General features: G+C 38.1%; 55 protein-coding genes, 6 tRNA genes, 4 pseudogenes, 1 riboswitch and 2 other annotated features (2 of these 68 cut by a window edge). Of the genes and pseudogenes, 15 read left to right on the plus strand and 50 right to left on the minus strand.

The features are described 5' to 3' along the window. Positions 1–209 (plus strand): annotated as a pseudogene (locus FJR77_RS06335) (low temperature requirement protein A) (it extends 936 nt beyond the left edge of the window). Positions 210–734: 525 nt separating this feature from the next. On the opposite strand, the gene mgaSpn reads toward FJR77_RS06335, so the two are convergent. Continuing rightward, positions 735–2,213, minus strand: coding sequence for a virulence factor transcriptional regulator MgaSpn (gene mgaSpn, locus FJR77_RS06340; protein WP_140833808.1), 1,479 nt, complete (start codon positions 2,211–2,213; stop codon positions 735–737). 386 nt (positions 2,214–2,599) lie between these two features. Between mgaSpn and FJR77_RS06345 the strand changes: the two genes are divergently transcribed. The 5 genes from FJR77_RS06345 (at position 2,600) to FJR77_RS06365 (ending at position 4,528) form a co-directional block, all read left to right on the plus strand. After that, positions 2,600–2,824, plus strand: a complete 225-nt coding sequence (locus FJR77_RS06345; RefSeq protein ID WP_229294599.1) for a GlsB/YeaQ/YmgE family stress response membrane protein — start codon at positions 2,600–2,602, stop codon at positions 2,822–2,824. Positions 2,825–2,900: 76 nt separating this feature from the next. Beyond that, positions 2,901–3,473, plus strand: a complete 573-nt coding sequence (gene amaP, locus FJR77_RS06350) for an alkaline shock response membrane anchor protein AmaP (protein ID WP_000047599.1) — start codon at positions 2,901–2,903, stop codon at positions 3,471–3,473. A gap of 11 nt (positions 3,474–3,484) precedes the next feature. Continuing rightward, a complete protein-coding gene (locus tag FJR77_RS06355) occupies positions 3,485–3,655 on the plus strand; it encodes a DUF2273 domain-containing protein (protein ID WP_000455064.1) in 171 nt (56 codons plus the stop codon). Between the two features lie 30 nt (positions 3,656–3,685). Continuing rightward, a complete protein-coding gene (locus tag FJR77_RS06360) occupies positions 3,686–4,294 on the plus strand; it encodes an Asp23/Gls24 family envelope stress response protein (protein WP_000064110.1) in 609 nt (202 codons plus the stop codon). Positions 4,295–4,324: 30 nt separating this feature from the next. Then, the gene (locus FJR77_RS06365) at positions 4,325–4,528 is read left to right on the plus strand and encodes a CsbD family protein (protein WP_140833810.1); all 204 of its coding nucleotides are present in this window, start codon (positions 4,325–4,327) and stop codon (positions 4,526–4,528) included. Positions 4,529–4,643: 115 nt separating this feature from the next. Here the strand turns inward: FJR77_RS06365 and FJR77_RS10545 are convergent. Together FJR77_RS10545 and FJR77_RS06375 are read right to left on the minus strand one after the other, a co-directional pair. Then, positions 4,644–4,906, minus strand: a pseudogene (locus FJR77_RS10545) (transposase); the annotation flags it as partial. A 41-nt stretch (positions 4,907–4,947) separates the two neighbouring features. Continuing rightward, positions 4,948–5,403 carry a GNAT family N-acetyltransferase gene (locus tag FJR77_RS06375; protein ID WP_031240423.1) on the minus strand — a complete coding sequence of 152 codons (456 nt, stop codon included), beginning with the start codon at positions 5,401–5,403 and terminating at the stop codon, positions 4,948–4,950. A gap of 69 nt (positions 5,404–5,472) precedes the next feature. Between FJR77_RS06375 and FJR77_RS06380 the strand changes: the two genes are divergently transcribed. Next, positions 5,473–6,132 (plus strand): prepilin peptidase, encoded by a 660-nt coding sequence (locus FJR77_RS06380; RefSeq protein WP_140833813.1) that lies wholly within the window; start codon positions 5,473–5,475, stop codon positions 6,130–6,132. Here the strand turns inward: FJR77_RS06380 and trpA are convergent. From trpA to FJR77_RS06520, 26 genes are all read right to left on the minus strand, one after another. Beyond that, the gene (gene trpA / locus FJR77_RS06385; protein ID WP_140833815.1) at positions 6,104–6,880 is read right to left on the minus strand and encodes a tryptophan synthase subunit alpha; all 777 of its coding nucleotides are present in this window, start codon (positions 6,878–6,880) and stop codon (positions 6,104–6,106) included. The genes FJR77_RS06380 and trpA overlap by 29 nt on opposite strands. Further along, a complete protein-coding gene (gene trpB, locus FJR77_RS06390; RefSeq protein WP_140833818.1) occupies positions 6,873–8,096 on the minus strand; it encodes a tryptophan synthase subunit beta in 1,224 nt (407 codons plus the stop codon). The genes trpA and trpB (FJR77_RS06390) overlap by 8 nt, the downstream gene beginning before the upstream one ends. Continuing rightward, entirely contained in the window at positions 8,074–8,673 is a 600-nt protein-coding gene (locus FJR77_RS06395) for a phosphoribosylanthranilate isomerase (RefSeq protein WP_181146610.1), read from the minus strand. Before FJR77_RS06395 ends, trpB (FJR77_RS06390) begins: the two co-directional genes overlap by 23 nt. Further along, positions 8,660–9,427, minus strand: coding sequence for an indole-3-glycerol phosphate synthase TrpC (trpC, locus tag FJR77_RS06400; protein ID WP_140833822.1), 768 nt, complete (start codon positions 9,425–9,427; stop codon positions 8,660–8,662). The genes FJR77_RS06395 and trpC overlap by 14 nt, the downstream gene beginning before the upstream one ends. Then, positions 9,424–10,428: an anthranilate phosphoribosyltransferase gene (trpD, locus tag FJR77_RS06405; protein ID WP_140833824.1), complete on the minus strand. Its 1,005-nt coding sequence runs from the start codon at positions 10,426–10,428 to the stop codon at positions 9,424–9,426. The genes trpC and trpD overlap by 4 nt, the downstream gene beginning before the upstream one ends. A 10-nt stretch (positions 10,429–10,438) precedes the next feature. Next, the gene (locus FJR77_RS06410) at positions 10,439–11,005 is read right to left on the minus strand and encodes an aminodeoxychorismate/anthranilate synthase component II (protein WP_125386827.1); all 567 of its coding nucleotides are present in this window, start codon (positions 11,003–11,005) and stop codon (positions 10,439–10,441) included. After that, positions 11,002–12,363, minus strand: coding sequence for an anthranilate synthase component I (trpE, locus tag FJR77_RS06415; protein WP_140833826.1), 1,362 nt, complete (start codon positions 12,361–12,363; stop codon positions 11,002–11,004). Before trpE ends, FJR77_RS06410 begins: the two co-directional genes overlap by 4 nt. A gap of 71 nt (positions 12,364–12,434) precedes the next feature. Continuing rightward, positions 12,435–12,660: a binding site (T-box leader), on the minus strand. Next, a complete protein-coding gene (trpB, locus tag FJR77_RS06420; protein ID WP_140833828.1) occupies positions 12,657–13,835 on the minus strand; it encodes a tryptophan synthase subunit beta in 1,179 nt (392 codons plus the stop codon). (Overlaps the previous feature by 4 nt.) Before the next feature lie 66 nt (positions 13,836–13,901). Next, positions 13,902–14,133 (minus strand) — a binding site (T-box leader). Positions 14,134–14,347: 214 nt separating this feature from the next. Continuing rightward, a complete protein-coding gene (locus FJR77_RS06425) occupies positions 14,348–15,349 on the minus strand; it encodes a LacI family DNA-binding transcriptional regulator (protein WP_049488253.1) in 1,002 nt (333 codons plus the stop codon). A 108-nt stretch (positions 15,350–15,457) separates the two neighbouring features. Continuing rightward, positions 15,458–15,826, minus strand: a complete 369-nt coding sequence (locus tag FJR77_RS06430; RefSeq protein WP_023943875.1) for a hypothetical protein — start codon at positions 15,824–15,826, stop codon at positions 15,458–15,460. A gap of 95 nt (positions 15,827–15,921) precedes the next feature. Continuing rightward, positions 15,922–16,632, minus strand: a complete 711-nt coding sequence (locus FJR77_RS06435) for an MgtC/SapB family protein (RefSeq protein WP_001149045.1) — start codon at positions 16,630–16,632, stop codon at positions 15,922–15,924. Between the two features lie 2 nt (positions 16,633–16,634). After that, positions 16,635–18,326 carry an ABC transporter permease gene (locus tag FJR77_RS06440; RefSeq protein WP_023943877.1) on the minus strand — a complete coding sequence of 564 codons (1,692 nt, stop codon included), beginning with the start codon at positions 18,324–18,326 and terminating at the stop codon, positions 16,635–16,637. Positions 18,327–18,337: 11 nt separating this feature from the next. Continuing rightward, positions 18,338–19,348, minus strand: a complete 1,011-nt coding sequence (locus FJR77_RS06445) for an ABC transporter ATP-binding protein (protein WP_000589137.1) — start codon at positions 19,346–19,348, stop codon at positions 18,338–18,340. Positions 19,349–19,450: 102 nt separating this feature from the next. After that, a complete protein-coding gene (locus FJR77_RS06450; protein ID WP_000738377.1) occupies positions 19,451–20,518 on the minus strand; it encodes an extracellular solute-binding protein in 1,068 nt (355 codons plus the stop codon). Between the two features lie 24 nt (positions 20,519–20,542). Further along, positions 20,543–21,202, minus strand: coding sequence for a DUF1868 domain-containing protein (locus FJR77_RS06455; protein ID WP_000793811.1), 660 nt, complete (start codon positions 21,200–21,202; stop codon positions 20,543–20,545). Positions 21,203–21,385: 183 nt separating this feature from the next. Next, a complete protein-coding gene (galE, locus tag FJR77_RS06460; RefSeq protein WP_061743800.1) occupies positions 21,386–22,396 on the minus strand; it encodes a UDP-glucose 4-epimerase GalE in 1,011 nt (336 codons plus the stop codon). Positions 22,397–22,408: 12 nt separating this feature from the next. Next, complete coding sequence (gene galT / locus FJR77_RS06465) at positions 22,409–23,884, minus strand: UDP-glucose--hexose-1-phosphate uridylyltransferase (RefSeq protein ID WP_140833830.1); 1,476 nt, start codon at positions 23,882–23,884, stop codon at positions 22,409–22,411. Positions 23,885–23,896: 12 nt separating this feature from the next. Beyond that, positions 23,897–24,538, minus strand: a complete 642-nt coding sequence (locus tag FJR77_RS06470) for a phosphate signaling complex PhoU family protein (RefSeq protein ID WP_140833832.1) — start codon at positions 24,536–24,538, stop codon at positions 23,897–23,899. 57 nt (positions 24,539–24,595) lie between these two features. Beyond that, a complete protein-coding gene (locus tag FJR77_RS06475) occupies positions 24,596–25,342 on the minus strand; it encodes a protein phosphatase 2C domain-containing protein (RefSeq protein ID WP_140833833.1) in 747 nt (248 codons plus the stop codon). Further along, a complete protein-coding gene (locus FJR77_RS06480; protein ID WP_000834742.1) occupies positions 25,326–27,434 on the minus strand; it encodes a glycosyl hydrolase family 28-related protein in 2,109 nt (702 codons plus the stop codon). Before FJR77_RS06480 ends, FJR77_RS06475 begins: the two co-directional genes overlap by 17 nt. 921 nt (positions 27,435–28,355) lie before the next feature. Further along, positions 28,356–29,582: a DegT/DnrJ/EryC1/StrS family aminotransferase gene (locus FJR77_RS06490; RefSeq protein ID WP_140833836.1), complete on the minus strand. Its 1,227-nt coding sequence runs from the start codon at positions 29,580–29,582 to the stop codon at positions 28,356–28,358. A 42-nt stretch (positions 29,583–29,624) separates the two neighbouring features. Next, positions 29,625–30,317, minus strand: coding sequence for a sugar transferase (locus FJR77_RS06495; RefSeq protein WP_140833838.1), 693 nt, complete (start codon positions 30,315–30,317; stop codon positions 29,625–29,627). Between the two features lie 183 nt (positions 30,318–30,500). Next, positions 30,501–32,243 carry an ABC transporter ATP-binding protein gene (locus FJR77_RS06505; protein WP_140833843.1) on the minus strand — a complete coding sequence of 581 codons (1,743 nt, stop codon included), beginning with the start codon at positions 32,241–32,243 and terminating at the stop codon, positions 30,501–30,503. Further along, complete coding sequence (locus FJR77_RS06510; RefSeq protein ID WP_140833845.1) at positions 32,236–33,978, minus strand: ABC transporter ATP-binding protein; 1,743 nt, start codon at positions 33,976–33,978, stop codon at positions 32,236–32,238. The genes FJR77_RS06505 and FJR77_RS06510 overlap by 8 nt, the downstream gene beginning before the upstream one ends. Before the next feature lie 54 nt (positions 33,979–34,032). Then, positions 34,033–34,668, minus strand: coding sequence for a DUF421 domain-containing protein (locus tag FJR77_RS06515; RefSeq protein ID WP_061759231.1), 636 nt, complete (start codon positions 34,666–34,668; stop codon positions 34,033–34,035). Continuing rightward, complete coding sequence (locus FJR77_RS06520) at positions 34,665–35,120, minus strand: DUF3290 family protein (protein WP_020900359.1); 456 nt, start codon at positions 35,118–35,120, stop codon at positions 34,665–34,667. Before FJR77_RS06520 ends, FJR77_RS06515 begins: the two co-directional genes overlap by 4 nt. 133 nt (positions 35,121–35,253) lie before the next feature. Here FJR77_RS06520 and FJR77_RS06525 point away from each other — a divergent pair, with 133 nt between their 5' ends. From FJR77_RS06525 to FJR77_RS06540, 4 genes are all read left to right on the plus strand, one after another. Next, on the plus strand, positions 35,254–36,081 hold the full coding sequence (locus FJR77_RS06525; RefSeq protein ID WP_101800126.1) for an exodeoxyribonuclease III: 828 nt from the start codon (positions 35,254–35,256) through the stop codon (positions 36,079–36,081). Between the two features lie 11 nt (positions 36,082–36,092). Next, positions 36,093–36,479 (plus strand): bleomycin resistance protein, encoded by a 387-nt coding sequence (locus FJR77_RS06530; RefSeq protein WP_033679765.1) that lies wholly within the window; start codon positions 36,093–36,095, stop codon positions 36,477–36,479. A gap of 232 nt (positions 36,480–36,711) precedes the next feature. Then, positions 36,712–36,807, plus strand: a riboswitch (purine riboswitch). 129 nt (positions 36,808–36,936) lie between these two features. Beyond that, positions 36,937–37,518, plus strand: a complete 582-nt coding sequence (locus FJR77_RS06535) for a xanthine phosphoribosyltransferase (protein WP_140833848.1) — start codon at positions 36,937–36,939, stop codon at positions 37,516–37,518. Next, the gene (locus FJR77_RS06540) at positions 37,518–38,780 is read left to right on the plus strand and encodes a nucleobase:cation symporter-2 family protein (protein ID WP_140833851.1); all 1,263 of its coding nucleotides are present in this window, start codon (positions 37,518–37,520) and stop codon (positions 38,778–38,780) included. Before FJR77_RS06535 ends, FJR77_RS06540 begins: the two co-directional genes overlap by 1 nt. Before the next feature lie 45 nt (positions 38,781–38,825). Here FJR77_RS06540 and FJR77_RS06545 read toward each other — a convergent pair whose 3' ends face one another. The 8 genes from FJR77_RS06545 to FJR77_RS06575 all read right to left on the minus strand — a co-directional run bounded on the left by FJR77_RS06545 (position 38,826) and on the right by FJR77_RS06575 (position 45,660). Further along, the gene (locus FJR77_RS06545) at positions 38,826–39,734 is read right to left on the minus strand and encodes a type II restriction endonuclease (protein ID WP_140833853.1); all 909 of its coding nucleotides are present in this window, start codon (positions 39,732–39,734) and stop codon (positions 38,826–38,828) included. Further along, the gene (locus FJR77_RS10170) at positions 39,734–39,892 is read right to left on the minus strand and encodes a hypothetical protein (RefSeq protein ID WP_004256018.1); all 159 of its coding nucleotides are present in this window, start codon (positions 39,890–39,892) and stop codon (positions 39,734–39,736) included. The genes FJR77_RS06545 and FJR77_RS10170 overlap by 1 nt, the downstream gene beginning before the upstream one ends. Positions 39,893–39,907: 15 nt before the next feature. After that, on the minus strand, positions 39,908–40,711 hold the full coding sequence (locus FJR77_RS06550) for a hypothetical protein (RefSeq protein ID WP_140833855.1): 804 nt from the start codon (positions 40,709–40,711) through the stop codon (positions 39,908–39,910). Beyond that, a complete protein-coding gene (locus FJR77_RS06555) occupies positions 40,695–41,507 on the minus strand; it encodes a DNA-methyltransferase (RefSeq protein WP_140833858.1) in 813 nt (270 codons plus the stop codon). The genes FJR77_RS06550 and FJR77_RS06555 overlap by 17 nt, the downstream gene beginning before the upstream one ends. Then, positions 41,497–42,351, minus strand: coding sequence for a DNA adenine methylase (locus tag FJR77_RS06560; RefSeq protein WP_140833860.1), 855 nt, complete (start codon positions 42,349–42,351; stop codon positions 41,497–41,499). The genes FJR77_RS06555 and FJR77_RS06560 overlap by 11 nt, the downstream gene beginning before the upstream one ends. 156 nt (positions 42,352–42,507) lie before the next feature. Then, positions 42,508–42,912 (minus strand): PaaI family thioesterase, encoded by a 405-nt coding sequence (locus tag FJR77_RS06565; protein WP_140833862.1) that lies wholly within the window; start codon positions 42,910–42,912, stop codon positions 42,508–42,510. Positions 42,913–42,981: 69 nt separating this feature from the next. Continuing rightward, entirely contained in the window at positions 42,982–44,463 is a 1,482-nt protein-coding gene (locus FJR77_RS06570; protein WP_140833864.1) for a UDP-glucose--hexose-1-phosphate uridylyltransferase, read from the minus strand. A gap of 18 nt (positions 44,464–44,481) precedes the next feature. After that, positions 44,482–45,660, minus strand: a complete 1,179-nt coding sequence (locus tag FJR77_RS06575) for a galactokinase (protein WP_140833866.1) — start codon at positions 45,658–45,660, stop codon at positions 44,482–44,484. Between the two features lie 164 nt (positions 45,661–45,824). Between FJR77_RS06575 and galR the strand changes: the two genes are divergently transcribed. Further along, entirely contained in the window at positions 45,825–46,829 is a 1,005-nt protein-coding gene (galR, locus tag FJR77_RS06580) for a DNA-binding transcriptional regulator GalR (RefSeq protein ID WP_140833868.1), read from the plus strand. A 61-nt stretch (positions 46,830–46,890) separates the two neighbouring features. Here the strand turns inward: galR and FJR77_RS06585 are convergent, their stop codons facing one another. Beyond that, positions 46,891–47,748, minus strand: coding sequence for a cation diffusion facilitator family transporter (locus tag FJR77_RS06585; protein WP_181146652.1), 858 nt, complete (start codon positions 47,746–47,748; stop codon positions 46,891–46,893). 132 nt (positions 47,749–47,880) lie between these two features. Between FJR77_RS06585 and FJR77_RS06590 the strand changes: the two genes are divergently transcribed. Next, the gene (locus FJR77_RS06590) at positions 47,881–48,417 is read left to right on the plus strand and encodes a TetR/AcrR family transcriptional regulator (protein ID WP_140860084.1); all 537 of its coding nucleotides are present in this window, start codon (positions 47,881–47,883) and stop codon (positions 48,415–48,417) included. Positions 48,418–48,734: 317 nt separating this feature from the next. Here FJR77_RS06590 and pnuC read toward each other — a convergent pair whose 3' ends face one another. The 6 genes and pseudogenes from pnuC to FJR77_RS06620 form a co-directional block, all read right to left on the minus strand. Further along, positions 48,735–49,541, minus strand: a complete 807-nt coding sequence (pnuC, locus tag FJR77_RS06595; RefSeq protein ID WP_181146612.1) for a nicotinamide riboside transporter PnuC — start codon at positions 49,539–49,541, stop codon at positions 48,735–48,737. Between the two features lie 342 nt (positions 49,542–49,883). Continuing rightward, complete coding sequence (locus tag FJR77_RS06600; RefSeq protein ID WP_140833875.1) at positions 49,884–51,404, minus strand: ABC transporter permease/substrate-binding protein; 1,521 nt, start codon at positions 51,402–51,404, stop codon at positions 49,884–49,886. Then, positions 51,397–52,125, minus strand: a complete 729-nt coding sequence (locus FJR77_RS06605) for an ATP-binding cassette domain-containing protein (RefSeq protein WP_140833878.1) — start codon at positions 52,123–52,125, stop codon at positions 51,397–51,399. Before FJR77_RS06605 ends, FJR77_RS06600 begins: the two co-directional genes overlap by 8 nt. Before the next feature lie 14 nt (positions 52,126–52,139). Further along, a pseudogene (locus tag FJR77_RS06610) lies at positions 52,140–52,331 on the minus strand (nuclear transport factor 2 family protein); the annotation flags it as partial. Positions 52,332–52,365: 34 nt separating this feature from the next. Further along, positions 52,366–52,809: a MarR family winged helix-turn-helix transcriptional regulator gene (locus tag FJR77_RS06615; RefSeq protein ID WP_140833882.1), complete on the minus strand. Its 444-nt coding sequence runs from the start codon at positions 52,807–52,809 to the stop codon at positions 52,366–52,368. Between the two features lie 145 nt (positions 52,810–52,954). Beyond that, positions 52,955–54,148 (minus strand): O-antigen ligase family protein, encoded by a 1,194-nt coding sequence (locus tag FJR77_RS06620; RefSeq protein ID WP_140833884.1) that lies wholly within the window; start codon positions 54,146–54,148, stop codon positions 52,955–52,957. 283 nt (positions 54,149–54,431) lie between these two features. Here FJR77_RS06620 and birA point away from each other — a divergent pair, with 283 nt between their 5' ends. Both birA and FJR77_RS06630 read left to right on the plus strand, forming a co-directional pair. Continuing rightward, entirely contained in the window at positions 54,432–55,367 is a 936-nt protein-coding gene (gene birA / locus FJR77_RS06625; protein WP_140833887.1) for a bifunctional biotin--[acetyl-CoA-carboxylase] ligase/biotin operon repressor BirA, read from the plus strand. Positions 55,368–55,640: 273 nt separating this feature from the next. Then, positions 55,641–56,907, plus strand: a pseudogene (locus tag FJR77_RS06630) (ISL3 family transposase). Between the two features lie 232 nt (positions 56,908–57,139). On the opposite strand, the gene FJR77_RS06635 reads toward FJR77_RS06630, so the two are convergent. The 6 genes from FJR77_RS06635 to FJR77_RS06660 form a co-directional block, all read right to left on the minus strand. Next, positions 57,140–57,227, minus strand: a tRNA-Ser gene (locus tag FJR77_RS06635). A 6-nt stretch (positions 57,228–57,233) separates the two neighbouring features. Continuing rightward, positions 57,234–57,307: transfer RNA gene (locus FJR77_RS06640), tRNA-Ile, on the minus strand. 34 nt (positions 57,308–57,341) lie between these two features. Continuing rightward, a tRNA-Gly gene (locus FJR77_RS06645) sits at positions 57,342–57,412 on the minus strand. Positions 57,413–57,432: 20 nt separating this feature from the next. Next, positions 57,433–57,505, minus strand: a tRNA-Phe gene (locus FJR77_RS06650). A gap of 3 nt (positions 57,506–57,508) precedes the next feature. Next, positions 57,509–57,582, minus strand: a tRNA-Met gene (locus tag FJR77_RS06655). Between the two features lie 10 nt (positions 57,583–57,592). Continuing rightward, positions 57,593–57,671: transfer RNA gene (locus tag FJR77_RS06660), tRNA-Ser, on the minus strand (it continues 11 nt past the right edge of the window).

Below are 57,671 nucleotides of genomic sequence, written 5' to 3' on the forward strand. Positions count from 1 at the left end.
AACACTATCTTCGCTATTCGAAAAGTTACTACTGTGTCCAAGCTACACTCTATCTGGCTGCCTTGATTCTCTCTTTAATCTTTGCTTCTAATCCTATAATAGTAGTAAGTATTACAACCATTTTAGCTCTAGCTATAGCTATTCATTCTATTTATTTTTATATGACACAGACTAAAAAACATTCCACACCTTACTGGGAGTTGTTTTAATGAGTTTATAAGATTAAAAAGCTTTGGGAACCAAGGCTTTTTTTTCATTAATTTGTTTTTCCATTTTATCCTCCAATTTGATCTCGCACTGACATTTATTTATAACAAAACTATATATCTAGAATAGCATAATCATTAGGTATTATAGGTTTTCAAACCAAATACGAGTCATTCGTTTTTGCCCCACTTTTGCCCCATTTTTAAATCCTGACATTGAAAACACCTAAAAGTATTTCCCTAAAATCAGCTATATTTCAACATTTTTGTTTATTTTCAATATGAAAAGTTCTTACAAATCCATGTAGGGGGCATCTACATACAACAGGAAAAGCCTTGGAATCAAGGTTTTTTTCGTATCTTCTACAAAAAAAGCAAGAGTTTTAGAGGACTATGACTCTAGATGTACATTTTACTTAAATGACTGAAGGTCTTTTCTTAATAAAAACACCCCAAAAATTAGATTTTTTCTGTCTAACTTTTGAGGTACAGTTCAAAACGCGAAATAGCATTTTTTATTTTAGGTTACTAATCTAATCGAATAAACATCATGGCATTTAACAAAGATATGAGTGAGACCGTGTTTATATTATTTGAATAGATCAGTCTCTTATTTTCAATCGGAGGAATAATAAAATTAGAAATGATGATATCATAAGGCGATTCTTCTAAAGATTCCTTTGATAATTCTAATTCAGTCCAAACTTCAAGTTCAAAATTGTTGCTGCAATAATAAGAAAGTGTCTCTGCAACGGATTTTGCATGATACTGATCAAAATTACTCATAACCAGAACCTTCAGCTTTGGCTGATTTTGTAGTAGATTAAGCACCAAATGTTTGGTATGAGTGATGAAGGTATAAGATAGATGATTTACCATCATTGAACTAGAACAAACTTCAAGAGTCTCTAAATAATGAGAAAGCTCTTTTTTTACATCTGAAACAAATTTAGGAAAAATATTTTGAAAATTCCTGATTGTATTGCCTTTTTGATCAAATAAAATAAACTCAGTAGACAACTCTTGACGATACAGATGTGCGGTATTATGCAGATGCCAAATCAGATTATCCTTATTCTCAATCTCAATCTGATACTTGACTGAAATCTGATCAATAAAATCACTCAATAGATGGTAAGATTTTTCAACATAGCTATCCTTTTTTACGCATTTCATAAAGAGACTTTCATCTATGAAAAACATTTTTTGAAAGTAAGACACAAATAATTGGCAAACAACTTCTTCATCTAAAGAGAGATTGTATTCTGACTCAAAACTCTGAGCAACACCTTCTATTCCTTCTGCCTGCATCAAAGCATCCAAACTTTGGTCGTTAAAAGAATCTTTCTCTATTTCCATAAAATGACCAAACTTTATTCGATATAGATTAGTAACCAGGAGCAACTTTAGCATTCTATGAGTTGACAAATTCATTGGAAAGCTTGTTTCCTTATAAACCAATTCTAACAATTGAGATAGGGGCTCTGATGAAAAATTTTCAAATGGCCATTCTAGGAAATAATATTTTTCTGAAAAATATTGTGCAAAAAAGTAACGAATGTCTCTCTCATTTCCAATGATTTGAACAGGGGTCAGAATAATTTCAAATTGAAATTGCTTTTTAATCACTTTATTGACTTGGCTAATGATACGATAGAGCGAAGATGAACTGATATAAAATTCTTTACAAATACTCTCAGCTTGACAACCTTCATTAAAGAAGATAAATTCTAAAATCGAAAAATGAGTTGAATGCTTAAAGAAATGATGGTAAACCATTTCAATATCACTATCATCGGTATTAATAATGCGTATACCATTAGTAGAAGAATGAAAAATCAAGTCAGGAAAAGCAGATTTAACATGGGATAGATCATCTTTGACTGCACGTTCTGTACAATTTAGTAACTCTGCTAGTTCAGAACGATGAAACCATTGTTTATGTTCAAATAATAATTCTAATAATTCTAATTGCCTATGACTTTTTTTAGATAATAAATCTCTCATGAATGTCTTTCTCTCTTTATAAATTATCGGATTTCACCTCTTGCATTATACCACAAAGAATAGGTATGGCATGCTATAACGACTTTTACTAAGATCCTTTATTTCGTATAGTAATACTACGGGGGCAATATATAAACAATTTTCTTATTTTACCGTCTATTGAGGGCGTGAATACAGAATCAAATTCAAGTCGAAAGATTATATTTTTAAATTTAAAAATTATATAATAGCAACAATCAAAGAATTTGATTTTTTTATATTAAAATTATATAATAATCAAAATAATTGATTATTTTATATTAAAATTATACAATAGCAATAATCAAAGGAATTGATTTATTTTTTGATATTAAAATAAAAAAGGAGGGTAAGCAATGTTGTGATCTATCATTGCTGGAGGTCTTATTGGACTTGTAGCAGGTAGAATCACTAAAAAAGGTAGTTCTATGGGAATCGTCGCAAATGTATTCGCTGGTTTAGTCGGGTCATCTGTAGGACAATCCCTTTTAGGTAGTTGGGGCCCATCCATCGCTGGAATGGCCTTGATCCCATCTATTGCAGGAGCAGCAATTGTTGTTACTGTAGTATCATTCTTTACAGGTAAAAAATAATTACTTGTAGAATAAACTATTTTTAAATAGATTAGACGGGTAAAAATAGTTTAATGTTAAATCGAAAGGATTGTATATGTCAAAAACAAAGAAAATACTTTTAATTATTTTCTGTATTTTAATCTTGACAATTTTCCTTCCTGTTTTGATAGATTATCATCAAGTTAGTGATCTAGGCATTCAGCTATTTAGCTGGAGACAGAATCATTTCGTTGAATTTTATCTCTCTAGATATATATTCTGGGGGATAGTGGCTCTATCAACTTTAGTTTTGTTATCGATGTTAGTTGTGTTATTTTATCCTAAACGTTATTTGGAAATTCAACTTGAAACTAAAAACGATACATTGAAATTAAAGAATTCTGCAATCGAAGGTTTTGTTAGAAGTTTGGTGAGTGATCATGGATTGATCAAGAACCCAACTGTTCATGTAAATTTACGAAAAAATAAATGTTTCGTTCATGTAGAAGGTAAAATTCTTCCTTCGGACAACATCGCTGACAGATGCCAACTAATTCAAAATGAAATAACTAATGGATTGAAGCAGTTTTTTGGTATTGAGCGTCAGGTTAAACTAGAAGTTCTAGTAAAAGACTACCAGCCTAAACCAAAACCTCAAAACAAAAAGACTGTTAGTCGTGTGAAGTAAGGAAGTAAAAAATGGAATGGCTTAAACAATATCGATATCCAATAATCGCAGGTCTCATAGGCGTATTTCTCGCTTGTTTGATTATCTCCTTTGGCTTCTTCAAAACAATATTTGTATTGATTTTAGGAGCACTGGGAGTTGCAGCTGGATTATATATCGAAAAAAACTATATAGATAAATAAAAATTACTAATTTAATTAAAGGAGTTTCATATGTCAAACGAAAAAAACATTAACACTAACGTAGAAAAGAAAGATGCTACTGCTGTAGCTCACGAAATCAAAGGGGAACTTACTTACGAAGATAAAGTTATCCAAAAAATCATTGGTCTGTCACTAGAAAACGTTTCAGGTCTTTTGGGAATCGACGGTGGTTTCTTCTCAAATCTTAAAGAAAAAATCGTTAACAGCGATGACGTAACAAGTGGTGTTAACGTAGAAGTTGGTAAAACACAAGTTGCAGTTGACTTAAACATTATTGCTGAGTATCAAAAAAATGTTCCAGCTTTATATTCAGAAATCAGAGAAATCGTATCTTCAGAAGTTGCTAAAATGACTGACTTGGAAGTTGTTGAAATCAACGTAAACGTTGTCGACATCAAAACTAAAGAACAACATGAAGCAGACTCAGTAAGCCTTCAAGATCGCGTATCTGACGTTGCTGAATCAACAGGAGAATTCGCTTCAGAACAATTCGAAAAAGCTAAATCTGGTCTTGGATCTGGTTTCTCAACTGTTCAAGAAAAAGTTAGCGAAGGTGTAGAAGCTGTTAAAGGTGCAGCAACTGGTGTAGTATCTCACGAAAAAACTCGTGTAAACTAAGATAAAATAAATATAACAGGAGAAATTATCATGTCAGTAGAAGAAAAGTTAAATCAAGCTAAAGGTTCTATTAAAGAAGGTGTTGGGAAAGCCATCGGTGATGAAAAATTGGAAAAAGAAGGAGCAGCTGAAAAAGTTGTTTCTAAAGTAAAAGAAGTTGCTGAAGATGCCAAAGACGCTGTAGAAGGTGCTGTAGAAGGTATCAAAAACATGTTGAGTGGCGACAATAAATAAGGATAAAAGTTACTTTATCTTTTTAGTAACATTAGTCAAAAGAGTCTGAGTCAATATGATTCTCAGAAAACAAAAAGCTAGAGATTTCCAATTGCGGAACTCTAGCTTTTTAATTTCACCTCTTTCTCTTATTATATTTCAGCAGGTTATTGACCATGAGTACGAATCCCATGTCAATTCTCACTTTACGCTTACCTCTCAGATGACATCTCTTATAACCAAGCAAACCTTTATCTGCCCAAAGACAGATTTCATATCAATCTTACGTTTAGCGAAAATTTGTCTACCCTTGGAAGATAAAAGTGTCTGATATTCTTTAGTTTTTAAACACTGGTAACGTTCATTCATATACAGTCCCTTTTGAGGAGCTGATTCAGGTTCATCATCGCAGTCAACATTGATTTCAAGGCTGTTTGCTTCTATCTCCCCTTTTTCATGATGTATTTTCGTACAGGTGCTTCAACTATTTGAACGATTTCAAATCCTTCTTTTTGGTAAAGATTTTGAGCTCTTTGATTTGCCTCGAAGACATTTAGAGAAATACTATCTATGTCTCCATTTTCAAAGGCCAAACTAACAAATTTCTTTAAAACTTGGCTACCTAAGCCTTGCCCCTGTTTCTGGGGATTGATAAAAAATCTTCCAATATGAAGATTACTGTCTTCTAGCCTGATTTTCTGTATAAGCCCGACAAACTCTCGTCCTTCAAAGATTGAAAAGATTCCTTCCAAATCTTGCAAGACTTGAATGGTCAAGGGAAAAGGAATCATTGGTCCCATCCATTGTTCTTGAAAGGATTTGCCGAGGGAGTTGGACCATTGGCATACGAATTGAGCGTTTTCTATACTCACCTCTTCTTCAAAACGAATTGTCATCTTGACCTCACTATCTTATCTATATTTCTCCATTATACTACTTCTCCTATTTTTTACGAATAGATAAGTATGATTGATATTTATTTTTTTCTTGTCGGAAGCATTCTAGCTTCCTTTCTCGGTTTGGTCATTGACCGTTTTCCTGAGCAATCGATTATCCTACCAACTAGTCACTGCGATTCCTGTCAGACTCCCTTGCGTCCCTTAGATTTGATTCCGATTCTCTCGCAGGTGCTCAATCGCTTTCGCTGTCGCTACTGCAAGGCTCCTTATCCTGTCTGGTATGCCCTCTTTGAACTAGGCTTAGGACTCCTCTTTCTGGCTTGGTCTTGGGAATTGCTTTCCTTGGGGCAAGTCATCCTAATCACTGCTGGTTTGACCTTGAGCATCTACGACTTTCGCCATCAGGAATATCCCCTACTGGTCTGGATGACTTTCCACCTAATCCTCATGGCTTCCTCTGGCTGGAATCTGGTCATGGTCTTTTTCCTTGCTCTTGGCTTTTTGGCTCATTTTATCGATATCCGCATGGGCGCAGGGGATTTCCTCTTTTTAGCTTCTTGCGCTCTCGTCTTTAGCATAACCGAATTACTCATCTTGATTCAGTTTGCTTCTGCGATGGGAATTCTAGCCTTTCTCCTGCAAAAGAAAAAGGAAAGACTTCCTTTTGTGCCTTTCCTCTTGCTCGCTGCTTGTGTGATTATTTTTGGTAAGCTACTGCTTGTTTGATAAAGTCCTGAATCGGCTCTCCTTCATGGAGAGCTTTTACAATTTTTGAGCCGACGATAACACCATCTGACACCGCATTGAAGCGTTCTACATCAGCCTGACTAGATACGCCAAATCCTGTCAAGACTGGAATGTCGGCTACTTGATGAAGTTGTGCCAAGTGCTTGTCCAAATCTGCACGGTAATTGCCAGATTTCCCTGTCACCCCATTGATGGCAACTGCATAAACGAATCCTTCTGCCCCTTCAATCAACTCTTTCTGGCGCTCAATCCCTGTCGTCAAGCTTACTAGAGGAATCAAGGCGATGTCTGTGTCTGCCAAAAATGGCTCTACAAAGTTGGCATGTTCATGAGGCAGGTCTGGGATAATCAAGCCCTTAACCGCTGTATCTGCTAAATCTTTGACAAAGTTCTCCACACCGTACTGAAAGAGGGGGTTGAAGTAGGTCATAATGACCAGTGGAACCTCTGTTTCAATGGTTTTCAAAGTTTCAACCAAAGCTTGTGTCGAAGTACCATGAGCTAGACTTCGCAAGCCAGCTTCTTCGATAACAGGTCCATCTGCGACAGGATCTGAAAAAGGAATGCCCACTTCAATGGTCGAAACACCTAAATCTTCTAAAAAGTGGATTGTTTCTCCGAGTCCATCCAAACCTTTCTCATGGTCTCCAGCCATGATATAGGGAACGAAAATTCCTTTTCCAGCTGCTTTTATAGCGTTTAATTTTTCTGTTAGTGTCTTAGGCATGAGCTTCTCCCTTCTTTGCTGCATCTGCTTCCAAGCGGTCTTTGACTTGAACCACATCCTTGTCCCCACGACCTGATAGACAGACAATCATGGACTTGTCTGGTCCAAGTTCTTTGGCCAATTTCACTGCAAAGGCGATAGCATGGCTAGATTCTAGGGCTGGGATAATCCCTTCCACACGAGACAAGAGTTGAAATCCTTCCAAGGCTTCTTCGTCTGTCACAGGAACATAGCTGGCACGTTTAATATCGTGGTAGTGAGAATGTTCTGGACCGATACCAGGATAGTCCAAACCTGCTGAGATAGAGAAGGCTTCAAGAATTTGACCATGGGCATCTTGGAGCACATCCATGAGGGAACCGTGGAGGACACCTGGACGACCCTTAGTCAAGGTAGCTGCGTGGTGCTCTGTATCCACACCAAGTCCAGCTGCTTCAGCTCCATACATAGCTACAGACTCATCCTCTACAAATGGATGGAAGAGACCGATGGCATTAGAACCACCACCAACACAGGCTACTAGGGCATCTGGCAGATCTTGTCCTGTCAAGTCGCGGTACTGTTGTTTAGCCTCTCGACCGATAACACTCTGGAAGTCACGAACGATTTCTGGGAAAGGATGAGGCCCCAAGGCAGAACCAAGAATATAGTGGGTATCGTCGATATTAGCCACCCATGAACGAAGGGCTGCATTGACCGCATCCTTGAGCACGCGCGAACCGTCTGTCACTGCCTCAACCTTGGCTCCCAAAAGCTCCATTCGGAAGACATTGAGGGCTTGGCGTTTGACATCTTCCTCACCCATGTAGATAGTACATTCCATGTTAAAGAGGGCTGCAGCTGTTGCAGTTGCTACACCGTGCTGACCAGCACCTGTTTCAGCGATAATTTTCTTTTTACCCATTCGTTTAGCCAGAAGAACTTGACCCAAGGCATTGTTAATCTTGTGGGCCCCTGTATGGTTAAGGTCTTCACGTTTGAGATAAATCTTGGCTCCGCCAATATGCTGGGTCAAGTTTTTTGCGTAGTAAAGGGGAGTTTCACGTCCTACATACTGGCGTAAGAGATGGTTTAATTCCTCTTGGAAACTTGGGTCTGCCTGACTTTCACGGTAGGCCTTCTCCAACTCCAAAACTGCTGTCATCAATGTTTCTGGGACGAAACGTCCGCCGAATTTTCCGTAAAATCCATCTTTATTTGGTTCTTGATATACCATTCTTTACCCTCTCTATAAATCTTCTAATCTTTTCCTGATCTTTTTGTCCGTCTGTCTCCACTCCGCTCGATACATCTACTGCATAGGGAGTAAAGTGTTGAATTGCTTTTACTACATTGTCTTCCTTAAGCCCACCTGCGATAAAGAAAGGCTGAGTTAATCCTGTCGTATCCAGTTGAGCCCAGTCAAAGGGTTGGCCACTCCCAGCCACAGGGGCATCAAAGAGGAGATAGTCTGCCTGAGAATTGGGGACATGTCCCTCTCCATCCACCTGCACAGCCTGAATACTGGCACAAGGCAAATTCTCAAATAAATCATCTGCCACCTGTCCGTGAACTTGAACCAAGTCCAAACCAACTTTGTCAATGACTTCTAGCAGTTGAGCCCGACTTGGTGAAACAAATACACCAACCTTTTTGACATCTGCAGGAATGAACTTTGCTAGCTCAGAAGCCTGATCCAAGGTCACCTGTCTTTTACTAGGTGCAAAGACAAAACCGATATAGTCGGCTCCTGCTGACACGGCTGTTTCTGCCGCTTCTTTGGTCGATAGTCCGCAAATTTTAACCTTTGTCAATCTGCAACTCCTTGATTCTCTGAGCCACATCTTCTGCCTGCATAAGAGCTGTCCCTACCAAAATTCCGTTAAAGTATGGGGCTACTCGTTCCGCATCCTGTCCTGTAAAAATAGCAGATTCAGAAATGTACAAGCAATCATCTTTGAAATGTTTAGCCAAATCTACACTGGTCTGCAAGTCAACTTCAAAGGTGGTCAAGTTGCGGTTATTGACACCGATAATCTCAACACCAAGTCTGTGGGCCACTTCTAGTTCAGCAAGATTGTGAGTCTCCACCAAGACTTCCAGACCAAGCTCTGTCGCATAGTCGTAAAGTTTCTTAAGACGTTCTTCTGACAAGGCTGCCACAATGAGCAAGATGACTGTCGCACCTGCATTGCGAGCGCGGATGATTTGCTTTTCATCGATAATAAAATCCTTGTTAAGCGTCGGAATCTGTACCTGACTGGAAATCTCCCGCAGATAATCCAAATGTCCTTTAAAGAAAACTTCATCTGTCAGAACAGAAATCATCACTGCGCCATTCGCTTCATAAGTCTGGGCCTGTTGCACAATATCCACATCTAGATTGATATCTCCCAAACTAGGACTAGCCTTCTTGACTTCAGCGATTACCTGTAAACGGTCTTGGTGTTGTTTTAGATAGTCAGTCAAGCGATAGGTCTGGCGCAGAGGCTGGATTTCCTCCAGCTCCATCTGCTCGACCTCACGCGCCTTCTGCTCCAAGATTCGAGATAAAAATTCCTGACTCATTTTTGGTACTCCTGTAACAGTCTGAGTTTTTCAAGGGCCTTGCCACTAGCAATCACTTGACGAGCCAAGGCAACTCCGTCCTTGATATTATCTACCTTACCATTAGCATAGAAACCAAGACCAGCATTTAAAACTGTCGTTTCCAAGAATGGACTTGGTTCATTTTTAAGAACGCTAAGCAAAATTTCTGCATTTTCCTGAGCGTTGCCTCCACGAATATCTTCGATAGCGTAGCGTTCCATCCCTAGATCTTCTGGAATAAAGCTTGACAAGGTGATTTCGCCATTCTCAAGAAGTGCAATCTTGGTTGTTCCATTCAAACCAGCTTCGTCCAATCCTTCTGGACCAGCAACCACTATAGCACGTTTGCGACCCATATTTTTCAAAACCTGAGCTGTACTTTCTAGCAGTTCTGGACGACTAATACCAAGAAGCTGTGTTTCCAAAGCCATTGGGTGAATCAGGGGACCAGTCAAGTTCATAATCGTTGGAATTCCCAACTCCAAACGAGCTGGCATGATGTATTTCATAGCTGGGTGCATATTTTTAGCAAAGAGAAAGACGATGCCAGTTTTATCAAAGACCTTACCTAGTTCAGCTGGTTTGAGGTCTAGGTTGATGCCCAAGGCCTCTAGGACATCTGCAGAACCAGATTTAGAAGAAATCGAGCGGTTACCGTGTTTTGCCATGTGAACACCACCACCAGCCAAGACAAAGGTTGCAGTTGTCGAAATGTTAAAGCTGAAAGACTTATCCCCACCAGTACCACAGTTGTCCATGGCATCATGAATTTCAGTTGGAATATGTTGGGCATGCCCTCTCATGACTTGGGCAATGGCTGTGCGTTCTTCAGGTGTTTCCCCCTTCATCTTAAGAGCTAAGAGGAGAGAAGCAATCTGCGCCTCCGTTACACGCCCAGTTACGATACGCTCAATGACATCCGTCATTTCCACACCTGATAAATTTTCAAATTTTGCTAGTTTTTCAATAATCTCTTTCATCATAGTTTCCTCACTTTACAACCTTCTCAATAAAATTCCGAATAGAAGACAAGCCATCTGGCGTTCCAATGCTCTCTGGATGGTACTGGAAGCCATAAATTGGAAGTGTTTTGTGTTGAATCCCCATGATGGCTTGGTCATCAGTCGAACGAGCTGTCACTTCAAAGTTTTCTGGCATTTCTTCAATTAAAATACTGTGGTAACGCATGACCGCACGGCCATCCTCAATGCCTTGATACAAAACAGATGGCGCTTCAAAGCTGATATTGCTCTGTTTCCCATGCATGACTTTTGGAGCCAAACCTAACTTACCACCAAAGACTTCTGCAATGGCTTGGTGACCCAAACAAATCCCAAGAATCGGCTTCTTGCCAGCAAAATCACGAATCATGTCTTCCATCTTTCCAGCATCAACTGGCCAACCAGGACCAGGAGAAAAGACCAGACCATCTGCTTTTTCAGCTTCTTCATACAGCTTGGGATCATCATTTCTCAAGACCTGTACTTCTGCAAAGTTCCCAATATATTGGGCCAAGTTATAGGTAAAAGAATCATAGTTGTCAATCAATAAAATCATGGTCTTAGTTCTCCAATTCTAGTCATAGATTTAGCTTTGTTAATGGTTTCTTGGTATTCGTTTTGGGCGATAGAGTCATAGACAATCCCTGCCCCAGCCTGCACATAGGCTCTTTGATTTTTAAGAATCATAGTTCGGATGGCGATGGCCAAATCCATATCACCCGTCGCAGACAAGTAGCCGATTGCTCCTGCGTATACGCCACGTTTTTCTGTTTCCAGTTCATAGATGCGTCTCATGGCCCGAATCTTTGGTGCTCCTGAAACTGTTCCAGCAGGAAGTGTTGCTTTCAAGGCATCCATGGCGGTGAGTTCTGGAAGCAAACGCCCCTTGACCACACTGGTTAAATGCATGACGTAGCGGAAGAGCTCCACTTCCATATACTTGGTAACTTGGACACTTGCCGTTTCAGAGATGCGGCCAATATCGTTACGTCCCAAGTCTACTAACATCCGATGCTCTGCTGTTTCCTTCTCATCAGAAAGCAGGTCTGTCGCCAAAGCCTTGTCCTCTTCATCCGTTGCTCCTCTTGGTCGCGTCCCTGCAATCGGATTGGTTGTCACGATGCCATTTTTGACAGAAACCAAACTTTCTGGACTAGCACCGATGATTTGATAATCACCAAAGTCATAGAAATAAAGGTAATTAGATGGATTGGTCACGCGGAGATTTCTGTAGAAGTCAAAAGGATTTCCAGTAACCTCTGCTGAGAAACGCTGACTGAGCACACATTGAAACATGTCACCATTTCGAATCAAGTCACGAGCTGTTTCTACCATTTCCTCAAACTTCTGAGGAGCGATATGGGGTTTGAAGTCAAGTGGTGGTAAATCCAAGTCTGCAAATTCATTTGCTGCAGGAATACGTAATTCCTCAAGCACTTGGTTCAAGGCTTCTTCCAAGTCTTCTTGACTACGCTCACTATAGAGAGCATCCTCGATGACATGGATTTTCTCCTTCTTGTGGTCAAAGACCATGTAGCTCTCATAGACGAAGAAATGCATGTCTGGCGTTCCAATTGTATCTTGAGGAATTTGACCAATTTCTTCATAAAGCGAAATCATATCGTAACCAACAAAACCAATTGCCCCACCACCAAAAGGAAGGTCTGAATGGTGCTGGCTCTTATGAGTCACTTCATAAAGAAAATCCAAGGGATCACGATCAATCACTTGACCATTTTGATAAAGGACCCCATTTTCAAACTTAATCTCAAAAACTGGATTATAGGCTAGGATAGAAAAACGAGCTGTTTCCTTGTCTCTCGGAATACTCTCTAAGATAACCTTGTGTTGCCCCTTTAGGCGCATATAAGCCAAGATTGGTGATAAGACATCTCCATGAATGATTCGTTCCATTGTAATTTCCCTTTCAGTTCTAATTCTAGTTGGTGGCGACTGTATGAAAAATCCCCACGCAAAATAACTTGCGTGAGGACGAAATTCGCGGTGCCACCTCAATTATAGGATTTCTCCTATCTCTCATTCCTGTCTCAGATACCTCCTGTAACAGGCTGTGCGATAAAGGGCACTCCCTTGAGAATTATGTTTTCTTCTCTCGTTTCAGATGGACCCAACCTTACAGCATTCTCTGCTTGTTTTCAGCAACCACAAGCTCTCTGTGAGAGAAAAGACTGTAATTTTTCCATCTTTTATTTTTTAGCTTCTAGGTAGTCCGCAATTGCAGCTACGTCCTTGTCTCCACGACCAGAGACATTGATGATGATAATGTCGTCTTTACTTAGTTTTGGTGCACGTTTAACCGCTTCTGCGATAGCGTGCGAACTTTCAATCGCTGGGATAATTCCTTCTGTCTTGCTGAGAAGGAGGAGAGCCTGAACAGCTTCTTCATCCGTCGCAGCAACATATTCCACGCGACCTGAATCTTTGAAGTAGGCATGTTCTGGGCCAACCCCTGGATAGTCCAAACCAGCTGAGATAGAGTAAACTGGAGCCAGCTCTCCGTCTTCCTTAAAGACTGCATAAGTCTTCATGCCATCAACAATTCCGATACTACCTTTTGTCATAGTAGCTGCGTGCTTGTCTGTATCAAGTCCATGACCAGCAGCTTCGACCCCAACCAATTTGACTTCTTCATCAGCCACATACTGTGAAAAAGCACCGATAGCATTGGAACCACCACCTACACAGGCAATAATGTAATCTGGCAAGCGTCCTTCTTTTTCTAAGATTTGACGACGAGATTCTTCACTGATGACCTTTTGGAATTCATGAACAATGGTTGGATATGGGTGCGGACCCACAGCAGATCCCAAAACATAGAAGGCTTCAAGGTCATTCATCCATGCTCCAAAGGCTGCATCAACTGCATCCTTAAGGGTACGAGTTCCAGTTTCAACTGCGTGAACAGTTGCTCCCATCATCTCCATTCGAAAGACATTGAGACGTTGACGTTCCACATCCTCTGCTCCCATGTAGACATCACAGGCCATACCAAACTTGGCTGCAGCCGCTGCTGTCGCAACACCGTGCTGACCAGCTCCTGTTTCCGCAATCACTCGTTTTTTGCCCATACGTTTGGCCAAAAGAATTTGTCCTAAAACGTTGTTGAGCTTGTGAGAACCAAGGTGGTTAAGGTCTTCGCGCTTGAGATAAATCTTAGCGCCACCTAGGTGGTCTGTCAAACTTTCCGCAAAATAGAGCGGTGTTTCGCGACCTGAATAATCCTTCAAGTAATGGCGAAATTCTGCCAAAAATTCTGGATCATCCTTGTACTTGTCAAATGTCACTTCCAACTCATCCAACAAAGCCTGAATCGGCTCCGGTACAAAACTACCACCAAATTGTCCAAAATAACCTTTAGTTGTCATAAAATTTTTCCTCTTTCTGTATTGATTTCAAGATATGAAAAAGCCCACACACAGAAAATTACTCTGCGTGAGGGCGTTGGTAACGCGGTGCCACCTCAATTATAAAGGGACTATTCCCCTTTATATCTCTGCCTTGTCTAACAACAAGTTGCACTGTAAGGTGTGCGCACCGAATTTTCATTGTTTCAAATTCATTTTTAAAATCAGCCCACTTTCACTACTTCCAACCACCTGTTCACAATGACCACAGGCTCCCTGAAGATCAAAAATAGTTACTTTTCTGATTTATTGAACTTATTTTAATACTTTGTTTTTCCTTTGTCAAGACTTTTTTACAATTTTTTTGAAAGATGTGTGATTCGAATGTGATAATGTCTTTAGTAAATCGAACGTGAAAATGTCCCACTTGTTGGAAATTGGATCCAACTCAATAGAAACTGAATAGATGCTAAACAGAACTTACTTTAGAACACTCCATCTTTTCCATTAGGATTTTCAAGAATTAAACAATACTAGAAACTCTGTCTCCTAACAAGTTTAGTAGAAACTTCAACAGATGTGACACTTTCCCCCTTTATAATTGCTAATACCCCTTCAATCATTTCTTGAGCTAATTTAACATAATTAGGAGAAATTGTAGATAAAGCTGGAGTATAATATTGAGAAATTGGAATATTGTCAAATCCGATTATTGAAATATCATCAGGAATGGTAATTTCCTTCTCATAGCAAGAACGAATCAATCCCTGTACTTTTTCATCACCGGATACAAAAATCAAATCAGGATAATTTTGATTAGATAGATGTCTTGTAGCATATGAATAAACAGAATCTATTGTAGTTAGACCATATACTACTTTCAAATCCATTTCATAGTTATTATCATTTAAAAAAGCACGAACCCCTCTCTCTCGATCAATATTAACAAGGGATTCTCCTCCCATAAGTAACCACATACTATTAATGTTTTCTTTTGATACTAATTTCATCATGTCATAAGTGGCCTGAAAATTGTTGTTAGAAACATACACAACATTAGGTGTTCTAGATTCTCCAAAAACTATGAATGGCATTTTATTCTTTTGCAAGTAATTAATCCGAATATCTTCTTTACTTTCATAAAATACTATTACACCATCTATCAAGCTTCCTGTACTCGAGATTATTGAATTACTAATTGTATCTTCTTCACTAAAATATTCAACAATAGCGTTAACACCATACTCTTTACAAGTTTGTAAAACTTTATCTAATAAAGTTTGAAACCAAATTAAAGGAAAAGAGTCGATTTTTTTTACAGAAATCAATATATTTATAGCTTCTTTTTTAGTTAAATTTTTTGCATACGCATTTGGAATATACGACAATTCCTCTATAACTTTTTGAATCGCTTGATAAGTTTCTTCTTTAACATTTACTCCACCATTAATAACTCGTGAAACTGTTTTTGGAGAAAAACCTGATAAACGTGCAATATCATAAATAGTTACCTTTTTCCCATTTATATTTTTCATTTCAGTCCTCCATTACGAACATTCTAATATTACTATACAATATTTAATTTTTTTTTAACAAGAGAATTTTGTAAATTATTTAAGATCCACAAATTCACAAAATTAATTTTACAAATATTCTTCCCCTTCAAAAAAGTTTAAATTGCAATTCACACCTTTATTTTTAAGAATGTTTCCAACTTCACGACAAATAAATTCATATGAGAAAAAACTACCATAAAATTGTAGATTAACTTTTTCAGTAAAAATTGTTGGATTTATAAAAATATATAATAGCCTGTCAATGTAACATTCTAACATAGACTTAATTTTTTCTTTAAAAATAACATTTGTTATCAACTCATCAGGAGGTAAATGAAAGGGAAACACCATTTCACAAATATCATAAAAAGAAATAAATTTGTATACTTGTATCAAACAATTATTATCAAAATATTCTATTTTACCTAAATCAAAATAGATTTTAAAATCTTTCATAAAAACCTCTGAGCAAAAATCTACTCAAAAATTAGATGATTAAAACATCTAAAAAACAAAAGGACAAAAACATCTGTCCCTTTGTTTACTAAATTTCAGCTAATTTCTTCGACATAAATAACACCTACAATATTAGCAATTTCTTCCATCAAACGAAGATGTTCAAATCTTCCTGATAGTTCTAGAGTAATAAATGATGCTATTTTTTTTTCTGGAACATCAAAATATTCAATTCTTTCTGAATTAACATCTCCAAATGCAGTTCTAGAATCAGTCATTCTAATGCCATTCTCAGCACAGTATACTAGTACCCGATTATATGCCTCTGTAGATCTAACAACGATATACAATTCGATTATCTTTGAACGACTTTGAAGATATTTTTTTAAAGGTTGGAACATAGTTATAACACTCCAAACAGAAATTGCTCCTAGTACGGCTCCTTCATAAAAACCAACACCTATAGCTAGACCGATTCCAGCTGAAGCCCATATTCCGGCTGCAGTTGTTAAACCAGTTATTTTCTTTTTATCTGTAATAAGTATTGTTCCAGCCCCAAGAAAACCAACACCTGATATAACTTGCGCACCTAAGCGTGTAGGATCTCCTGTACCAAATTTATAAGATACATACTCATTAGTCATCATAATTAAACATGCAGCCAGACAAACAATACTATGTGTACGAATACCTGCTGGTTGAGATTTACTTCCTCTCTCTAAACCAATTACTCCACCAATAACTAATGAAAGTACAATTCTTAATACAATTTCGATATATGATAGTCCTAAGCTTGTTGCCTGCATTATTATTTCCTTTTTCTACTAGCTGGTCTCTGAGTAAAGTATAATACAGAACCAGAAATTATCATTAATACAATAGTATAAACGAACACAAGTGCTTGAGCATTTGAAGTTGCTGTTTCATCACCTGCTGAACGAATAGTTATACCCAGCGGTTGAGCTAATGGATGGTAAAGAAATACAGATAAGTCGAAGTCAGTTAATAAAGAGTTAAAGTTTAAAGCAATAACAGAGAGAACAACCGGTAAAATAAATGGAATGATAACCTTCATCATAGTATAAAAAGGTGAAGCACCCATACTTCTTGCTGCATCTTCCATCTCATCATCAACACTAAATAAAATAGCACGTACCATTCTATAAGAAAATGGGATTTTTACAACTATATATGCAATAAGTAGAATTACCAAACTACCTACCAAAATCTGATTCAAGACAAGAAATTGTGGCTGATTAAAAGTAAATAATAAACTTACTGCTAAAAGTGTACTTGGTAGTAACCAAGGAAGTAGAGCACCATATTCAAATAAGAAATCAAAGCGAGCTTTATGTTTTCTGACAACTCGAGCAAATATAACTGCGAGAATTGTTGCTGTTGTCGCAGCGATAATAGAATAAATAAAGCTGACCAAGAATGGAGAGAATGCCGCACTATTACTAAAGAATAAGCGATAATTTTCTAAAGTAAAGTTTGATAATGTTAAGTTACCTGTTTGAATTGCAACTGGATCTGTAAATGAGTATAATACTATAAAAATTAGTGGAAGCATGAAAACTGTGAACAATCCATATGCTACAATGTGAGCAATGATATTCCAAGGCTTAGATGCAATTTTTTGTTTTTTAAGAGGCGCTTTAGTCTTAGAGATAGAAATATAATTTCCACCTTTTTCTATCTTATTCATGATAGTAAGCAAAATTGTAGTTGCAATACCTAAAATAATTGCAAGTAAGGCAGCTAAATCACGAGAATTCCCCATCCCTGCAAATGTAATAATCATTGGATTTATAGTTTGAAATCCTTTACCACCAACAATCATGGGTGCTGCTACTGCAGACAAACCACTAAGAAAAACCATAATAGTAAGTGCAAATAGAGTTGGAATTAAGGTTGGTAACACTACTTTTCGGAAAACAGTAAATGGTTTTGCTCCCATATTTCGTGCAGCCTCAATAGTGTGATAGTCAACGCTTCGAATTGTATTTGTTAAAAACAATGTATGATTAGCAGTTCCTGAAAATGTCATAATGAATAAGACTGCACCATACCCAATAAACCAGTTAGGGTCTAAAGAAGGGATAACATTTTGTAAAAATTTTGTTATCAATCCATAAGGACCATAGACAAATTTATATCCAGTCGCTAAAACCACTCCTCCATAAATTAAAGAGGTCATATAGCCTAATTTTAAAATTTTAGCACCTTTAATATCAAAGTACTCTGTAAATAGAACACAAAGAATACCTACGACATTAACTGTAATAATGAGTGAAAATGCTAACTTAAAACTGTTCATAATACTCTGAAGTGCCCTCTCAGATTTTAGAACACGATGTACAGCTTCAAGGGAAAATTCTCCTCCTTTTACAAATACATTCACTACTAGATCAAAGTTTGGATAAATAATAAATGTTACTAGGAACCAGATTAACCCTAAACGAATAAGCCAATCTTTTAAATTTAATTTATGACGCATACTGCACCTCCTTAAAATTGCAGAACGTCTGATGGTGTGATAAATAAGTCCACACTTTCTCCGACAGATCTAATAGCAGCCTGACTATCAATACTTGTTACATTAAGAATCTGACTTTCAGAAACTTTTATTGTATAGTGAATTGTAACTCCAGAAAACTCAACATCAATAATTGTTCCTTTTAGAATGAAATCTTGTTCAGTTTCACGATTGAATCGAACTTTCTCTAATCGAATGTATCCTTTTTTATCTTCTAAGAAAACGCTTGCATTTTTCAGTAATACTTCGTGGACTGTTTCATCGGTCAAAACATTAATATCGCCAATAAAATCACATACAAATTCAGTTTGAGAATTATGATAAATCTCTACAGGTGTACCGACCTGTTCGATGTATCCATTGTTAAAGACTGCAATTCTATCAGATAAAGTTAAGGCTTCCTCTTGGTCATGAGTAACATATAAAGTAGTAATACCTAACTCTTTTTGAAGTCTTTTCAACTCTTTTCTCAAATCTACACGTAATTTTGCGTCAAGGTTTGACAATGGTTCATCTAGACAAAGAATTTTAGGTTCAAGAACCAGAGCACGAGCCAATGCTACCCTTTGTTGTTGACCCCCAGATAATTCTGATACATTACGCTGTAACTGTTGATCAGAGATCTTAATTTTTGCTGCTACTGCTGATACTTTAGCTTTAATAACATCTGGAGCTACCTTCTTAACTTTTAAACCAAATGCAATATTATCAAAAACAGTCATAGTTGGAAATAGCGCATAAGATTGAAATACAATACCAATTCCACGCTTTTCAGGTTCCAAATGAGTGACATCTGTTCCATTAACTTCAATACTTCCTGATGATGGATCTAGAAAACCTACCAATGCTCTCAAAGTAGTTGATTTACCACATCCTGAAGGCCCAAGAAATGTAAAAAATTCCCCTTCATGTATATCTAAATTCAGATTATCAATTGCAACAAAATCACCATATTTAATTTGAATATTATCAAATTTAATCATCTCACTAACTCCCTCTATTACTAAACCAAAAGCCTCTCTTTATTTCTTCCATAAATTTAGAAATAATAGAGAGACTTGGACATAAAAATTAACTCTTATTTCTTATTGTACGTATTCTAATTCAGCTTTTTCTACCCATTCATCCAAATGCTTTCCAACAGCTTCCCAGTCAATATTTTGTGGTTTCACTTGATCAACAAATTTCTTAGTATCTTCTGGTAGATCTTTGAGGGCATCTTTATTTGCAGGAATAGATCCAAAGTTCTTACTATATTCTACTTGAATTTCTGATTGACCAAACCAATCAATAAATTCTTTAGCTAACGCTTGTTTTTTACTAGTGCTTAAAACCATAGTTTGTTCAGTTACAAATGGTACACCAATCTCAGGAGTCATAACTTTGAAAACAACATTTTGTTCTTTTTGTCCAACTAATGCACCAGAACCCCACATCATTCCATATTGTATTGGATCTTCTTTGTCTAACATCTTAACAATTGAACTTTCTCCCTTTTGAAGAGTGTATGCATTTTTCAAATATTCTTTTGCTACTTCCCAACCTTTTTCGGAAACGCCTAATTCACCTTTATCATCAAGGTATCGAACTAAGATACTTGCTAGAATTGCCCGTCCTGTACCACCTTGAAGACCAGAAATTGAATATTTACCTTTATACTTACTACCTAATTCTGTCCAATCTTTAGGCATTTCTTTTACATCAGGCGCCCCAATTAAAACTAATGGTTGAACAATCACAGGATTATAATAATTATCTTTATCTGATAAAGATTGATCAATTTTATCTAACCATTTAGGCTTGTACTGTACTAGTAATTTTTGATCTCTAATTTTATTTGAATCAACAGCACCAATTCCAAATACCATATCTGCAACTGCATTATTCTTCTCAGCAATAACACGGTCTGCTAATTGAGCGCCAGGGATATCAACCATTTTGATATTAAAACCAGCTTCTTTTGCTTTAGCAGTTAGCCAATCACCACGACCATTTGAGACTGAGTTCGAATAGATTACTAATTCTTGACTTTTATCAGCTTTTTCTTCAGATGAAGAAGCAGTCGTAGAATTTGAACCTCCAGAGCAAGCAGCAAGTGTAGTAAGAGCAACTCCCGTTGCAAGTACAGTAGACCAAACTTTCATTTTTTTCATGATAAGTTCTCCTTTTTTATTATTTTATTTAAATTTTTCGTGATATGGAACAAATTGTCTCATATCTTCAAATACAGTATAGTCAATACGATTTACAGTAATAGTTGGAATCTTCTCTAATAAAATTTCAGTTAATTCTGCTCTGACTTTAGTAAACTCTTCTTCCTCCTCTTCGGTTAAAGGAATTCGAAGATACCCAATTGAAATATGGAATTGATATCTATCATGATTAGGGAAACGAACACCTGCTTTTTCTGAGACATAAGTACGAATTTCTTCTAATCTCTTTGCAGAAGCTTCATCTGCAGGTTCAACTAATATGTTTTGTTTTCCCATTTCAGTTACACGCATATGAATTTCTTCATCCAACAATGGAAAAATTTCAAGTTGTTTAGCAAAGTAATCATGTATTTCCTGTAAAGGTGTATCTAGAGGAAGATTACTGCTCCAAAACTCCGTTTCACGATTTTCATGGCACAACAATTCAATTACAGTCATGTGAATAGAATTCCTTGGAGTTAAAGTAAACTTATCGATAAATGGTAATTCTCTATAACGTGATTGAATAATATCAACAACTTCCATCAAATCTTGTTTAGTATAAAGATTTGCTACAACTGTATTCCCAGGGAAATGATTAAATTCCCCATTCTCTTTGAACTTAATTTTTGTTAAGTTTTTCATATAAAGACCTTCTTTTTTATATTTGACATCGGTGTCATTGTGTTTACATTATACAATGAAACCGTTTCCTTTGTCAAGCGCTTTCAAAAATTTTTTTAAAAAAATTTATCTTTCATTAAATATGAATTTCATTAAAAGGTTAAGTAATTTTTCCAAAATACAGCACTCATATAGACAGTATCATCAATTATAGCCATTGGGATTTTTTGATTGCCAATTCCATGTATCTCTACACATGTCTTCAATCGATTTTGTTGTCCTCCAATTTAATTCCTTATATGCTTTGTCTGCATTTGCATAACAAGTTGCAACGTCTCCTGAACGTCTTGGAACTATTTTATAAGGAATAGGGACCTTATTAACACTTTCAAATGTATTTACAAGTTGTAATACACTAGTGCCTTCTCCCGAGCCTAGGTTATAGATATAAACATCTGTTTTTTCAGATACTTTTTCTAAAGCTTTTATATGTCCTATTGCTAAATCTACTACATGGATATAATCACGCACACCAGTACCATCAAGCGTATCATAATCATTTCCGAACACACTTAGCTCTGACAGCTTACCTACCGCTACTTGTGCAATATAAGGCATCAAGTTGTTAGGAATTCCTGAGGGATCTTCCCCAATCAAACCAGACTCATGAGCACCAATTGGATTGAAATAACGAAGCAACGCAATACTCCATTCTGAATCTGCCACATGAACATCTTTTAAAATTTGTTCAAGCATCACTTTCGTATACCCATAAGGATTTGTCGCACTTGTTTCCATCGTCTCAATTAGGGGTGACTGATTGTTAATTCCATATACAGTCGCACTTGAAGAAAAGACAATCTTTTTAACATTAAATTCTGACATCACTTCAACAAGTGCTAATGTACTCATAATATTATTTTTGTAGTACATCACAGGCTTTTGCACGGATTCTCCGACAGCTTTATAACCTGCAAAATGAATTGCAGCATCAATCGATTCTTTTTCAAATACCTTTCTCAATGCTTGTTTATCACAAACATCTAATTCGTAAAACACGGGACGTATTCCTGTAATTGCTTCAATACGGTCTAGCACCAAGATGCTAGAGTTCGAAAGGTTGTCGACAATGATGACTTCCTTTCCTAAATTTAGTAATTCTACTACGGTATGGCTACCAATATAACCAGCTCCGCCTGTTACCAATATTGCCATTTGGGTTTCCTCCTAATTAATTCCAACCGACTTAACAAATCTCATAAACGCTTCATGCCCAGACGGTGTATTCTTATAAACTCCTGCATCTTCCAGAACTCTCGCAAACACTTGTCCTACTTCGTGTTGAACTACGCTATTAACCTCTTCTTTATTAATGCGAGGATATTTTTCTTTCAATTGGTCGGCCCATTCTAAATGATAATCCGCAATTGCGTTATCCTCTCCTAAAAGATATTTTCCAACTTCTTCTAACTCTGGTTTCAAACGAGGTGGTAATATCGCAAGTCCCATCACTTCGATTAACCCGATATTTTCCTTTTTAATATGTTGTACATCTTGATGAGGATGGAAAACACCATCTGGGTATTGTTCAGTAGTATGATTATCTCTTAGAACAATATCTAATTCATATCTCCCGTCCACTTTACGAGCAATAGGAGTCACCGTATGGTGTGGGACATCTTCAGTCATAGCAATGATGTCTACTTCTAAATCTGAATATTCCCTCCACTTATTTAGAATTTTATTAGCTAAATCTAACAATCGATTTTTATTTTCACTTTGTAACCTAATTACTGACATTGGCCATTTTACAATACCAGCATTAACATCCTCAAAGTCTTTAAAACGAAATTCACTCTCAAATTTTGCTTTTTCCATTGGGAAAATATGTTTCCCTCCCTGGTAGTGGTTATGACTAAGAATGGAGCCTCCTGAGATAGGAAGATCAGAATTTGAACCAGTAAAATATCCTGGCAAAATATCAACAATCTCCAATAATTGTTCAAATGTTTTAGAGGTAATAGCCATTGGTACATGTTGACTATTTAAAAATATCGCATGCTCATTAAAATATGAGTAGGGAGAATACTGGAATCCCCATACTTCGTCACCAAGTTTCAACCGAATAATTCTATGATTCGAACGTGCTGGATAATTTATTCGCCCCTGATATCCTTCATTTTCCATACATAGTAAACATTTGGGATAATTAGTTGCTTTTACTAATTTTTCAGCAGCAATTGTTTTTGGATCTTTTTCGGGTTTTGACAAATTTATCGTAATCTCTAGCTCTCCGTATTTAGTTGATGATCGAAACTCAATATTCTTAGCAATAGCAGAAGTTTTAATATAATCACTATCTTTACTTAACTTATAAAACTCTTCAACTGCTTCTTGAGGTGATATATCATATGAACTCCAAAAAATATCATTTAATCGACTAGGTAAAGGAACTATGAAATTCATTAACTCTGCTCCTAAACATTCCTTTTCCTCGATTAAATCTTTAATTTTACCGTTTTTTAAGGCGATTTCCACTAAGTAATCTTTTATTTGTTTCAGGTCATTTTCATCGGAAATGCGATCAGTTCCCTCCTCACCTATTAACGCTAGTACTCTATTTTTCACATATATTTTGTCAATTTCATTATACATTCCGTATTCAATTACTCTATCAACAAAATTATCAATAATTGTTTTCATATATTTTTCTTTCTAATTTATGTTCCCATATTTTCTATACATTATCCATTTATAAATTGATTGCGTAGTATGAGCAATTTTATCAAGGTGATGAATAATATCTAAAGCACCAATTACTTCAGAAACATTCCCATCATCTTCAAATATGTAATTCATTATTTTATTTTCAATATTTGTACTAAGCTCTTCTATCTCATTCTGTTTTTGTATAACAACCATATCTAAACATCCAGATTGTTCCTCTCTATAACAAGATATAGCCCTATTCATATGCAGTCCGATAACTTCATGAAGTATTTTTATTTCTGAAATAATTTTCTTCAAAATTTCATTGCTTTGAATAATCTGTAGATTTTTTAAAATTTCAACAATTCTATCCCCAATACGTTCAATGTCAGTTGATATTTTTATTACACTAATAATTCTTCTTAAGTCATATGAAACGGGATGTTGTAAACAAATTAACTCATATCCTTTTTTATCAACATTTAGAACTGACTCATTTATGATTAAATCTTCTTTAATCAATTCTATTCGTTCTTCATTTGATAAATATTCAAATAACTTCTCATATTTATCAAGCACAGATACCCAAATGGTCTCTAAATTATTTGATAATTCTATAATTTCATTTTCTAAATATAACCTTAACATTTAGGTACCTCTTCTTAACAAAGTTCAATAGTAACAATTAATATTTTAAACAATATATCAAACATCAATAACTAGAATACTTGCATCATCTTTCTTTCCATAGATTGGATCAATAGCAGAAGAATTTAATCTCATCTTAATTAACTCTTCAAAAGTTTTATTTTGATTATTTTGATAGAATTCATAAAAGCCATCGCTCATTAAAACAATTTGTTCACTAGTAACATCTATTTGATTAATAATAGCATGGTCTAAAAATCTCTCATCCAACGAACCTATCCAGTACCCACTCGGTTGATTAGATAATTTTCTGATTTTTTGTAAAATAATTTTTTTATTTAAAACACTATTTGTACCAATTGAGTCTTTTATCTCATTTTTCCCTTTTTCAAATAAGTTATCTACTCTATGATCAGTTATTTCCATTTCGTTTACTAACATGACGCAGTCACCTAGCATCATATACTCCAACTTTTTTTCTGAAAGTTTAGCAAATATAAAAGCAAATGTTGGTAAGCGATAATACTCTGTTAATTCATATGAGTTTAAACCGATTTCATCTTTAACCTCGAGTAAAGCAGTTTCAAATATTTGTTTAAGAGTTTTTGATTCTTTACAATTAACCGACAAACTTTCTGATAAAATATGTACAACTTCTGAGACTGAATAACCTATCTCCTCTTTAGAATTATATAAATCTGTAGCTCCATCAATAATCCAAAAATACTGATTTTGTGAACCTACAGCATCCTCATTTTCTACGGAACTTCCTTGTATCGAACAAATTTTATTTATCTTTACCATAATACTTCAACCCTTTTAGTGTCAAAAGTAAACCAATTCCTGTCACTGTTAAGAATAGTTCCATAATCTTGTTCGAACCAGTCTTTGGTAATTTTTGTTTTACCTCTACTATTTCTTTAGATTTATTAATATGATTTTCAGTTTCTCTGCCATCTCCAACTATTTTATGGTTCACTTCTTCTATCTTATTATCTTGTTTATTGTCGATCTTGTCATTAATTTGTCTATTATCTTTACTTGAGTTAAACTCTCCTTTCTTCTGGTTACTATCAATTACATTATTTGAATTAGATTGTTTTTCATGCACATATGAACTTGTTTTAAATTTTTCCTCTTTGTTTTTTTCTTTTTCGTTTTTATCACTTAAGTTATTTGTTACAATTTTGTAAAGCCCATTCTCCGTTACAATATTGAAATTACCATCGCTATCACGTATAACTGGTTCTTTCCCATTTGCATTAGATTTGATGAATGATATATACTTACCGGATAAATTATAAAATTGGTTATTTAAAACGGTTATTTTACCCTTTGAATCCTCAATAACAATTCCTTCTTTACCACCGAATATACTATTCTCTGAGACTACTAAATTATCACTAACTCGTAATAATTCAATATTTGGTTGTTCTGTTTCCTTAGAATTATTATTAATTACATTTTTTGTTACAGTAATATCTGATACTTTTCCTAAATATTCTGCACTATCTTTTGCTACTCTAATAGCCTTTGTTTTAGGATCAGAAATATAAAATGTATTTTCAGTAATAACGACTTTCTTATTTAAATCAAGTTCATCTTTTACATTTTTATAACTAAAAGCATTTATTAAGGCTGCACCATTTTCTCTATAATGTACACTTTCTCCTTTTACTTTCTTATCAAATCTATTTCCTTTAATTAAAATATCAGTAAATCCAGTAAAACGTACACCAGAATACATCATGTTATCAAAATGATTATTTAAAATTTTAATATTAGAGGGGTTCTGTGTCGACAATGTTTGATAGTGTGTACCAATTGCTGTTACTAATTCTCCAGATTTATCACTTTTACCAAAATATGAATTTTGAATAGTAACATTTTCAGATTTTTTCCCATCATCATTCAAAGCATAAGGAAAACCTTTTCTAGTCAATGGTTCAATCTGAATACTCTCCTTACTTATAATTTGCCCATCTTTCATAGTTTTAGGTAAAGCTTGACCAAGAAAACGAGAATTATCGACTAATACATTTTTCGAACCTGCAATTTGAATAGCATGCCCTTGATAACTATCCTTGAATGTTACATTTTTTATAGTTACGTTATTTGAATTCCCAATAGCAAATGCACCTGAAGAATTTATAAGTGGTAGATTTTTTGCTTTAGTTCCTTCTTCATTCAAAGCACCGTTCATATCAATAGTACCACCAGAATAACTAATATCTTCTGTTGGGCCCCATTCTACTTGCGCACCATCATCCGTAAATAAACCTGTCATAAAAACAATAGAAGGGTGATTCTTAATATTTATACCATTTAGAATGGTAGCTTTCTCATTCAATTCTAAGTGTGTATGACTTTTTAAAAAAACAATTTCTTTTACTAAATAAGTTCCTTCAGGAAAATATACATTTCCTCCACCTAGTCCTTTAGCTGCAGCATCTATTGTATCTTGAATTGCTTGACGATCATCATTAACCCCGTCACCTATTGCTCCATAATCTTTAACATTCAAAGCTACGTGTTCGTTCAGATTAGTACTTAAAATAGTATTCACTTCCATCCCAGAGATGTTACCAATCATAGTATCATTTGTTATATCAGGTTTATTTTGATTAATACTCACTCCTCCATTATTATCAGTACTTAAACTTGAATTGTTATCAAGACTGAGAGTATCAGAATGGGGTTCCGCAGATAATGATGTAGATGTGCTACTCAACAAAGAGTTCATTTGCATATTATCTTTAGACGAAGAAGTTTCACCAACTACTTCATTAGCTAAAACACTTTGTGTTCCAATAAATAAAACCGCTAAGAGAACTGAGCAAACTCCCACCTTAGACTTACGAATAGAGAAAACCTCATTTTGTTGAAAAGATTTCATATTAGCCTCCAATTAAAAATATTATGTCCTAATTTAATATTCATATAAATTCCATACCAGAAAATGACACCGCTGTCATTTTCTTTATAATATATTTTTAAATCAAAATTGTCAAGGAATAACACAATAAAATATCAAAATTGTGAAAGCGTGACCATTTATATATCTAACCATACTTCTAATAATTCTTTAACCTTCCATTCAAAAGTGATTACTATCTTTCTTAGCTTGAACATAAAAATATCCTATTCACTGTATTTAAAGCATGTTGACATCTCGTAAAATACTAATTTATAAATACAAGAACAAATATCTTGTCATGCAAGCATTCGCCAGGTATATTTACATGAATATCGTTCATATAGCGGATTGAAATCAAAACAATACAATATATTTCTTAAATAGATTTTCTATAAAAGCTAGATTCAAGCTCTATAAAAATAGACGCAGTTCTTCTAAAATACTGGAATAGGACATATAGATCATTGTAGACACGTGTTTTATAGATTATTTCAAAAGAATGACTAGAACATGAAAAATAGTCTCAAAACTTTGAACAATATTCTGAAAACAAAAAAGAAAGACGCGAGTTTCCACAACCTCATTCGTGGAAACTCGCGTCTTTCAAAAAATAGGGTGAATTGAAAACTAGAACAAGACACTACATTTTCTAAATGATGCCTAATAAAAATTCTAAATGCTACACCAAATTGCTCACATCTCATTTCAAACCATACAGTATATTGAAACTATAAGAGTACACCTTTGCTTCTAAAATATTGCTAGAAATTAATTTGACTATCCTGATTGATTTGTCCTGTTTTTATTTCATTTTACTATAGGACTTTCAATTGAAAACAACAGTTTTACACTCAATTAGACTTTTTAGAAACAGAATCACTATTACTTGACTGTAGTTTGTCATTTTTTTGATGAAGTTAGCACTTTTTCAGAAACTGTTTTGAAAGTCTCAATGATATAGTCCACTTCTTCATCGCTTAATTTAGTGTGAAGAGGGAGCGTAATTTCATTTTCAAAGAAGGTATAAGCCTTAGGATAATTCGCCATATCAAAACCAAGATTCTTATAAGCTGTCAAGAGCGGAAGTGGCTTGTAATGTACGTTACTTGCAATTCCTGCTTTAGCCAGTTCTTGGATAATAAGATTGCGTTCTTCTAAGCTCGCTCCTTCTACATGGGTGATATAGAGATGGCGTGAAGATTCGACAGTTTCAGTCTTATGTGCCAAAGGATGAATGCGAGAACCTGCAAAACCACGATCATAACGGTCCACGATGTCCTTACGACGTTGCAACAAACTTGGGTAACGGTCCAATTGTACCAAACCAAGTGAAGCCATGATATCGGTCATGTTACACTTATAGGCTGGTGTGACGATATCGTATTCCCATGAACCCAGTTGCATCTTAGCAAGTGCATCCTTAGTTTGACCATGAAGGGAAAGAATTTGGAATTCCTTGTACATCTCTTCGTCGTCAATCGCTGGATTGGCTTTCCAAGTCGCACTTCCACCTTCTGCCGTTGTAAAGTTCTTAACGGCGTGGAAAGAGAAGGAAGTAAAGTCAGCGATAGAACCAGCTGGTTGTCCTTTATATGTAGATCCCAAAGCATGGGCACTATCAGAAACAATCACGATACGGTTAAAGGCCTTTTGCCACTTGCTTGAAGCAGTAAAGAGATCACGTTTTTTCTCCACAACTTGGAATAAACGGTCATAGTCGCAAACAATCCCCGCAAGTTCAACTGGAATAATCACCTTAGTCTTTTCAGTAATGGCTTGCTCCAGCAAGTCATAGTCCATCTCAAACGTATCTGCTTGGATATCCACCATGACAGGTGTTGCTCCTACGTGAGTGATGACACTACATGAAGCTGTATAGGTCATGGCTGGAACGATGACTTCATCACCAGGTCCCACTTCCAAGACGCGCAAAATCAACTCAAGAGCGGCAGTTGCAGAATTGAGGCAGACAGTCTTAGGCGTCTGTGTGTATTGAGACAAGCGACGCTCCAGTTCTTTTGTCTTAGGACCTGTTGTAATCCAACCAGAACGCAGAGTGTCTGCTACTTCAGCAATTTCTGCTTCTGTAATATCGGGTGGTGAAAATGGAATATTGTAATTTGGCATTGATTTGCTCCTTTTATCTGTACTCATTTTCTCATGACTACTTTATTTTAGCACTTCAAACACGGTTTGAAACATGATTTTGATGTCTCCAAGGAAACTAAATTCTCGGAGATAAGTGAGGTTATAGCGCATCTTTTCAGGAAGAACATGCTCTATATAGACTTGGTCAACTGACAGGCCTTTATCCGTCATTTGACTGATGATAGTGTCCTCATCCTTATAGTTGATGCTGGCTGGAGAGGTAATCCCTGCTGGTAAAAGCAAGGTCGCCATCATTTCAGGGCTATACTGCTCTGTGTAACGTGGAACTTCAGGACGCGTCCCTACAAAGGACATCTCGCCTTTAAGAACATTGACCAACTGAGGCAGTTCATCCAAACGGACACGGCGGATAAAATTGCCAACCTTGGTAATGCGGCTATCGTTAGCAGAAGTCACCAGACTCCCTTTTTTATCCGCATCCGTCACCATGGTACGGAACTTCCAAATCTTGAAAGGTCGATTGTACTGGGTCACGCGCTCTTGTTTGTAAATCACTGGCCCCTTGCTATCCAACTTGATCCATATGCTCAAGATGAGAAAGATAGGAGAGGTCAGAACCAGTAAGACCAAGGCTAGGACCCAGTCCAAGCAACGCTTGAAAATCAGCGAACCCTTCCTTTTAGAGACAAGCTGGTAGTAAGACTCAACCTCGCTTGATTTCATTTCCACGGGCAAGTCTTCCCATTTCAGCATGCTGTTTCTCCTTTGTGTTTATTATACTATTTGTCAACATTTTTCATTATACCACAAAATGGAAAAGGCGGTGAAAGAAATCTGTAATTTGAAGGATTTCCTTCTTACACTCAATGAAAATCAAAGTACAGCTTTGAGGTTGTGTATAAAATTGACCTGGTTTGAAGAGATTTTCAAAGAGTATTAAGACATAGCACCCGCCTGCAAACTATACATCTTGTGATAGGTTCCTCCCAAAGCCAAGAGTTCCTCATGGGTTCCACTCTCGATAATGCGCCCCTTGTCCAAAACATAGATACAGTTGGCATCTTGTATGGTCGAAAGGCGGTGAGCGATAGCGATGGTTGTTCGTCCCTGTCTCATCTTCGCCAGAGAAGCTTGAACCAAGCTTTCTGTTTCAGAGTCAATATTGGCTGTCGCTTCATCCAAAATCAGGATTTTAGGTTGACTAGCAACCGTTCGAGCAAAGGCAAGAAGCTGGCGTTGACCAGTAGAGAAGCTCGAACCACGCTCAGACACAGGGGAGTCGTAACCCTGCGGAAGTTCCTGAATAAAGGAATCTGCATCCACAAAGGTAGCCGCAGCCTGAACCTGATCATCACTGATATCTTGGTACATGGCGATATTGGACTTAATGGTTCCATGATAGAGGAAGGGATCCTGCAAGACTAAACCAATGTTTTTTCTCAGTTCTTCTTGACTGTAATTCCTGATATCCACATCATCCAAGAGAACTCTCCCTGACTGGAATTCATAAAAGCGCATGAGGACATTGATAATAGACGATTTCCCAGAACCTGTATGACCCACAAAAGCAATGGTTTCACCCTTGTTAACGGAGAAGGAAATGTCATCCAGAATCGGATGTTTCCCATCATATGAGAAGCACACATGTTCAAAACGAATATTGCCTTCTTTTACCACAGCCTGGCCATCTTCTTGAAGCGGCTCATAAGTCCTCTCATCGATTAAGGCAAAGACACGACCTGCAGAAACCATAGAAGTTTGCAGGGTTGAAAAGTTTTGCGTCACCTCAATTAAAGGGTCAAAGAGTCGATTGATATACTGGATAAAGGCATACATGGTCCCTGCTGTTATTCCCAGATAAAGTCCACGATAGCCAAAGTAGGCCATCAAGACAGCATAGCCTAGGAGTTTAAGTAAACTCATGGCAGGGCGCAAAAAGAGGGCATCCAAGGCTACAGAACGGTAGGCATAGACCAAGTGTTCTTGGTTGATTTCATCAAACTCTGACTGTAGGCGCTTCTCTTGATTAAAGGCCTGGATTATTCTGATTCCCTCAATGTTTTCAGCCAGCTTGCTATTGATATCTGACAAGAGACTTCTGGTTTTCTCAATGATTTTCACTGATTTTTTCCGATAGAGATTGACCAAAAGGAAAATCAAGGGGAGAAAGAGCAAGACTAATGCTGTCAAACGAAAATCCAACACCAACATGGTATAAAGAGTTGTCAGAAAGATGAAAACTGCTGAGATAAAGCTAGATAAAATCCCCGAAAACATATCACTAATAGTCTCGGTGTCATTTGTCAAACGAGAGACGATAGAGCCTGCTGGCGTCTTATCAAAATAAGACATACCCAGTTTTTCCATATTGGCAAAGGCATCACGACGAATATCCCTAACAATACTGTAGGACACCCGTGCAAAGAGAAGATTACCGACATACTGTACCATAGTTTGTAGGATATAAAGGCCATAGTAGACTAGTAAAATTGTCACAGCAAGTTGGTTGAGATTGCTCAGATACTGGTCAATGAAGTGGGAAGCCACAAGGGGAATAACGCTTTTAATGACCGTAGTCGCTAGGAGAAAACTAAGTGCTAAAAAGGTCAGGAGTCCATAGGGCTTAAGATAGGACATCAAGCGCTTCAATACAGCCCATTGTTCTTTCTTATTATGCATCTTCTTCTCCTTTCATTTCCAACTGCTGAGACTGGTAGGTTTGGGCATACCAGCCATCCATGGCTAGCAGATCTTCATGCGTACCCCGTTCGATAATTTGACCATTTTGTAGAACCAAGATCAGATCTGCATGAACAACCGCACTCAGGCGATGAGCCGTAATAATGGTTGTCTTGTCCTTTCGCGTCTCCTTAAGGTTGTCGATAATCGCATACTCCGTCTTGGCATCCACAGCCGACAAAGAATCATCTAAAATCAAGATATCAGGGTCTAAAATCATGGCCCGACTCATGGCCAGACGTTGCTTTTGACCACCTGAGAGACTGACTCCCTTTTCACCAATCAACGTATTAAATCCTTGGGGCATGGCTACAATATCTTGATAAACTTGGGCTAACTTGGTCACTTCCTCGACTGCTGAAAGAGGCAAATCAGGATTTCCAAAGCGAATATTGTCTAAGATAGAGGTCGCAAAGAGGAATTGATCCTGAGGAACGTAGCCCATGAGACTTCGAAGGTCTGTCAGACGATAGTCACGAATATTATGACCGTTTAGGTAAATAGCACCCTTATCCACATCGTATTCACGCAAGAGAAGCTTGATCAAGGAAGTTTTTCCAGAGCCTGTCTGACCAACCAAGCCCAGAGTTTGCCCTTTTTCCAAACTAAAGCAAACATTTGTCAGTGTTTCCTCATTTTCAAAGGCAAAGCTATCAATGGCATACTGCAAGCGCCCATTTTCAATACTGTCTATAGGAAACTCAGGGTCTTGTACAGGTGATTCCTGAGACAACAGTTCCTCAATCCGCTGGTAAGAAACCTTCCCTCGCTGGGTAATATTAAAGAGGAAGCCGATGGCCATGAGAGGCCAAACCAGCATATCCAAGTAGCTGATAAAGGTAACTAGATTCCCAACCGTGATTTGCCCTTTCTGAACCATCAAGGAGCCGACCAAAAGCGTTAAAACATAGGAGGAACCAACAAACAAGAGAACCATGGGGTCAAAGAGACTATCGTATTTCATGGTTTGCAGGTTCTTTTGGAAGGTCAATTCATTGACTGCCTGAAAAGACTTCAACTCGTCCGCCTGATAACCGAAAGACTTGGTTACTTTAATACCTGATACGGACTCCTGTACCTTGTTATTGAGTTCAGAAAAAGCAGCTTGGGATTCGCCAAAGGCCTTGTGGGTCTTTCTTCCCAAACGACTGGTCGCATAAGCCATAAAAGGCAGGGGTAGAATGGCAACCAAGGTCATCTGCCAAGAAATGCTAAAGAGCATGGTCAACAAAGTCACCAGAGCCGTGATAGAGGCATCCACCGCAGACATGACTCCTCCACCTGCGAGACGGGTTAAGGCATTGATATCGTTGGTGGCATGCGCCATCAGGTCCCCCGTCCGATAAGTTTGATAAAAGGCTGGAGACATTTTTGTGAAATGCTCAAATAAGCGAGAGCGCATAATCTGTCCCAAACGGTAGGAAGTACCGAGGATATACATACGCCAAACATAGCGCAGATAGTACATCCCAAAGGCTGCAAGAAGCAAGTAAAATAGGGCAAGAAGGAGGTCCTGCTGGGTTAATTGCCCCGATGTGATGGCATCAATGACCCTCCCCATAACCATTGGGGGAATGAGGTTGAGGACGGAAACCAAGACCAGGGCCACAATCCCGACTAAATAACGGCGTTTTTCTAACTTGAAAAACCACCAAAGTTTTTGAATAATGGACATAACATCCCTTTCTGATTGCAAATAGAAACCTGAGGCCAAGACCCCAGGTTTTTCTTATTCATAGGTTACGACTGTGACCGCACCCTTGTCATACTCAGCGATAAAGATATTAGCTACATTGTCATGTCCTTGCTTGTTGAGGTTATCAAGCAACCACTCTTCGCTACGACCAATCGATTCCAAGACATCAACTTGGATCACACCGTCAGTCACAACTGGATACTTAGGATTTTCATCTCCCATTTGGACCACGATGAGTTGGCCATTTTGCTCCTGCACAGCGCGTTTGACCTGCTTCATCTGGAAAATCCCTTGGCTACGAAGCTTGAGGGCTACTTCCGCTGCAGACAAGCCAACTGAACGACAGGCTTCTGGGTCAATCTGACCATTTTTGATGAGGAGAGTTGGCTTACCATCAATCAAGCGTTTGACAAAATGAACATTGTTACTAAGCCACTTGAGGGTCAAGACCAAAATCGTCCACATCATCAAAATCACTGCGTACTGGAGAATGCTAATAGAACTATTGTAAATCACCCCACCGATAATACCACCGAGAACATAGTTCTGAATTTGGTCTGTCGCAGAGTTAGGTGCTAGGTTCCCCTTTCCTGTCACATTGATAACAAAAACAAGCGAGAAGAGCCCTAAGGCCAGTTTGATTAAAATTTCCATATAATTGAGTGTCATTTGTTTACCTCCACCAATTCAATAGCATCTGTTTGATGCAATTCTAATTTCTCTAAAAGATACTTGTCTGGTTGGCTCCCGTTCATGGCACGATAGACATTTGAACCTACCTTGACAAGCGCTCCATCAGTGGCTGCAGAAGTATTGACATAGACTTCTGATTTATCCACTCCCAAGTCTTTGGAAACAACCTCTATGAAATGAAGGGAGGTTTGAAATTGATTGTTAGAGGCTTGATTGGTCTGGTATTTTGAAATTGTCACTAAAAGCATGGCCACTAAGGTCAAGGCCAAAATCATGACCAATTCCCGAAACTTAGTCCCCTTTTTATCTCGATAGGCCTTAAAGGCAAAAAATCCTGTGATAGCTAGGAGAACAATTCCAAAGCCAATCATGATTCCATTTTGTTGACTGATTTGGCTAAGCACATAGTCATATGAGTAAAATTTCATTTATTTTCACTCCCTTTCATAAAATCATTCTTCATTATAAACGAAAGAGAGTGATTTTTCAAGCCATACGTTGGGGAAATAGACCTTTTTTTGGTATAATAAAATCTATAATCTGAATGAAAAAGGTAACTTTATGAAACTCATCTCATGGAATATTGATTCCCTCAATGCTGCCCTAACTAGTGACTCAGCTCGCGCGAAATTATCCCAAGAAGTCCTACAAACCTTGGTCGCTGAAAATGCTGATATCATCGCTATCCAAGAAACCAAGCTTTCTGCCAAAGGCCCTACAAAGAAACACTTGGAAATTTTAGAAGAACTCTTCCCAGGCTACGAAAACACGTGGCGCTCTTCCCAAGAGCCTGCCCGTAAAGGCTATGCTGGAACCATGTTCCTTTATAAGAAAGAACTCACACCCACTGTCACTTTCCCAGAAATCGGTGCCCCTTCTACCATGGACTTAGAAGGTCGTATCATCACTCTAGAATTTGATGAATTTTTCGTTACCCAAGTTTACACTCCAAACGCTGGCGACGGTCTCAAACGCTTGGAAGAACGTCAGGTCTGGGATGTCAAATATGCGGAATACTTGGCTGAACTAGACAAAGAAAAACCAGTCCTTGCAACCGGTGACTACAATGTGGCCCACAATGAGATCGACCTTGCAAATCCTGCTAGCAACCGCCGTTCACCTGGATTTACCGACGAGGAGCGTGCTGGATTTACCAACCTCTTGGCAACTGGATTTACCGATACTTTCCGTCATGTTCACGGCGATGTTCCAGAACGCTACACTTGGTGGGCACAGCGCAGCAAGACTTCTAAAATCAACAATACAGGCTGGAGAATCGACTACTGGCTGACAAGCAACCGCGTGGCTGACAAGGTCACTAAATCCGATATGATTGACTCAGGTGCTCGCCAAGACCACACACCCATTGTCATGGAGATTGAACTCTAAGGAGAAAGTGAATGGACTATCAAGCTGTCATTCCTGAATTTGTAGTATCTGACATCGAAAAATCACGTCACTTCTACTGCGACCTGCTAGGATTCTCTGTCGAATACGAGCGTCCAGAGGAGAAATTTCTCTTCCTCTCGCTTGAAGACTGCCAACTTATGCTAGAAGAAGGCAGCACAGAAGAATTAGCTCAGCTGACCTATCCTTTCGGGCGCGGTGTCAATATTTCCTTTGGTATTGCAGATGTTCCTCAGCTCCACCAAAAACTGCTGGAGGCAAACTATCCTATCCATCGTCCCCTGACAAAAAGAGAATTTCGAGTAGGAGATAGCTTTATATATCCCTATGAATTTGCGATTTTGGATCCAGATGGCTATTTTTTAAGATTTAGTGAGTAGAATATTAAAGATTGGAAAAAAGTCTTTAAAATTAGAAAAAGGCATGTTGTCAGGTGTTTAAAAACTTAATAATATGCCTTTTATAATGGAAAAACCTTCTAAATGTTAGTCAATAAGTTAATTTTCGCCCATTTTTATTATATTTGTTCGTTTTTTAAACCAAAACACTAACAAAACATTTGATTTTTAAAGTTATTTAGTGTAAAATAAAAACATTGGCTCAAGCCTATTTAAAATTGAATATCGTTTTACTTGTTTATGTCGTGAATTGGCACGACGTTTCTACAAGGTGCCGGAACACCTAACAATAAGTAAGTCAGAAGTGAGGTATGGTCGTTTTTGCCATGCCTATTTTGGGGACTTACTTAGAGATTAAGTAGGTCCTTTTTCTATCAGTTTTACTAGATAGAAATCTGAAACAAGTAAATGGATTGGCTTTTAGACTTTAGGAGGTCTTATGAAATTATTAGAAGAGCGCATCCTCAAGGATGGGCATATCTTGGGTGATAACATCCTCAAGGTGGATTCCTTTTTAACCCACCAAGTTGACTTTAGCCTGATGCGAGAGATTGGTAAGGTTTTTGCGGCAAAATTCGCTGCTGCTGGCATTACCAAGGTTGTGACCATTGAAGCGTCAGGCATTGCACCAGCCGTTTTTACAGCTGAAGCCTTAAACGTTCCCATGATTTTCGCTAAAAAAGCTAAAAACATTACTATGAACGAAGGAATCTTAACTGCCCAAGTCTACTCCTTTACCAAGCAGGTGACTAGCACCGTTTCCATCGCTGGAAAATTCCTCTCACCCGAGGACAAGGTCTTGATTATTGACGATTTCCTTGCTAACGGCCAAGCAGCTAAAGGTTTGATTCAAATCATCGAACAAGCCGGTGCTAGAGTCGAAGCTATCGGTATCGTGATTGAAAAATCCTTCCAAGATGGCCGTGATTTGCTTGAAAAAGCAGGCTATCCTGTCCTATCACTCGCTCGTTTGGATCGTTTTGAAAATGGTCAAGTTATTTTTAAGGAGGCAGATCTCTAATGCAAACTCAAGAAAAACATTCGCAAGCAGCCGTTCTTGGCTTGCAACACTTACTAGCCATGTACTCAGGATCCATTCTGGTTCCTATCATGATTGCGACAGCCCTTGGCTATTCAACTGAGCAGTTGACCTACCTGATTTCCACAGATATCTTCATGTGTGGGGTCGCAACCTTCCTCCAACTCCAACTCAACAAATACTTTGGGATTGGACTTCCAGTCGTTCTTGGAGTTGCCTTCCAGTCGGTAGCTCCCTTGATTATGATTGGACAAAGCCATGGTAGTGGCGCTATGTTTGGAGCCCTTATTGCATCAGGGATTTACGTGGTTCTTGTTTCAGGCATCTTCTCAAAAGTGGCCAATCTCTTCCCATCTATCGTAACAGGATCTGTTATTACCACGATTGGTTTAACCTTGATCCCTGTCGCTATTGGAAATATGGGAAATAACGTTCCAGAACCAACTGGTCAAAGTCTCTTGCTTGCAGCTATCACTGTTCTGATTATCCTCTTGATTAACATCTTTACCAAAGGATTTATCAAGTCTATCTCCATTTTGATTGGTCTAGTTGTTGGAACTGCCATCGCTGCTACTATGGGCTTGGTGGACTTCTCTCCTGTTGCGGCAGCACCGCTTGTCCATGTCCCAACTCCTCTCTACTTTGGAATGCCAACCTTTGAAATCTCATCTATTATCATGATGTGTATCATCGCAACGGTGTCTATGGTTGAGTCAACTGGTGTTTATCTGGCCTTGTCTGATATCACGAAATACCCAATCGACAGCACGCGCCTGCGCAACGGTTACCGCGCAGAAGGTTTGGCCGTACTTCTCGGAGGAATCTTTAACACCTTCCCTTACACAGGATTTTCACAAAACGTTGGTTTGGTTAAATTATCAGGCATTAAGACTCGCCTGCCAATCTACTACGCAGCTGGTTTCCTCGTTCTCCTTGGACTCCTACCTAAGTTTGGTGCCCTTGCCCAAATCATTCCAAGCCCTGTCCTCGGTGGTGCCATGCTGGTGATGTTTGGTTTTGTATCTATTCAAGGGATGCAAATCCTCGCCCGCGTTGACTTTGCTAACAATGAACACAACTTCCTTATCGCAGCTGTTTCAATCGCTGCAGGTGTCGGACTCAACAACAGTAATCTATTTGTCAGCATGCCGACAGCCTTCCAAATGTTCTTCTCAAATGGAATCGTTGTAGCCAGCCTACTCGCTATTGTACTCAATGCCGTATTAAATCATAAAAAGAAATAAGAAAAAGAGGTGTGAGCCTCTTTTTTGTTTATAGCTAATGAACAATTATTGTAAAAATAAATCAGCTAAAAATCCTTCTCTCAACATTTCTAAGTTAAACACATTAGTAATATGACTAAATGCTTCAGCTAGTGGTAAGTGCGCTGTTTTCCATCCTTGACCATCAGTAACCCAAACAAATTCAACATCGTCATCTGAGGTAATAATAAATTGACTAAGTTCAGTAAACTCTCCAGCAACCGCTTTTAATTTACTTCCTCCTCCGCCATAGTAATTCGTTTCAATCAGCCAAACCTTATGTTTTTCTCGGGAATAAACTGCAACATCAAATCTTCTCTCAGACTTATCAACAGGTACTTTAATCCCCCACTTATCTTTAATATATTGAGCTGTAGCTTGAGCTTTCCAATCCAATTTTTGTTCCTGAGAAATTTTTGCTACGTGTCTCTCTAAAATTCCCTCCATGGTTGTCCCACTTCGGTTTTTTCGTGCATTGCTATCTAATCCAGTCTCCACTCCATAAACATAATCAACTAATGAACGATTAGCATGTTGTTGTAAAAAATTTAATAAACCGGATTGCTCAATAAATTTCATGTAATCATCTATTCTACTAGTGTCTATCGTTTTGAAATCCAATTGTTCAAAAGACATATTATCGTTTTCATCTATTGTTAAAACATCTAAAACTTTATCACGACTTGCAATCAGACTAGGAATTGCTTTTAATAAATTAGGTTGTTTAGTGAACAAGTCAAGAGCTTCTATATAAATATCATCTTTACCAATTAAATAGTTTAAAGTGTTCAACTCTAGTTCATACTTCTTTGTCTCACGATCAACTTTCTCCCAATTTACATAATAATCAGGAGTACGGTTGGTTACAGAAAGAGTATTTAAAAATTGTTTCAAACGCTCTTCATGTGAAAAATTAATATATTTTTGTAAGTTCATTACCGACACTCCTTACACCAAGATTGATTTCTAATATTATCATTCCCCATATTACGGTATCCAAAATCATCAATTGACTTTTCTTCACCACAATGAGGACAAACTCTTCTCAATACACCATCAATATAATCATCTGCGTTAATCGTAACCTTTACCATAAATAATCTTTCCTTTTAAAAATAATTTTTTTCAACATCTAATTCAATACGGTCTTTCTCAATCTCATTTGTAAAGTACCATCTATCTATTTCTTTCTTATGAATAAACTTAGCACCATTTTTAAACGAATTTGATTCAAGTAACCTTTTTAATTCTCTTTCATTACCAAACAAAACTTCTACATATCTACCAAAGCAGTCCGCTCGTCCCCTGTAATACCAATGTCCTAAAATTTTAGGATAGTTGAGTTCCTCTATTATAGCTATATAACTAATTATATTAATTAATTCCTGAAAAGTATACTTTCCTATACTATCTAATTCGTTTAATACTACATTTAGGTCATTTACTCCTTTTTTCAAGGTATCATCAGTTAAAATATCACTTCCTACTCTACATATATTTGTCAATTTTCCATTATAAATAAAATATTCTTTTAAACAAATATCAAAACTTGTTAAAGGATACTTTGCTATAGTTTTCAGAAAAATATAAAGAATATTCTTTACTAAACTTATTTCATTTTCTGTTTCTGAATATTTTCTTATAATTTCATTGCAAATTGTTTCAAATGTTACATCTTCATTTTCATACTGAATTAAACAATCATATGAATTTCTGTTCAAATGTCTAATTGTATCTGATGCTTTAGCTTTAAAACCATAATATTTCAAAATAATACCTTGTGGTGTCTCCAAAATCTTTGATTTGGGTGGTTCGTGCATTTGAATGGCCTTTGTAAATCCCCCTTCTTCTAATTTTTGAATTAAATCATTTCCAAACTCTTTATATGTCGTATACTCACCTGTTTGAAGCATAAAATTCTCTCTCAATTCTATGTTTAGCTATTTCCAGATATTCTTTTTCAGCATCAATACCTATAAATCTTCTACCTAATCGCTTCGCAACAACACCCGTAGTGCCACTACCAACAAATGGATCTAGAATATAGTCACCCTCTTTAGTAGAGGCTAAAATAATGCGTTCTAACAAATACTCTGGTTTTTGAGTTGGATGTTTCCCAGCCCATTTTTCAACTTTCTTTGTCAAAGAGCCGGTCCAGACATCTTTCATTTGTTTTCCATCATTCAATTCTTTCATTAAATCATAATTGTAGTAATGACGAGCTTTTTTATCATTTTTTCTGGCCCATAAAATGGTTTCAGTAGAATGGGTAAAATAACGACAAGATAAATTGGGGGCAGGGTTTGTTTTCTGCCAAGTAATGTTATTTAGAATTTTAAAACCTTCTTGCTCTAATGCCATTCCAACTGAGTAAATATTATGTAAACTCCCCGAAATCCAAATAGTCCCATTAGGCTTCAAAACTTCTTTTGCTAAACGAATCCATTTACGATTGAATTCGTGCTTTTCCTCAAAGGAAGAAATCTTATCCCAGTCACCTTTATCTACAGATACAACCTGTCCCCCAGAATTTGATATACCACCGTTACTCAAAAAATATGGAGGATCAGCAAAGATCATATCCATGCTTTCTGGTTTCATTTCCGATAATAACTTAAACGTATCTGCATGAACAAGAATCATTTTATCTTTATTATAGTATGGTTTTGTCATTAAAACACCTCCATACTTATATTCGTTATTTTTCATAATTTGTGACTATAATTTCAGAAATTTTTCCTCGACTCGAAGATTTTGCTCCATTAGTTCGGTTAGCTTCAACATAATGGATATTAAAATCTCGATACAACTCCTCTACCAAAAAACTAGAGGAGTTTGACAACATAACATAAGCCCCTGCATCACTCAATTTTTTAAAGGTATCTCTTAATCTTACTTGATCATCATATGAAAACCCCTCATGAGTGTAGGAAGTAAAGGCACTTGTCTCTGACAATGGAATATACGGGGGATCAAAATATACAAAATCCCCTGGTTGAACATCCAAAACAGCCTTTTCAAAATCTCCTTTTTTAATTTCTATTTGATTATTATTCAGATAAGTTGAAATAGCAGATACCAAATTCTCATCAACAATTTTAGGATTTTTATAACGACCATAAGGTACATTAAACTGATTCTTAGAATTCACACGATATAAACCATTAAAGTCTACTCTCAACATATAGAGAATACGTGCTGCCCTTTGTACTTCAGACATCATATCTATTCTTTCATCACGATCAGCAGAACGTAAATCTAAATAATATTCTTTTGAATTATATTCCTGATGAACTTTCAAAATTTCAATCAATTCTCGAGGATTGTCCTTAATTTGTTGATAGCAATTTATTAGTTCAGCGTTAAAATCATTAATAACTGCATCTTTAGGAGCTAAATCAAAAAATAAAGCTCCACCTCCAACAAAAGGTTCGAAATACCTGTTATAAGTTTTAGGCATTAATTCTCTAATAACAGGCAATAATTGTCTTTTACCACCTGTCCATTTCGTGAACGGTTGTAAAGTAATTTCCTTTATTTCTTTTATCTTCATGCTTTTAATTATACCATAGAAATTAAAACACAACTCTTGTATTTTCTACCACATTACTAAATTTTCTATTTTATAATTAAATCATATCAATATCAAAAAATGAGTAAGGCAAATTTTATAAATTCCAAAATTCACCTCACTCTATTAAATTACTCTTTATATCCTCACCTGTCTGTCTTCTGACCGCTGGCCTGTGACAAACATGGTAAAGGTTGCTTTGCAGACATTTCTGCCCTCATGATTGGTAATATCGACATCCACCACACAGGTTGTGCGACCTTGATGGACGCATTCTCCTTTAATAGTCAACACGTCGTCGAGTTTTCCTGCTTTGAGGTAGTTGATAGAAGATTGGAGTGTCACTCCATCAAGTCCCAGAGATATGACCACCAAACCACTGATCTGGTCGCAAAGGGTAAAGAGATAGCCACCATGGGCATTGCCATAGTAGTTGAGCGACGAGTCCACTACTTTTGTTGTCACCACCACGTGACCGTCTCTCATTTGTTCAATTTCGTAATTTTCAAAGGCAGATATAGCGTCAAAATGAAAGTCTTTCATCGTTTCCTCCTAATGTTTCAAACGACACTATGATACTACTTTTTATAGGACTGTGCAAGGAGAAAGCTCCTAGTCTGGCAAAATTCCGACCTGCTCTACAAAGCGCATAAAGGCAGTCTGTCCTTGTTCCGTCTGCTTGTAGACTCCTGCATCCTCAAGCACACGTGCAAAGATAGCTCCCACAGAGTCCTTGACGATTTCAAGGGCTTTTTCTTTATCCGCTAAATCTGGATGTTTGCCTTTGAGCTGGTCTGCCCATTCCTGATGATAATCGGCAACTGTAACAGTTTCTCCTACAAGATAGCTAGCGACTTGCTCCACTTCTACTTTCAGACGAGGTGGCAAGATTGCCAAGCCCATGACCTCAATCAAGCCAATATTTTCCTTCTTGATATGTTGGACATCCTTGTGGGGATGATAGATGCCATCAGGATGTTCTGCTGAAGTCTGATTGTCCCGCAAGACTAAGTCCAACTCAAACTGGCCATCTCGTTTACGGGCTATAGGTGTAATGGTATGGTGTGGTGTTCCATTACTTTCTGCCAAGACTTGCACACTTGGATCTGAATATTGCCGCCATTCTCGCAAAATCTTGTCAGCTAAGTTGATCAAATCTTCTTTGGAAGCCGAAGTCAAACGTAGCACTGACATTGGCCACTTGACAATTCCAGCCTTGACCTGCTCAAAGCCAGCAAATCGGAAAGTCTTTTGCAAGGGAGCCAATTCCATAGGAAAAACATGACGGCCTCCTTGATAGTGGTCATGAGTTAGAATAGAGCCCCCCACGATTGGTAGATCTGCATTTGAACCCGCAAAATAGCCTGGAAACTGCTCTACGATAGCCAACAGACGCTCAAAACTCTGATGACTAATGACCATGGGACGATGCTGGCCATCTAAAAAAATACAGTGCTCATTAAAGTAAGCATAGGGCGAATACTGGAAGCCCCACTCCTGACCAGCCATTTCAAAACGGATAATACGGTGGTTACTGCGAGCTGGGTGGTTGACCCGACCATGGTAGCCCTCATTCTCTAGACAAAGCTGACACTGAGGATAATGGCTAGCTTGCACCAACTTGGCTGCCGCAATCTCTTTGGGATCCTTTTCAGGCTTAGAGAGATTGATGGTGATTTCCAATTCTCCGTAATCAGACGGCACACGATAAGCAATATTCTTAGCAATGGCCTTGAGTTTGATGTAGTCATTTTTCTGGCTAAGTTGGTAAAAATCCGCTATCGCTTTCTCAGGAGATTGGGTGTAGGTTGCCCAGAAATCACGATTAACCTGACTTGGACAAGGGGTCACCAAGTTCATCAGTTCAGCACCAAGAATTTCACGCGCAGTCTGACTATCCTCAATCGTCTCTAATCGAACGGCTTCCTCAACCAGCTGGTCCTTGAGGTCAATCAATTTATCCAGATCCGTCTCAACTTCCAAGACACCATCTCCCACTCGTGCTAAGACACGATTGGTCAGGTAGATTCGATCCATTTCCTCAAATGAACTTTCAGAAATGACATGTGTTACAAATTTATCTACTAAGGTCACTATAGAGCCTCCTTTTGACTAGTCAAGGACGCGAGTGCCACCTGCAACTTCAGCGATATAGAAGCTTGGAGCGTAGCCAACTACTTCCTCGTAGTGTTTGCCTACAGCTTCCTTAAAGGCCTCAACAGTGTCTTTTTGCACCAAGGCAATAGCACAGCCACCAAAACCAGCCCCTGTCATACGAGCACCGAGAACTCCTTCTTGTGCCCAAGCTGTGTGAACAAGAGTATCCAATTCCAAACCAGTTACTTCATAGTCATGCTCTAGGGAAACGTGTGACGCATTCATCAAACGACCAAATGTTTCCAAATCTCCTGCTTGAAGGGCTGCTTGAGCTTTGAGAGTACGTTGGTTTTCAAGCACAGCATGGCGAGCACGTTTCAAACGATTTTCATCTTTAATCAGGTAGCTATATTGGTCAAAGGCCCACTCGTCTAATTCACCCAAAGTCTGAATATCCAAGGCAACTTGCAATTCTTCCACTGCTTTTTCACACTCAGCACGGCGTTCATTGTACTTAGAGTCAGCCAATTCACGGCGTTTATTGGTGTTCATGATAACAACGACATTGTCCTTCAAATCAAGTGGTACCAAATCATACTCTAAAGTGTTAGTATCTAAGTAAATAGCACGTTGATCAGCCCCCATACCGATAGCAAACTGGTCCATGATACCAGAGTTGACTCCGATAAAGTTGTTTTCTGTTTGTTTACCGATTTTAACCAAATCCAAACGGTCTAGTTTTAAATCAAAGAGATGCTCAGCCACGACCCCTGTCAAAAGTTCCAAGGATGCTGAAGAAGACAAGCCAGCACCATTTGGGATATTCCCAAAGACATAAAAATCAAAACCTTTGTCAATCACATGTCCAGCTTCTTGCAAGAAATGAAGAACTCCTTTTGGATAGTTGGTCCAGTTGTGCTCTTTTTCAAACCTGAGATCCGCTAGAGGCACTTCGATGATACCCTTGTCCTCAAAGTTTGCTGAGTAGAAACGCAAGACTTGGTCATCACGTTTGCGAGCAGCCCCATAAGTTCCTAAGGAAATGGCTGCCGGAAATACATGTCCACCATTATAGTCTGTGTGCTCACCAATCAAGTTGATACGACCTGGTGAAAAGAAGGTTTGGTCTGCTTCTTGACCAAAAACAGCAAGAAAGTCTTTACGAAGAGCTTCAGCAGTAAGATGTTGTGTCATATGAATTCTCCTTTTACTGTGCGTTAAGTCACCTTAACGTGTAATCGTTTTCTTCTATTGTATACAAGGGATTTCCTAAGGTCAATCCTTTTTACTAAAATTTTACTAAACTATCGGTAAAAGGCAGAAAAATATGATATACTAACCTTAAAGAAGGAGGATTTATGGCTACCTTAAAAGACATTGCACAGCTAGCCTCTGTCTCTATCGCGACCGTATCCCGTGTCCTCAATCGAGACCAGAGCCTATCTGTTACAGAAAAAACCAGGCACCGTATTTTAACCGTTGCTGAAGAACTGGGCTACACCAAGCACCTCAAGACAGGAGAGTCCCACAAACCCAAGCAAAAGATTGCCATTATCCAATGGGTCAGCGAACAAGGGGAGCTAGATGATCTCTACTACTACCAGATTCGCCTAGGCATAGAAAAAAGAGCCCAAGAGTTGGACTATGATATCTTGCGCTATTTTAATGACCATCCTTTTACCCTGAGCGAGGAAGTGATTGGAATTCTCTGCATCGGAAAGTTTAGCCGAACTCAGATTTCTGCCTTTGAAGAATACCAAAAGCCTCTTGTCTTTCTAGACAGTGATACTCTTTCGCTAGGACATACCTGCATTATCACAGACTTTTACACTGCCATGAAACAGGTTGTCGATTATTTCCTCAGCCAAGGAATGGACCGTATCGGGATTCTAACAGGGCTTGAGGAAACAACAGACCAAGAAGAAATCATTGAGGATAAGCGGCTGGAAAATTTCAGAAACTACAGTCAAACAAAAGGAATCTATCATGATGAACTGGTCTTTCAAGGAAGATTTACCGCCCAGTCTGGCTATGACTTGATGAAGGAGGCTATTCAGAATTTGGGAGACCAACTGCCACCAGCATTTTTTGCAGCTAGCGATAGTTTAGCCATCGGTGCCCTCCGTGCCCTCCAAGAAGCTGGAATCAGCCTACCAGATCGTGTCAGCCTCATTTCCTTTAACGACACTAGTCTGACCAAGCAGGTTTATCCTCCCCTCTCTAGCATCACCGTCTATACCGAGGAAATGGGCCGGGCAGGTATGGATATTCTTAACAAAGAAGTACTCCACGGTCGCAAAATCCCTAGCCTGACCATGCTGGGAACCAGATTGACCTTGAGAGAGAGTACAAGGAATGATTAGAATTACAAAATGACCTCTAGCAAGGCTGTTTCTCTAATAATCTCTATGATTCCGCTCCAACTCACACCTTTCGCTTATGTGCTTGGTGACTTTCTAGGTCAACATCAACTTCAATGGTAATATTTTGAAAGCCACAATCTTTGAGGAAAATTCGAATAGATTCTTTACAAGTTTCCATATGCTCCATCTCTTTTAAACAAACATGGACAATGGCATTTTTTTCCAAACCATCCATAGTCCAGAGATTAAGCTGATTGATACTAGCGACATGGTCCAATTCTGCTAAATCCGTCTTGATCTTCTGGATATCTACTCCTTCTGGCACTGCATCGAGGAATATCTTGAGCGTGCTCCAAAAACGTGGAAGGGCTTTTGACAGAATAAAGAAGGAAATAGCAAGAGACAAGAGCGGATCCAAGATATACCAATCGGTAAATCGAAGAACAATGGCCATCAGGATGACAGCCACCCAACCCAAGGTATCTTCCAGAAAGTGCAGGCTGAGAATGGATTCATTCTTGGTTTGTCCTTTGCGAATGACGAGACTCGCTAGCACATTGATAATAATCGCAATAATTCCTAACCAGAGAATCCCCTCATCATTGACCGATTGTGGATGAAAGATTTTCGCTATATTTTCCAAAATGACCAAAACGGACCCTGTCATAAGAATCACAGCCGTTATCATGGCTCCTAAAAGGCTAAAACGCTTGTAGCCCAAGGTATAGTGGCTGTCTTCTTCACGATTGGAGATACTTTCCAAAAAGACTGAGATCCCAATAGCAATCGCATCTCCCAAGTCATGCACCGAGTCAGCAAGAACTGCACTGGACCCAAACACTCCACCAGCGATAAACTCGACAATGGCATAAGTCAAATTTAAGAAAAAAGCTAGCCAAACAGTATATTTTGCCTTCATATTTCTCATTCCTTTGTTATAATAGATTTATGAACATCTTGTTCATTATCATTATCCACTAAAACTCAAAGAAAGGATAGAAGCAAAAGGTCAGCTTTATTCAGTTCTGAACAATTTGCCTCAAGTGTCCATATGACTAACATTGACCGCCGTACCAGTAAAACAAAAAAAGCCATCTATCAAGCTTTTCTACAACTTTTGAACACTAAGGGCTACGAGGCCACTACTGTTCAGGATATTATTGATCTCGCAGATGTGGGACGTTCTACTTTTTACTGTCACTATGAGAGCAAGGAGCTGCTTCTGGACGAGCTTTGCCGCTACCTATTCCATCATCTTTTTGAAAGAGAGCAAGCCATTTCAACCGAAGATTACCTCGCCCACCTCTTTCTGCATTTTCAGAAAAACCAAAATCATATCACCAGTTTACTATTCTCCAAGAATGACTACTTCCTCCGCCAACTCCAGAGAGAGTTGGAACACCACGTCTACCCCATGCTGGTTGATGATTTGAAAGAAGCACACCCAAGTTTGCCTGCTTCTTATCTCCAACACTTAGTTGTAACCAACTTTATCGAGACATTGACCTGGTGGCTCAAAAAAGGACAAGATTTTACAGTTCAGGAAGTTGTCCAATTTTATCTAGACCTTCTCACTCCTAAAATTTGAATACAGAGTAAAGTTCAGTTGCCTTATTTCTAGGTTACTGAGTTTTTTATCTTTTCAACAACAAAAGAGGACCCGCCGATCCTCTTTTTCATAATATAATACTCTTCGAAAATCTCTTCAAACCACGTCAACGTCGCCTTGCCGTAGATATGTTACTGACTTCGTCAGTCTTATCTACAACCTCAAAGCAGTGCTTTGAGAAACCTATGACTAGTTTCCTAGTTTGCTCTTTGATTTTCATTGAGTATAAAACCCTTTATTATCAACTCTATCTGTTTTATCCCAAAACTTAAAATAGCACTTTCAAACATCTTTTCCTAGTTAGGTAAGTCAGTATTCTGCTTAGCAGCCTTGCTCCATTGATACCAACCAACTATACTGTTGATGAGATAAATCAGGTATTTCCCTTGAATTTGCAGGCTTTCTCCCCACCAGAGATAGATTGAAAAGACATTGGTAGCTGCCCAGAATATCCACTGTTCACGGTAAACAGCTGTCATGAGGATTTGCCCTACCTCATTGGTCGCATCTGTGATTGAATCACGATAGGGACGATTGGCACCAATAGACTGATAAATAAAGCCAAAGGTCAACCACCAAAGAACACTAATGGAAAGATACTTTGTCCAGCCCTTGCCGTCCAGTTTACGCGTGACAAACTCCTGCTTTTCCTTCTTAAACTGTGCCTGATAAATCCAAACTAGAAGTCCAATCGGTTGCATAACTGTGAAGTAAAGTGTCGTCAGTACCTCACCATAAAAGCCTTTCTGTAGTACCAAAATAAGGTAAATAACAGAGTTAATCAAGCCAAAAAGATAATTACTTGCTCGACCTTCCGATACAAAGATAACACAGATAATCCCTGTCAAGCTACAAATCATCCCAATCCAGTCAACAATACGGTGTTCATAAATCAATTCTAGCCAGAGAGGAAAACTTCCTAAAACCAGCAAATACAACCACTGGGCAAAACTACGATGGGCAAAGAGGTCATCCCAGATAGCCTTCATAGTTCCTGAAAATCCTAAATCAACCATAGCCGTAACCATACGACGGTAACCACCTGACATTTCACCTAGGGTTGTTTTGATATTTTCAATTTTCTTTTGCAAATAAGTATGCATCATTTCTCCTTTTGTTTTTAAAGAGCCGTATCTGGATAGACTTTCGGACGCAACGCCCTATTATATAATGAACTGTCTATACACAAGATTTCCAGCCTTAGTCGACATGAGCTGAAAACCCTTATTTGTTAAGTAATTCACAACACATTATACACCTATTTTATGAATATCTAAGTGTCTTTACAGTAAAATTTGCAAATTCCTGAAAATTTTCTCTTTCTTTCCATTTTAAGTGACATTCAATAACCCTAAAATCAAAAAGCCCAGACGAAATTGTCTGAGCATTCTTTTATCTAGTCGTTTAAGGAAGTTTAGTTCAGTATGTTTAAAGTCTATGCCCCATCATTTCTTCAACAAACCTTGTTCTTGGAGAAATTCCTTGGCTACTTGTTCTGCTGACTTGCCTTCAACACCGACTTGGTAGTTGAGCTGGCTCATCTGGCTTTCTGTAATCTTACCAGCCAATTTATTAAGAACTCTTTCCAACTCTGGATGTTTCTTGAGAAGAGCTTCTTTCATGAGTGGAGCCCCTTGATAAGGTGGGAAGAGTTGCTTGTCATCTTCCAAGACCTGTAAATCATAACGCTCCAATTCCGCATCAGTCGAATAGGCATCCGTGATTTGAATATCACCTGACTGAATTGCCTGATAGCGAAGGGCTGGCTCCATGGTTGCCACATTGAGATTGAGACCATACATTGATTGCAAGCCCTTATTTCCATCTTCACGGTCATTAAACTCAAGTGTAAAGCCTGCCTTCAACTGCCCTTCCACTTTTTTCAAGTCCGAAATAGTCTTCAAGCCATATTCTTGAGCAATTTTTTTCGGAACAGCTACAGCATAGGTATTTTGATAAGACATGGGGTTGAGATAAGCTAGATGATCCTGTTTGGCAATGCCATCACGCGCTACCTGATAAACCTGCTCTGGCTCATGACTCACTTTCGGTGATGGCTGAAGTAAACTTTCAGTCACCGTACCGGTAAATTCAGGATAAATATCAATATCGCCTTTTTTCAGAGCTTCATAGAGAAAGCTTGTTTTCCCAAAATTCGGTTTAACAGTCGCAGTCATACTGGTATTTTCTTCAATTAGCAACTTATACATATTGGCCAAAATTTCTGGTTCTGGCCCCAATTTCCCAGCAATGATCAGGTTCTCTTTCTCTTTTTGAGCCAAGAGAGCTGGACTATAAGATAGACCGAGCAATATTGCCATCAAGGCAAAACCAGAAAAAATCGTCCGCAATTTTGCTTTTTCCATCACTTTTAGTAGGAAGTTAAAGGCAATGGCTAGCACTGCAGAAGAAAGTGCCCCAATCAAAATCAGACTGGCATTATTACGGTCAATTCCCAAAAGGATAAAGGAACCCAGTCCCCCTGCACCAATCAAGGCCGCCAAGGTTGCCGTACCGATAACCAATACTGCTGCTGTCCGAATCCCAGACATGATAACAGGCATGGCAAGTGGAATTTCAAACTTCTTGAGACGCTCCCACCTAGTCATCCCAAAGGCAATCCCAGCCTCTTGCAGACTTGGATCAATTCCCTTGAGCCCAGTGATGGTATTTTGTAAAATCGGAAAGATCGCATAAATCACTAAAGCTGTCAAAGCCGGCAAGGTTCCAATTCCCATCAAGGGGATAAAGAGTCCCAACAAGGCCAGTGACGGGATAGTCTGGAAAATCCCTGCAATCTGCAAGACCCAGTCGGCCAACTTCTCATGATAGCGAAGAGAAACAGCCAAGGGAATCGCGATAAAAATAGCTAGTAACAAGGTCAACAGTGACAACTGCAAATGTTGAGATAGGGCTGTCACCCAATCACTAAAACGATCCTGAAAAGTTGCAATTAAATTAGTCATGAACACTACCTCCAAACAAGTCTGCTACAAAGTCTGTGGCAGGCGCTTTTAAAATGGTCTCGGGATTCGCTACCTGGCGAATCTCTCCATCCTGCAAGACAGCAATACGATCCGCCAATTTCAAGGCTTCATCCGTATCATGGGTTACAAAAATCGTTGTCATCCCAAACTCTTTATGCAATTCTTTAGTCAGAACCTGCAACTGTTTGCGAGAAATAGCATCCAAGGCTGAAAAAGGTTCATCCATGAGGAGAATCTTAGGCTGACCAATCATAGCCCGTACAATTCCAACACGCTGTTGCTCCCCACCAGATAATTCACTAGGCAAACGATGCCCATACTCAGCTACTGGCAAGCCAACCTTAGCCAAAAGCTCTTCAGTTTTCTTAGCAATTTCTTCCTTAGTCCATCCCTTCATCTCAGGAATCAGGGCAATGTTTTCCGCGACCGTTAGATTAGGAAAGAGAGAAATGGCCTGTAAAACATAGCCAGTAGAGAGACGAAGCTCACGCTCATCATAGTCTTTGATGCGCTTGCCATCCATATAAATATTTCCATCAGTCGGTTCCAAGAGACGGTTAATCATCTTAATCATAGTCGTCTTACCTGAGCCAGATGGACCAACTAAAACCATGAACTCCCCATTCTCAATCCGTAAATTGACATCTCTCAAGACATCTTTTTCTGTGTAACGTAAAGCTACATTCTTGTATTCAATCATTCTGTATCCTCAATTTAAAACTTCCCTCGATTGGTCAAGTCTTCTACCTTAGGCATAACTTCTTTATTATTCCAATGCTCCACAATTTTCCCGTTTTCTAGACGGAGGATATCGTACTGGGCATAAGCAACTCCATCAATCTGAGTCTGACCATAGCTAACCACATAGTTTCCTTGTCCTAATAGTTGGAAAACAAAGTCGAAAGTGGCCTTTACTTAAAAACAGCTAATTTGCTCCATTTTAATCCTCATTTGCCTTCTCTTTCAGATTAGCCAAAATTCTTTCTTGAAAGGCTTCAAACTGACGAATTTCTTCCTCTGAAAATCCTTTGTAAAAAATCGTATCCAATCTCTGACTGACACGATGTCCCACTTCTTTCTGGGACTTGCCTAACTCAGTTAACACTAAATACTTCTTACGCTTGTCTTTCCCACACGGACTAACAATTACAAGCTTTTGTTCCTCTAGCTTTTTTATCATAGTCGTCAGCGTATTATTCGCAAGCCCAGTCGCAAGCGCGATATCTGTCGCAGTTGCGCAGCCAGTTTCACTATTCCATAAAACCGCTAAAATCTTACCCTGTTCACCCCTATAAAGAGCCTCAGGATCTTGGCTCAGTAACTTCTGAAAAATCCGCCCATTCAACAAACGAATATGATGGGCTACCAAATGACTATCTTTCATGGCACCTCCAATTTATTTCTATATCGATATGAATAAAAAATATTATAATATTTATTATTTTAATTGTCAACTATTTCGATTTAGAAATAATTTTTCCCTGTAAAAAAATCTCCTACACAAGGTAGAAGATTGTAATCTTATATACTTAATCCGTCATGTCCGATACCAACGCTCGATGCTCCAACGGAATACTGCACATAACTAGCAAGAAAATGAAGCCTGACTGGATCCAGAAGAGAGCTAAGTCAAAGATTCCGTGTACAGCAACCACGGTAAGGAAAGATAGATAAAGACCGATAATCGGACGTTTCCCCGACTCCTGACTCATATCCATCATCAAGCGAACAGGAGCAACAGAAGACAAAACTAATAAAATAGTCCCCACAATTCCGTAACTCAGAATCGTATCAATATAAAGGCTGTGAGCATGTTCATGATAAGGAGCGTGTATCCGAGGATAAGAGTGCATATAGGTTAATGGCCCTTCACCCCAAAAAGGATTTTGTTTAAACAAGGCCATCCCAGCATCCCAGATAGAAATTCGTTCTTCCATAGAGGAATCTAAAGTTCCCATCCGAACTCCCAAATCACTGGAAAAGAGGAAACTCAAGCCAATCGCAAAGACCCCTATACTAAGCCAAAAGGCCTTCCAGTTTTTAATGGTCGTAAAGAGATAAATAATGGCTCCAGCGATAATAGCAGGAAAGGCAGTTCGATTTTGCGTAAAGTTCAAACCAAAGAGATTCACAAAGCCTGCAAACACACAGAATACTTTCAACCAATTCAACTTGGTCGTTGTAAACAGATAGAAAGCAATCATGATACAGAAACAACAAATAATTCCATAATAATTAGGATTAAAGAAGGTCACTTCTGCACGATTCTGATGCCACACCTGCATATTGGGTGAAAGAAAAGCATAGTTGAATTTCTTCACAATTTGGAAATGTTCTAAACTCGCAAAAGCAGCTGACAAGACGCTACCAAACAAGACGAACTGCAAAATCAATCGAAAGAATTTATGTGATAAAATCGACTGATAGTGCAAAAAGAAAACAGTAAATAGAAACATTCCTACTGAAGCAACAACTCCCATCCAATTTTGTGCAAAAACGGATATAACAGTACTATAGCCAAGAAAAAGAAGCAGCATCGGATGCTCTCCCATTTTCTGAAGAATACTTTTCATGTCTCCTGTGAAAATTAAACTGATAATATATAAACAGAATACAACTACAAAAAGATAAAAGGGTAAAAAGATACTCAGGATAATTCCCAATAAAATCAGCTCTTTACTAGACAACCCTTTCAGCTTTTCAATAAAGCCTATTGATTTCAAAATGAATCCTTTCTCTCCAAATCAACTGATTCAGATAATAGTAAGCTACCCTTTATTGTACCACTTTTTTAGCAATTTGAAAACAAAGGAAACGTTTACTAGGTAAAAAAGGGAGCAAAAATACTGGGATTTCAAAACTCAATCATTAGTACTACATTTACTCCAAGAAAATCATACCGTAAAGACTAGGCATATGTTAAAATAGTAGTAATAAAATATAGATTAGGCGCAACTATCCAAACTAGATTCAAATCATATACTATTCTTAAAGAAAGGCAACACTATGAAATCCTACCAAGCTGTCTACCAAATCCTATCTAAAGAAACCGACTATATCAGCGGAGAAAAAATTGCAGAAGAACTATCCCTAAGCCGAACATCAATTTGGAAAGCCATCAAGCGACTAGAACAAGAAGGCATTGAAATTGATAGTATCAAAAACAAAGGATATAAACTGATGAATGGTGACCTTATTCTTCCAGAGATTCTAGAAAAAAATCTTCCAATTAATGTCAGTTTTAAACCAGAAACAAAATCGACACAACTAGATGCAAAAGAAGCAATTGATTTAGGGAATGAAGCAAATACTCTCTACCTAGCTTCCTATCAAACAGCTGGCCGAGGCCGTTTTCAACGTTCTTTCTACTCCCCACAAGGGGGCATTTATATGACACTCCATCTTAAACCAAATCTCCCCTATGACAAATTACCATCCTACACACTACTTGTAGCAGGAGCTGTCTACAAAGCCATTAAGAACCTAACTTTAATAGATATCGACATAAAATGGGTCAATGATATCTACCTAAACAATCATAAAATTGGAGGAATCCTTACTGAGGCAATGACCTCTGTAGAAACTGGCTTAGTCACAGATATCATTATTGGAGTAGGAATCAACTTTACTATTAAAGACTTCCCCCAGGAATTAAAAGAAAAAGCTGCTAGTCTATTTAAAGCACCAGCACCTATAACCAGAAATGAATTAATTATAGAGATATGGCGTGCTTTCTTCGAAACACCAGCAGAAGAGCTATTATACCTATATAAAAAACAGTCCTTCGTTCTAGGAAAAGAAGTGACTTTTACACTAGAACAGAAAGACTACAAGGGGCTTGCTAAAGATATCTCTGAAAGTGGAAAACTTTTAGTTCAATGTGATAACGGAAAAGAAATCTGGCTAAATAGCGGAGAAATTTCACTAAAGAGTTGGAAGTAGTAATAAACAAGCACAACCATAAAATCGACAATATGTAGTTGATTGAAGTTAGATTATTACATAGTGACTGCTAAAACATTTCTAGAATTTAATTTGATTTTCCTAATCGATTTGTTCATATCTTATTTCAATCTACTATAGTTGACAAAGAAGCTCTATAATTTCTGTAGTGGGTAAATCCCCTATGGATATTATGGAGCCTATTTTGTGTAGAAAAAAAGTCCCATAAGATCTATAATGAAAAGCAACCAAACCATCATTAGAAAGAATCATATGGAACAATTATGTTTTATCACAAAACTACTCGATATCAAAGACCCCAATATCCAAATTATGGATATCGTTAATAGGGATTCACACAAGGAAATCATCGCTAAACTGAATTATGAGGCTCCACCTTGTCCTGATTGTGGTAGTTTGATGAAGAAGTATGACTTTCAAAAACCGTCTAAGATTCCTTACCTTGAAACAACTGGTATGGCTACTAGAATCCTACTTAAAAAGCGCCGTTTTAAGTGCTCTATCATTGCTCTAAAATGATGGTAGCTGAGACTTCTCTCGTCAAGAAGAATCACCAAATCCCTCGTATCATCAATCAAAAGATTGCTCAAAAGTTGATTGAAAAAACTTCTATGACCGACATTGCTCATCAGCTGGCCATTTCAACTTCAACTGTTATTCGCAAACTCAATGACTTCCGTTTTAAGCATGATCTTTCTTGTCTTCCTGAAATTATATCCTGGGATGAGTACGCTTTTACAAAGGGAAAGATTAGTTTCATTGCGCAAGATTTTGAAAAGCTCAATATCATTACTGTTCTTGAAGGGAGAACACAAGCTATCATCCGGAATCACTTTCTGCGCTACGATAGAGCCGTTCGTTCTCAGGTGAAAATCATTACTATGGATATATTTAGTCCCTACTATGACTTGGCTAAACAGCTTTTTCCGTGTGCAAAATTGTACTTGATCGCTTTCACATTGTTCAACATCTAAGTCGTGCCATGAGTCGTGTGCGTGTCCAAATCATGAATCAGTTTGAGCGAAAATCCCATGAATACAAGGCTATCAAGCGCTACTGAAAACTCATTCAACAGGATAGCCGTAAACTGAGTGATAAGCGATTTTATCGCCCTACTTTTCGTATGCACTTAACTAATAAAGAGATTCTAGACAAGCTTTTGAACTATTCAGAAGACTTGAAACATCACTATCATCACTATCAGCTCTTGCTTTGTCACTTTCAGAATAAGGATCCGGAGAAATTTTTCGGGCTCATTGACGATAATCTAAAGAAGGTTCATTCTCTTTTTCAGACTGTCTTTAAAACCTTTCTCAAGGAAAAAGAGAAGATCGCCAACGCCCTTCAACTACCCTATTCCAACGCCAAACTGGAAGCCACCAATAATCTTATCAAACTTATCAAGCGCAATGCTTTTGGTTTTCGAAACTTCGAAAGCTTCAAAAAACGGATTTTTATCGCTCTGAACATCAAAAAAGAAAGGACGAATTTTGTCCTTTCTCGAGATTATACTCAATAAAAATCAAAAAGCAAACTAGGAAACTAGCCGCAGGCTGTACTTGAGTACGGCAAAGTAACGTTTACACGGTTTGAATTTGATTTTTGAAGAGTATTAGCTTTTCTTCAACCCACTACAGTTGACAAAGAGCCAAAAAACTTCAGATAAGTAATACAATTAAGTTTTACAAATCTGAAATTATTATTCTACTATTCTTAAAATACAAAAAGAGAGATATAAACTCTCAATAAAACGGAGAATAAGGGATTCGAACCCTTGCGCCAGTTACCCGACCTAACGATTTAGCAAACCGTCCTCTTCAGCCTCTTGAGTAATTCTCCTATTAATGGGCACGAGTGGACTCGAACCACCGACCTCACGCTTATCAGGCGTGCGCTCTAACCACCTGAGCTACGCGCCCAAGTTAAAAACTTGGTAATTTGAACAAAGTTCAAAGCGGGTGACGAGAATCGAACTCGCGACAACAGCTTGGAAGGCTGTAGTTTTACCACTAAACTACACCCGCATACATGCTATAAGTAAAAATGGCGCGAGACGGAATCGAACCGCCGACACATGGAGCTTCAATCCATTGCTCTACCAACTGAGCTACCGAGCCTTATTGCGGGAGCAGGATTTGAACCTACGACCTTCGGGTTATGAGCCCGACGAGCTACCGAGCTGCTCCATCCCGCGTTAATAAAAAAGGAGGATGTGGGATTCGAACCCACGCACGCTTTTACACGCCTGACGGTTTTCAAGACCGTTCCCTTCAGCCGGACTTG

The sequence above is a fragment of the Streptococcus shenyangsis genome (assembly GCF_006385785.1).
Classification (GTDB): domain Bacteria; phylum Bacillota; class Bacilli; order Lactobacillales; family Streptococcaceae; genus Streptococcus; species Streptococcus shenyangsis.

Bases quoted from the DNA above. Each gene is read 5' to 3' on its own strand.
- mgaSpn (WP_140833808.1), bottom strand. From the start codon at position 2,213: ATGAGAGATTTATTATCTAAAAAAAGTCATAGGCAATTAGAATTATTA.
- amaP (WP_000047599.1), top strand. From the start codon at position 2,901: ATGTCAAAAACAAAGAAAATACTTTTAATTATTTTCTGTATTTTAATC.
- FJR77_RS06355 (WP_000455064.1), top strand. From the start codon at position 3,485: ATGGAATGGCTTAAACAATATCGATATCCAATAATCGCAGGTCTCATA.
- FJR77_RS06360 (WP_000064110.1), top strand. From the start codon at position 3,686: ATGTCAAACGAAAAAAACATTAACACTAACGTAGAAAAGAAAGATGCT.
- FJR77_RS06365 (WP_140833810.1), top strand. From the start codon at position 4,325: ATGTCAGTAGAAGAAAAGTTAAATCAAGCTAAAGGTTCTATTAAAGAA.
- FJR77_RS06375 (WP_031240423.1), bottom strand. From the start codon at position 5,403: ATGACAATTCGTTTTGAAGAAGAGGTGAGTATAGAAAACGCTCAATTC.
- FJR77_RS06380 (WP_140833813.1), top strand. From the start codon at position 5,473: ATGATTGATATTTATTTTTTTCTTGTCGGAAGCATTCTAGCTTCCTTT.
- trpA (WP_140833815.1), bottom strand. From the start codon at position 6,880: ATGCCTAAGACACTAACAGAAAAATTAAACGCTATAAAAGCAGCTGGA.
- trpB (WP_140833818.1), bottom strand. From the start codon at position 8,096: ATGGTATATCAAGAACCAAATAAAGATGGATTTTACGGAAAATTCGGC.
- trpC (WP_140833822.1), bottom strand. From the start codon at position 9,427: ATGAGTCAGGAATTTTTATCTCGAATCTTGGAGCAGAAGGCGCGTGAG.
- trpD (WP_140833824.1), bottom strand. From the start codon at position 10,428: ATGAAAGAGATTATTGAAAAACTAGCAAAATTTGAAAATTTATCAGGT.
- FJR77_RS06410 (WP_125386827.1), bottom strand. From the start codon at position 11,005: ATGATTTTATTGATTGACAACTATGATTCTTTTACCTATAACTTGGCC.
- trpE (WP_140833826.1), bottom strand. From the start codon at position 12,363: ATGGAACGAATCATTCATGGAGATGTCTTATCACCAATCTTGGCTTAT.
- trpB (WP_140833828.1), bottom strand. From the start codon at position 13,835: ATGACAACTAAAGGTTATTTTGGACAATTTGGTGGTAGTTTTGTACCG.
- FJR77_RS06425 (WP_049488253.1), bottom strand. From the start codon at position 15,349: ATGAAAAATATAAATGGGAAAAAGGTAACTATTTATGATATTGCACGT.
- FJR77_RS06430 (WP_023943875.1), bottom strand. From the start codon at position 15,826: ATGAAAGATTTTAAAATCTATTTTGATTTAGGTAAAATAGAATATTTT.
- FJR77_RS06435 (WP_001149045.1), bottom strand. From the start codon at position 16,632: ATGCAGGCAACAAGCTTAGGACTATCATATATCGAAATTGTATTAAGA.
- FJR77_RS06440 (WP_023943877.1), bottom strand. From the start codon at position 18,326: ATGCGTCATAAATTAAATTTAAAAGATTGGCTTATTCGTTTAGGGTTA.
- FJR77_RS06445 (WP_000589137.1), bottom strand. From the start codon at position 19,348: ATGATTAAATTTGATAATATTCAAATTAAATATGGTGATTTTGTTGCA.
- FJR77_RS06450 (WP_000738377.1), bottom strand. From the start codon at position 20,518: ATGAAAAAAATGAAAGTTTGGTCTACTGTACTTGCAACGGGAGTTGCT.
- FJR77_RS06455 (WP_000793811.1), bottom strand. From the start codon at position 21,202: ATGAAAAACTTAACAAAAATTAAGTTCAAAGAGAATGGGGAATTTAAT.
- galE (WP_061743800.1), bottom strand. From the start codon at position 22,396: ATGGCAATATTGGTAACAGGCGGAGCTGGTTATATTGGTAGCCATACC.
- galT (WP_140833830.1), bottom strand. From the start codon at position 23,884: ATGAAAACAATTATTGATAATTTTGTTGATAGAGTAATTGAATACGGA.
- FJR77_RS06470 (WP_140833832.1), bottom strand. From the start codon at position 24,538: ATGTTAAGGTTATATTTAGAAAATGAAATTATAGAATTATCAAATAAT.
- FJR77_RS06475 (WP_140833833.1), bottom strand. From the start codon at position 25,342: ATGGTAAAGATAAATAAAATTTGTTCGATACAAGGAAGTTCCGTAGAA.
- FJR77_RS06480 (WP_000834742.1), bottom strand. From the start codon at position 27,434: ATGAAATCTTTTCAACAAAATGAGGTTTTCTCTATTCGTAAGTCTAAG.
- FJR77_RS06490 (WP_140833836.1), bottom strand. From the start codon at position 29,582: ATGCCAAATTACAATATTCCATTTTCACCACCCGATATTACAGAAGCA.
- FJR77_RS06495 (WP_140833838.1), bottom strand. From the start codon at position 30,317: ATGCTGAAATGGGAAGACTTGCCCGTGGAAATGAAATCAAGCGAGGTT.
- FJR77_RS06505 (WP_140833843.1), bottom strand. From the start codon at position 32,243: ATGCATAATAAGAAAGAACAATGGGCTGTATTGAAGCGCTTGATGTCC.
- FJR77_RS06510 (WP_140833845.1), bottom strand. From the start codon at position 33,978: ATGTCCATTATTCAAAAACTTTGGTGGTTTTTCAAGTTAGAAAAACGC.
- FJR77_RS06515 (WP_061759231.1), bottom strand. From the start codon at position 34,668: ATGACACTCAATTATATGGAAATTTTAATCAAACTGGCCTTAGGGCTC.
- FJR77_RS06520 (WP_020900359.1), bottom strand. From the start codon at position 35,120: ATGAAATTTTACTCATATGACTATGTGCTTAGCCAAATCAGTCAACAA.
- FJR77_RS06525 (WP_101800126.1), top strand. From the start codon at position 35,254: ATGAAACTCATCTCATGGAATATTGATTCCCTCAATGCTGCCCTAACT.
- FJR77_RS06530 (WP_033679765.1), top strand. From the start codon at position 36,093: ATGGACTATCAAGCTGTCATTCCTGAATTTGTAGTATCTGACATCGAA.
- FJR77_RS06535 (WP_140833848.1), top strand. From the start codon at position 36,937: ATGAAATTATTAGAAGAGCGCATCCTCAAGGATGGGCATATCTTGGGT.
- FJR77_RS06540 (WP_140833851.1), top strand. From the start codon at position 37,518: ATGCAAACTCAAGAAAAACATTCGCAAGCAGCCGTTCTTGGCTTGCAA.
- FJR77_RS06545 (WP_140833853.1), bottom strand. From the start codon at position 39,734: ATGAACTTACAAAAATATATTAATTTTTCACATGAAGAGCGTTTGAAA.
- FJR77_RS10170 (WP_004256018.1), bottom strand. From the start codon at position 39,892: ATGGTAAAGGTTACGATTAACGCAGATGATTATATTGATGGTGTATTG.
- FJR77_RS06550 (WP_140833855.1), bottom strand. From the start codon at position 40,711: ATGCTTCAAACAGGTGAGTATACGACATATAAAGAGTTTGGAAATGAT.
- FJR77_RS06555 (WP_140833858.1), bottom strand. From the start codon at position 41,507: ATGAAAAATAACGAATATAAGTATGGAGGTGTTTTAATGACAAAACCA.
- FJR77_RS06560 (WP_140833860.1), bottom strand. From the start codon at position 42,351: ATGAAGATAAAAGAAATAAAGGAAATTACTTTACAACCGTTCACGAAA.
- FJR77_RS06565 (WP_140833862.1), bottom strand. From the start codon at position 42,912: ATGAAAGACTTTCATTTTGACGCTATATCTGCCTTTGAAAATTACGAA.
- FJR77_RS06575 (WP_140833866.1), bottom strand. From the start codon at position 45,660: ATGACACAACATCTTACTGCTGAAGCTCTTCGTAAAGACTTTCTTGCT.
- galR (WP_140833868.1), top strand. From the start codon at position 45,825: ATGGCTACCTTAAAAGACATTGCACAGCTAGCCTCTGTCTCTATCGCG.
- FJR77_RS06585 (WP_181146652.1), bottom strand. From the start codon at position 47,748: ATGAAGGCAAAATATACTGTTTGGCTAGCTTTTTTCTTAAATTTGACT.
- FJR77_RS06590 (WP_140860084.1), top strand. From the start codon at position 47,881: ATGACTAACATTGACCGCCGTACCAGTAAAACAAAAAAAGCCATCTAT.
- pnuC (WP_181146612.1), bottom strand. From the start codon at position 49,541: ATGCATACTTATTTGCAAAAGAAAATTGAAAATATCAAAACAACCCTA.
- FJR77_RS06600 (WP_140833875.1), bottom strand. From the start codon at position 51,404: ATGACTAATTTAATTGCAACTTTTCAGGATCGTTTTAGTGATTGGGTG.
- FJR77_RS06605 (WP_140833878.1), bottom strand. From the start codon at position 52,125: ATGATTGAATACAAGAATGTAGCTTTACGTTACACAGAAAAAGATGTC.
- FJR77_RS06615 (WP_140833882.1), bottom strand. From the start codon at position 52,809: ATGAAAGATAGTCATTTGGTAGCCCATCATATTCGTTTGTTGAATGGG.
- birA (WP_140833887.1), top strand. From the start codon at position 54,432: ATGAAATCCTACCAAGCTGTCTACCAAATCCTATCTAAAGAAACCGAC.